Source organism: Bacillus sp. RC251, assembly GCF_044908765.1.
GTDB lineage: Bacteria > Bacillota > Bacilli > Bacillales > Bacillaceae_G > Bacillus_A > Bacillus_A wiedmannii.
On the sequence record NZ_JBIYDP010000002.1, the window covers coordinates 747,713 to 788,705 of the forward strand.

Sequence of the window (40,993 nt, forward strand, 5' to 3'; positions counted from 1 at the left end):
AATAAAACCAGATGTTGTTTTTTCGGCAGGAGGATTTGTGTCCGTTCCTGTAGTAATAGGAGCGTGGATGAATAAAGTACCTGTAATAATACGTGAACCAGATAGTACGTTAGGATTAGCAAATAAAATAGCATTACCTTTTACTACAAAACTATGCACAACATTTCCTCAGACAGGAGAAAATGTAAGTAATGAGAAGAAGGTTTATGTAGGACCAATTGTAAGGGAAGAAATTGAGAGGGGCAATGTATTGCGGGGAAGAAGCTATTGTAAATTTCAGCAAGATAAACCAGTATTGTTAATTATGGGTGGGAGTCAAGGTGCTCAATGGATAAATGATATGGTAAGGGGAAGTTTGGAAAAATTACTATTAAATTTTAATATTGTTCATATGTGCGGTAAAGGGAAGATAGATTTATCTATTGGCATGGAAGGTTATATGCAATTTGAGTATATAGGCGACGAGTTGCCGCATATACTAAATATGGCGAGTGTTGTAGTTTCTAGAGCAGGTTCTACTGCTATTTCTGAATTGCTATTTTTGAAGAAACCGATGTTGCTTATCCCGTTAACTAACAGTTCTAGTAGGGGAGATCAAGTTTTAAATGCTGAATATTTTTCTCGGCAAGGATATGCGGAAGTTATAATCCAGGACAGAATAAATACGAATGTATTCATACATGCAGTAAATAAGTTGTATACAAATAAGGAGAGATATATTCAAAACATGAATGGATATAAGAAAACAAATGATGAGGGGATTCATCAATTAATAGATATAATAAATGAAGTGGTGAAGGAATAGAAATTTAAATAAAAGAACAAAAGGAAAGAAGATATCTTCTTTCCTTTTTACTATAGTTGTTCAAATTCATTATTACTTATCCATATTAGCAATATACTATAGGTGAATACCGATTTCTAATAGCTCAGTAAATGCATGAGTGTGGATAGGTTTACTATAATAGTAACCTTGAATAAACTGACATTTATTTTTTTGAAGGAAATTCACATGTTCTTTCGTTTCTACACCTTCTGCAATGACAGACATTTCTAATGTATGTGCTAATGTGATAATCGTTTTAATAATTTCCATTCCATCTTCACACGTTTCAGACATTGTAATAAATTCTCTTGGGATTTTTAACGTATCTATTGGATATAAAGGTAAATACGCTAGTGAAGAATAACCTGTACCAAAGTCGTCGATTGAAATGTGAACTCCTAAACCCTTTAGTGTGCGGAGCTTTATCAATGTTTCTCGCTCATCCATCATTGCAATGCGCTCTGTTAATTCAAGGTCGAGAGAACTTGCCGGTAAGCCTGTAGTTGCTAATGTAGAAGAAATAGACTTTACAAAATCTTCTTGTTCAAATTCTTTAGCAGATAAGTTTACACCAATTTTTAAATGAGAATATCCGAGTGTGTGCCAACGTTTCATTTGCTCACAAGCCTGCTGCAATGTCCATTTTCCTATTGGAATAATTTGTAGTGTTTCTTCAGCAATCGGAATAAATTCATATGGAGAAATAACGCCTAATTCAGGATGATTCCACCTGATTAGAGCTTCTGCACCAATAATTTTATTAGATTCACTATCAACTTGAGGTTGATACAAAAGGAACAATTCTTCATTTTGTATTGCGTTTGTTAAATCTTTTTCTAATCGTAATCGTCTTTCAATTTTTTTAGCGATTACATCGTCATAAATAGAGACAGAGTTAAGCTCTTTTGCCTTTGCATCATACATTGCAACATTAGCGTTTTTCAAAAGTGTAGCGGTATCGATTCCGGAATGTGGATAAATAGCGATGCCGATACTAAGTGATAAAGTTAATGTATGCTCATGTATGACAAACGGTTTTTCCATGCATTCAAATAACTGGTTGCATAAATCGAATAAGGAATCTTCGTCAGTATAGTTTTCAATTAAGATTGTAAATTCATCGCCACCGATTCTTGACAGATGAGTATGTGATGGAAGACATGATTGGAATCGCTTCGTTACTTCTTCTAATATGTGATCTCCTGCCGAATGTCCAAGTGTATCGTTAATTGCTTTAAAGCGATCTAAATCTAAGTATAATAATGCGAACTCACTGTCTGTTGTTTTAGCATTTTTTATAACTCTTTTTAATTTCTTATGGAAAAAGGCACGGTTCCCAATTTTCGTTACCGTATCATGGAATGCTAAATACTTTATTTCTTCTTGTTGCTTTTTTAGTGCGGTAATATCTTTTACCATAATATAACTTCCTGAAATTTGTCCGTCTATTATAATAGGGACGATGGTAACGTATAAAAAATAAGTAAAACCATCTTTATATTTAGAACTTAGTTGTAAGTATGCCGATTCTTGTTGTTTCACCTTTTCTAATGCAGATGTTAGTTTATGTTTGTCTTCATCTAAAATAATCGAAAAACAAGTTTCACCGAGTAACTCATCTGTTGGTGCTCCAAGTAGTATACTTCCGGCTTGATTTACATTTAAGAATACGCCATGTAAATCAATTGTAAAAATAGGATCAGGGTGATATTCATATAACGATTTAAACTTTTGTTGTTTTTGAGATAGAGCCTCTGATTTATGAACTAAATCAGAAGTCCGTAAAGTCACCTTTTCTTCTAGTTGTGCATTGAATGCCTGTAAACGTTTTGTTAGGGAATTGTTTTGCATACGTACAATAGAATGACGAATGAGTACGAAAATAAAAGTAATACAATTTCCTGTAATGAGAGTTGAGGATGATGTTTGTTCTTTTAATGTAAACCCGATTAGTATTGCAACAGCAAGATAGGGAAATACAACTAAAGCCTTTTTTCCTATTATAGGGTTAACAATGAAATAATTTTTATGGCTATTACGATCTGCTGAAATAGATCCAGCTATTGCAATAAACAATATAGGTATTCTATATAAAAGACGTAATAATGTTATCGTTTCAGTTGCTAAATGGTTATTTAAGTAAAAATAAATATAGTTAAAAGTTGCAGAACTTATCAATACAAAAATAAAGATATAAATCTTCCGTTTAGAATTAAAAATTGTCGGACGGAAAAAGAGACTAAAGCCTAGTAGAAGAAACAATAAATCTGCAATTGGATATAGAAATGAAAGGAAAACATCGCCTAGTGAAAGAGAGAATATATTTAAATTTGGTTGATTAAATAAATACCACTCTAATGTGAATATGGAAGTAAGTACTATACATATATCACAAATAAAGAACGCTTTTTCCCATTTATCGCATTCTTTTAAAATTTTATAACTGAAAGCGATAAGACAAAAGAGTAGAAAAAACATGTAAAATACATCAGAAATAGTAAAACGATGTATTGGAATTTCGAAGAAGCTATCTTGATATGTATATACTATTTTACCTAATAAAAAACTCCCAATTGCTATCGTGATACATATCCAAAACGGATTTGAACTGACTTTTTTAGAATATATAGAATAAATTAGTGATACAAATGTAATGGCTTCAACGATAAGTGAAGCGAAGCGTACATCCGAATTTGAAAAATGAGTAGGGAACAGATAAAAAAATATAAAATAGATTGAATAGCATATTAATGTTCCGATTAATATACATAGTTGTAAATTTTTATTTAATTTCAATAAAATCACCTTCTTTAATTATGCACTATATTCGTAATATCTATACATAGTAATATTACTTAAAAATTGTATCAGATTTCCTTGTAAAAATCTTGTTTATAAGGAAAGTATTGAAGAGTTTAATACTTCTTAAAATTAAAAAAACGTTGCGTTTGATAGTATGTATTGCATCAAGATTTTAAATAGAAATTGTATATTTAGTCATCCTTTGAATTTTAAAGGTTTTTTAGTGATTTGCAAGCGGAGATGCAAAATTGCATATAAAATGATGAGAATCCTCTTTCTAGCTGATCTTTTGATTGTTATAGGCTATTTTAAGTAAGATTTTCATCTTTAATCTGAAAATTAACATTTGTAAAAATGTTACAAAAGGATATAAAATAAGAACGTGTATTCTTACAGAGTGGATTGTATTTTTACTAAATAGGGAGGACTTTTTATGTTATGGCGAATTAAAGATGCGGAAATATACTATGAAATTGTTGGAGAGGGGAAACCAGTCATTATTATACATGGCTGTGCGCCGGATCATAGGTTAATGATGAAATGTATGGAATCAGTATTTCAAAAATATGAAGGTTATCAACGAATATATATTGATTTACCTGGAATGGGAAAGTCGAACGCTCCAGATTGGATAAATAGTTCAGATCATATATTAGAAGTGTTAACTATATTTATTGAAGAAATCATTCCAAAGAAAGATGTTTTACTAGTAGGAGAGTCTTTCGGCGGATATTTAGCTAGAGGGATACTTTCAAAAATGGTTGAGAGAGTCAATGGATTATTATTAATATGTCCTGTGGTTGTTGCACTGCAAAAAGAAAGACGTTTACCGGATAAACAGATAATTGTACAAGATAAGGAGTTTTTAAATACGTTAACTTCTACCGAAAGAAAAGAATTTAGCGAGTTAGCAGTGGTAGCAAATGAATATACATATAAGCGATTTAAAGAAGAAATTAAGCCGGGGTTAGATGTTGCTAATTATGAATTTATTGAAAGATTGCAAAAAAATTATTCTCTTACTATGGAGTTTCACCGAAAAAAATATGAGAAACCCGTTCTTTTATTAGCAGGAAGACAAGATATATCGGTAGGTTATCGAGATATTATAGAAATTATTGAAGATTATCCAAGAGCAACATTAGCGGTGCTTGATATGGCGGGACATAATTTGCAAATTGAACAGCCTGAACTATTCGAGAGTTTAGTAGGAGAATGGATTACACGAACAAAACAACAAAATTTATAAAAAACGAATGAATATTTTCAAGGAGGAAGTATGAATACATATATTTATATGGTTAGGCACGGTGAATCATCAAAATTAGAAGGGAGTGAAAGAACACGTGGTTTAACTGAAAAGGGAAGTTTAGACGCTCACAGAGTAACAGACATATTAAAAACAGAGGGAATCGATACTTTCATTTCAAGTCCGTATAAGAGGGCTGTGTTAACGATAGAAAAATCAGCCGATTTCTATGAAAAAGAAGTAGTAGTATATGAGAATCTCAAAGAGTGTATGTTTTTAAGTGAGGATAAGATTATATCAGATAAAGAGGTGTATCCACTTGTAAAGAAGATGTTCTCTGATCCGGATTTTGCACTAACAGAAGGAGAGTCATATAAGGATTGTCAGGTAAGGGTAGTGAAAATGTTAAAGAAAATATTAATGAATTTTCAAGGACAAAAAATTGTAATTGGCACACATGGACTTGTAATGACATTAATGATGAATTACTTCAATAACCAATATGGGTTTGAATTTTTAATACATACATCAAAGCCTGACATATATAAGTTGGAATTTAAAGAGGAGCAATTCATGAATGTAGAAAGATTATGGATAGGAGAATGAAACTGCATATATGGAGTGTGTTTTAATTTGTACTTATAAAACACACTCTTTTTTATAGAATGCATTTTTATCAACTATTTTTAGAATGTTAAATTAATAAGTAATTATTCAATTTCTGAATAATATAAATGGAAGTTGGTTTAAGGAAACAATTTTAAATGTGACAAAACTCCAAACGCTGGATTTATATTCAATTGGAGAAAAAGATGTAGAATTTTGTCTTACGGTCTCCGTTTACTTTTCATTTCATTACATATAGGCTTTGTGGTGTAAGGGGGGGAATCACCTTTACACAAAATTTATAAGGAGGACATTGTAATGAAAAAGATTAAAAAGTTTGCGGGAGTAGCTTTAGCAGGTACGATTGGATTAAGTGGACTACTGTTTTTAGAACCAAGTGTAAGCGCTGCGGAAACAAAGCAGGTGAAAGAAGGGAATTTCAATGCAATTGATGTAACGATGAATCAAAGTGAATTTTATGTATTGAGTGGTAGAAGTATTGATATTCTTTCTGGAGATAAAGAAGCCATTCAGCTAAATAAATACACAATTCGTTTTAGTAAACCAGGGAAGTATGTAATTAAAGTAAATGGTTGTATTTATGATGATATATATACATTTATTGTGAATAAATAGTATGTATTCTTAAATTGTGAGATAAAAAAAGAAACACCCTATTTGCGGTGAGAATCGTAAATAGGGTGAATGATTTGTATTAATTTGTATTTTAAATATGTTCACTAACTTTCTCTTTGTTATGTAAAGTATGTAAGAGGGTTTGAAACATCTTAAATGATTGCTGAAAGATGGGACTTTGAATAAAGGTGTAAAGAAAAGTTACGATGAAAACAGGACCTCCTAGCATAAATCCAATAACTAGTACAACACATTCTACTATAATTCTAGCACGGCTAATAGATAGCCCTGTTTTGTCGGAAATAGTAAGCATGAATCCATCTCGAGGGCCAGCACCAATCCCAGCCGCAACATACATCCCTCCCCCAATACCTGTAATTGCAATACCAGCAAATAAAATGAGTAAGTTTATCCATAAATAATTACTAGCGTTTGGAAGGATATTTGATTGTAAGAAAAAGTCCATAATGGGACCGATAAGTAGTGCATTTAAAAATGTACCCACATTTATATATTTTCGATCTACTAGTAAAGAAATGAGAACGAGACATAATCCACATATGACACTCCACGTACCAATGGTCCACCCAAACCTTTGGTAGAGAGCCATGTTTAAAACTTCCCAAGGGTGTAAACCGAGAAATTTAACTTTGACTGCAAGGGCATTTCCAAGGCCGAAAAAAATTAATCCTAAGAAAAAAAGAAAATAGCGAAAGAGAGTTAGCCTCATCTTTAAAACCTCCTATATTGTATAATTATGTATATTACATGTAAGAGTTTTGATGTACAAATATTACGACTTTTTAGCTGCTATTTAAAATTGCTAAAATACAAATGAAATATATATTCGCAGTCAAAAAAGTTAAAATATTTCGTTTTAAGGATTATAATAGAACGAGAAACATAAAAGGGAGTGAATGAGTTTGAAACAAGAACTTATTGAAAGATTTACGAGATATGTAAAGATTGATACACAATCAAATGAAGAAAGTCATACAGTACCAACAACACCTGGACAAATTGAGTTTGGTAAGTTATTAGTGGAAGAGTTAAAAGAGATTGGCTTAACAGAAGTAACAATGGATGATAATGGGTATGTAATGGCAACACTTCCTGCTAATACGGATAAGGATGTGCCAGTAATCGGCTTTTTAGCACATTTAGATACGGCAACAGACTTTACAGGTAAAAACGTAAAACCACAAATTCATGAAAATTTTGATGGCAATGCGATTACGTTAAATGAAGAGCTAAATGTTGTGTTAACGCCAGAACAGTTTCCAGAATTACCATCATATAAAGGACATACGATTATTACAACGGATGGTACGACACTTCTAGGAGCAGATGATAAAGCTGGTCTGACTGAAATTATGGTTGCAATGAACTATTTAATACATAATCCGCAAATTAAACATGGGAAAATAAGAGTAGCATTTACGCCGGATGAAGAAATTGGTCGTGGGCCGGCACATTTTGATGTAGAAGCGTTTGGTGCATCATGTGCTTATACGATGGATGGAGGTCCATTAGGTGGTTTAGAGTATGAAAGCTTTAATGCTGCAGGTGCTAAGTTAACGTTTAACGGAACGAATACACATCCTGGAACAGCGAAAAATAAAATGCGTAACGCAATTAAACTTGCTATGGAGTTTAATGGGCACTTACCAGTAGAAGAGGCACCAGAAAATACAGAGGGTTATGAAGGATTCTATCATTTACTTTCTTTAAATGGTGATGTTGAGCAAAGTAAAGCGTATTATATTATTCGAGATTTTGATCGTGAAAATTTTGAGGCGCGTAAACATAACGTTGAAAATATTGTGAAGCAAATGCAAGAGAAGTATGGACAAAATGCAGTCGTTTTAGAAATGAATGATCAATACTATAACATGCTTGAAAAAATCGAACCAGTGAGAGAAATTGTTGATATTGCATATGAAGCGATGAAAAGTTTAAATATCGAACCAAACATTCATCCTATTCGTGGTGGAACAGATGGATCACAATTATCGTATATGGGATTACCGACGCCGAATATTTTCACTGGTGGTGAAAACTACCACGGTAAATTTGAGTATGTTTCGGTGGATACGATGGAAAAAGCTGTTCAAGTTATTGTGGAAATCGCAAGACGATTCGAAGAACAAGCTTAAAAAAGAACCAAGTAGTGCGGATGCGCTACTTGGTTTTTTAGTATAATACTCGCCACAAATAAAAAGTGGCGTAAGACTCCCAGTTGGTCCAATTTGCCGCAAAATCTTTTATTTCCTGTTTAGTCGGTTTACTTTCAGAGCCTGTTATATATTTAATTGCATTGTGCAAGCCAACATCGTCAATGGGAAAAGCGGAAGGAAATCGTAAGCAGCGCATTAAAACATAGTTGGCAGTCCACGGTCCTATACCATGTATAGCAGTTAATTGTTTTTCAGCTTGTTGCACATCTTGTATTTGCAGTAAAGATTCTTTTGATAATTTTCCTTCTGTAATAAGCTTTGCAATACCTATTACATATTCGCATTTTCTAGTCGTCATTTTTAAGTTTTTGAGATCCTCTACATGTAAATTGGCAATCGTTTCAGGAGAAGGGAATATCCAATGTTTTCTATCATTCCATTCTACATAATTTCCAAATTGCTCGACTAATCTTCTTTTTAGTGTATAAGCATATGTGAGATTAATTTGCTGACCGATAATTCCCCAGGAAAGTGCTTCAAATAAGTCTGGAATACCTAAAGTACGAAGCCCATAATATTGTTCAATTGGTCCTTGAAGGAGTACATCATGTTTAGCTAATGAATAAAAAGGAGCTAAATCAGTAGTTAAATCAAACCACTCTTTTACATAGTGAGCTACAGCTTCGCATATCGATTCTTCAGACGTATATGATTCTTCTAAAAAACGTATTTGAATATTATCATCCGAGTTCATACTAATTTCAACTAAAGGATGTACATCGTGAACAGGGATAACTTTATAAATTTTGTTATCTTCAATGTGGAACATACATTCATTGTTAGAACGTGATAGATAGCGTAAATTTTCTTGGAAACTAAATTCTGTTGGAACTGCTAAAGTTAATGTGCTAGTATATTCTGCTGTCATATGCATTCTACCTGAGACTTTTCTAATGTAAGCAACACTTTCTTCATTTCTAATCCACCTCTAAAACCGGTTAGTTTACCATTCTTTCCAATAACACGATGGCAAGGAATTGTAATGAGAAGAGGGTTGGCAGCAATAGCAGTAGCAACGGCACGCACAGCAGTAGGTTTTTGCATTCTTTCGGCAATTTCTGAATAAGAATATGTCTCCCCATAAGGAATTTCACGTACCGTATTCCAAACAGATAATTGAAAATCAGTTCCGTAAGCATCGATAGGGAATGTAAAAATTTCTCGTTTACTTTCTAAATACTCGATAACTTCTTTCGTATATGATTGCAGATAATCTGGATTACAGGTCAATATATGTTGTGGCAATTTTTTTCTAGCCCATATATTTAGTTCTTCAAAGTTTTCGTCTTGGGATCCAATGAAACATAATCCATTTTCAGTTGCAGCAATATGAAACTGCCAATTTTCATGTGTAAGTAGCGTCCAATATATAAATTTATTTTTGGAGGAATTCATTATTGTATCCTTCTTTCATTTCGTTCTTTTTTCGATATTCAGTAGGAGTAAATCCGGTATTCTTTTTAAATAAAGTTGCGAAATACTCTGGGTTTTCTATCCCGACAGCAGTACTAATTTCTTTAATGGATTGATTTGTGTGTAAAAGGTGTTCTGCCGCTTTAACAATCCTAAACTGCTGTATATATTCTATTGGACTTATTCCTGTTACTTTTTTGAAAGTACGTTGTAAATGAAATGGGCTACCATGACATATTTCAGCAAGTATGTTGAGAGTTAATAATTCGTCAAAGTGCTTTTTGATATAATCTTTAATTTGTTCTACCCACTCTTCATTAGGTAAAGTGAGCCCATTTGGTTTACAACGTTTGCAAGGGCGGAATTTTTCGCTTAATGCTTGCTCTGCATGATGAAAAATTCGTACATTGTTTCTATTCGGTATTCTTGATTTGCATGACGGTCGGCAAAAGATTCCGGTTGATTTCACAGCATAAAAGAATTTACTATCATAGGAAGAATCATTATGAATAATTGCTTGCCAATGCTCATTTGTTAACGTAATCCCTTCATTGTGCAAAGAACATCACCTCTGAAATTAGTATAACCTGAATAAAGTGCGTATGTATGTATTCACAAATGTAAGAGCAAGATTACAAAGGTGAAAATATGATTGTTTTTCTATTTTGTGATAGCATGAAATTTGAAAGTGAACATCAAGAGGAGGATTATAGGTGAAGTTAATTTCGTGGAATGTAAATGGTTTGCGAGCAGTTATCGCAAAAGGTGGATTTTTAGAATATCTTGAGGAATCAAATGCTGATATATTTTGTTTACAAGAGATTAAATTACAAGATGGGCAAATTGATTTGAATCCAGAGGGATATTATACATACTGGAATTATGCTGTGAAAAAAGGTTATTCAGGAACGGCTATTTTTTCGAAAAAAGAACCGCTATCTGTAACATACGGTTTAGGGATTGAAGAGCATGATCAAGAAGGACGAGTTATTACTTTAGAATTCGAAGATTTTTACATGATAACGTTATATACACCAAACTCAAAACGAGGATTAGAACGATTAGATTACAGAATGAAATGGGAAGATGATTTCAGGGCTTATATTAAGCAATTAGATGAAAAAAAGCCCGTTGTTTTTTGCGGTGATTTAAACGTTGCTCATAAAGAAATCGATTTAAAAAATCCAAAAAGTAATCGTAAAAACCCTGGATTCTCTGATGAGGAACGAGAGAAATTCACATGTATTTTAGAAGAAGGATTTATTGATACGTATCGTTATCTGTATCCTGATCAGGAAGGTGCATATTCGTGGTGGTCGTATCGTATGGGAGCGAGAGCAAAAAATATTGGATGGCGTTTAGATTATTTTGTTGTTTCGGAAAGAATGAAAGACAAAATAACAGAGGCGAAAATTAATAGTGAAGTGATGGGATCAGACCATTGCCCAGTGGAATTACATATAAATTTCTAAAAAAAGAAGTATCTTCCTAAGATTAGGCGGATACTTCTTTTCTATTCAGTTTGTTAAAATTTTTCAAATCTTTCTTGAAATAATTGCATATTAAATATATACTTAGTAACGATAATCATTATCAATGAAAAGTGTTATCAATAGATGAGGTGTAAAAGAATTATAGTTTAGGGGAAGTGAACGAGAATGAGTTCTGGATAGAATTATTAATCTAATGAAATATATATGTGAGACAAGTTTCATATAGTTAAATTTTATTGAGAATATAGTTTGAGAATTCGAGAGGAGTTATATAAAGATGAATAAGAAGTTATTTACATTAGGGATGGTTACAGTATTAAGTGTAGGACTAGCAGCATGCAATAGTACGGATAAAACTTCAGGAGAACAAAAGCAACAGACAAAAGCTACGGAAACGAAAAAAGACGAAAAAAGAAAAATTACATATTTAGGTAAAGAATATACAGTACCAGCAAAAGTAGATAAAATTGCGACAGCTAGTTTAGAGTCAATGGAAGATGCAGCGGTACTTGGTATTAAGCCGGTAGGTGCCATTACTGTTGGTGGTAAATTACCGAAGTATCTTGAAAAAGATTTAGAGGGTGCGAAATCTGTTGGCGAGAAAATGCAACCAAATTTTGAAACATTACTACAATTAAAGCCAGACGTTATTACATCAAGTACAAAATTCCCAGCAGAAACAGCTGAAAAGTTTACGAAAGTAGCTCCGACATTCCCAGTATCACATGTTTCAACAGATTGGGAAGATAACTTAAAGTTAATGGGAGAATTAACTGGTAAAAAAGATAAAGCAGAAAAAATTATTAAAGATTACAATGCAGATGCTGAAAAAGCAAAAGCAAAACTAGGAGATAAGTTAAAAGACAAAAAAGTACTTGTCATTAGACTAAGAGCAAACGAATTATTCCTATATCCAGAAGGAGTATACTTCAACCCTGTCATTTATAAAGATCTTGGGCTAACTGCTCCAGAACAACTTAAAGCTGTAAAAGCACAAGAGAAAATTTCATTTGAAAAACTTGCTGAACTTAACCCAGATTATATTTTCTTACAATATGAGGCAAGTGAAAATAAAAATCCGAAAGTGCTAGAAGAAATTGAAAGCAATCCAATTTGGCAAAGTATGAATGCTGCGAAGGAAAAGAAAGTATTTGTAAACGTTGTAGACCCAATGGCACAAGGTGGTACAGCTTGGAGTAAAACAGTATTCTTAAAAGAAGCAGTAAAAAATTTATCTAAATAATACAATAAGTAAGGTGCGTTGAATGATATGCAGAAAACAAATGCAGTACCAGTAACCATATTATGTATAGCACCCATACTGATCTTATTTACAGTTATACTTTCTATTTTGTATGGGGCGAAAAGTATTGATGCTGAAACAGTGTGGAACGCATTATTTCATTTTGATTCAAGCGATGTAAATCATAATATTATTATTACTTCACGTTTACCAAGGGTAGTTGCAGCTCTTTTAGTCGGAGCATTTCTAGCCATATCAGGAGCACTTATGCAGGGGATGACAAGAAACTATCTTGCATCCCCTTCTATTATGGGTGTGACGGATGGGGCAGCCTTTGTTATTACACTTTGCATGATTTTTCTTCCAGGAATGTCATCAATTGGTATGGTTTTATGTTCAATGATTGGTTCTGCACTAGGAGCCGGTATCGTGTTTGGTTTTGGTTCGCTCCTTCAAAATGGCTTATCACCAGTTAGGTTAGCGATTATCGGAACAGTTATTGGAACATTTTTAAGTAGTGTATCTGCTGCAATGGCTTCATATTTCCAAATTTCTCAAAATGTTAGTTTTTGGTTTAATGCAAAGTTAGACCAAGTGGACCCTAATATCATTAAAATCACGATACCGTTTGGGATAATTGGAATAGTTTTAGCGCTGTTAATATCAAAATCTATTACTATTCTTTCTTTAGGAGAAGAAGTTTCTATTAATCTAGGACAGCGTACAAAACTAGTTAAAGCAATGGCTATTTTATCGGTTATTTTCTTAACAGGAACGGCAGTTGCTTTAGTGGGGAAAGTTGGTTTTGTAGGTTTAATTATTCCTCACATTACTCGCTTTATAATTGGGGTAGATTATAAGTGGATTTTGCCATGTGCAGGCGTTATTGGTGGAGTTTTCTTAGCGTTATGTGATGTTTTAAGTAGATTTGTAAACTATCCATTTGAAACACCAATTGGAGTCGTTACCTCCTTAATTGGAATTCCTTTCTTCCTTTATTTAATCCGTACAAGAGGAGGAGAGAGACATGCTTAAAAGTTCGAGTCAGCGCTTTGGAATGACAATGGGGATTATTATATTTTTAATACTATGTGCAATTTATATTAGTTTAACGAATGGTACGTTTGATATTACGATTACGGATGTATTTAAAACACTTTTTAGAATTGATCCAGTACCAGAACATGATTTAGTTATTTTTGAGTTTCGTCTTCCTCGTATCGTAATTGCTGGGTTAGTAGGATTAGGCCTAGGCGTTGCAGGTGCTGTTATTCAAGGGATTACGAGGAATGGATTGGCAGACCCAGGTATTTTAGGAGTGAATGCTGGGGCCGGCACAGCCATCGTTATTTTTATGTTTTTCTTTCAAGGGCAATTAAAGAGCACAGACTGGATGTCTATTATGATGATGCCAATGTTTGGTTTAGTCGGCGGATTAGGTGCAGCTATCATCATTTATCTGTTTTCATGGAAAAACGGTAAGCTAGACTCACAACGTCTTTTATTAACAGGGATTGCAATTGGATCAGGATTTGGAGCATTTTCTATGTACTTATCACTCAAAATGAAGTCAACTGATTTCGAAATGGCTGCAGTTTGGGTGTCAGGAAGCATATATAGCGCAAACTGGAAGTATATTGTTGCTATGTTGCCGTGGCTTATCATATTAATTCCGCTTATACAAAAAAAAGCTTATTTATTAGATTTATTTCAATTGGAAGAAACGAGTATTACAAGTTTAGGTGTTTCGGTAGAAAGAGAGAAATCTATTTTACTACTAAGTAGTATCGGACTTGTCAGTGCATGTGTTGCAGTTTCAGGAAGTATTGGTTTCATTGGTTTAATGGCACCGCATATAGCGAAAAGACTTGTTGGTATTCAACATAAGCATATCATTCCTACGTGTGGAGTAATCGGAATGTTCCTTGTAATAGCTTCAGACTTTATTGCAAAAACAGTTTTCACCCCTGTAGAGTTACCTGTTGGGATCGTTATTTCTATTGTCGGTGTACCGTATTTCTTATATTTACTTTATAAGGCGAAAGCGTAAGAGGAGGAATAAAAGTGAGTATTTTAAGTGCAAAAAATTTAGAAACGAGTTATGAAAAGCTTACAGTGTTTCGCGATTTAAATGTGGAAATACAAGAAGGAAAAGTAACGACAATTATAGGGCCAAACGGGTGCGGTAAATCAACACTGTTAAAAACAATGGGAAGAATTTTAAAGCAAAAGAGCGGTAAAGTATATTTGCAAGGACAGGATTTAAATACGATTCCAACGAAAGAAATTGCGAAGCAGTTAGCTTTACTCCCGCAAACTCCAATTGCACCAGGAGAACTTAAAGTGGAAGAATTAATTTCTTATGGACGCTATCCACATCGAAATAATGTAAATAAGTTAACTTCAAAAGATAAAGAGATGATTGACTGGGCATTAGATATAACGAAAACTTCTGAATTTCGAACGAGACAAATTGCCAATTTATCAGGTGGTCAAAGGCAAAAGGTATGGCTAGCGATGGCTTTAGCACAAGAGACAGAAGTGTTACTACTAGATGAACCAACGACATATCTTGATATGTCTCATCAATTAGATGTATTACAAATTGTGGAGAAGTTAAATAAAGAACATAATTGTACAGTTGTAATGGTACTACATGATATTAACCATGCAGCAAGGTTTTCAGATGAAATTATTGCGATGAAGGAAGGGGAAATCGTTACAACTGGTATCCCAGAAGAAATCATTACAAATGAAGTGTTAAAAGAAGTATTTCATATTGATGCGCGTGTCATGATTGATCCGTATAATGGATCTCCTGTTTGCTTTGGATACGATAGTGTTGTCTCTCAAGAAGAGAAAGTAGAAATATATGTAACGAGTTAAGAGGGAGGGATATAAGATGAATACTACTATTGAAAAACAGCAGATTATAACAACTAATACAGAACAGTGGAAAATGTATTCGAAATTAGAAGGTAAGGAATATCAAATTCATATTTCAAAGCCGAGGCGACCAGCGCCAGAGTCAGGCTATCCTGTTATATACGTATTAGATGGCAATGCTTTTTTTCAAACATTCCATGAAGCGGTTAAAATACAATCAGTTAGAGCAGAAAAAACAGGTGTTTCACCAGCAATTATAGTAGGTATTGGTTATCCAATTGAAGGGGCATTTTCAGGTGAAGAAAGATGTTATGATTTTACACCTAGCGTAATTTCAAAAGATGCGCCTTTAAAACCAGATGGCAAACCGTGGCCAAAAACAGGAGGAGCACATAACTTCTTTACTTTTATAGAAGAAGAACTGAAGCCTCAAATCGAAAATGATTTTGAGATTGATAAAGGAAAGCAAACGTTATTTGGGCATTCGTTAGGTGGTTTATTTGCTTTACATATACTATTTACAAACGTAAATGCCTTTCAAAATTATTTTATTAGTAGTCCATCTATTTGGTGGAATAACCAGTCTGTACTTGAAAAAGAAGTGAATCTTATAAGTGAATTAAATAGTGCCAAGTTTGAAACGGGAGTGTTCCTTACAGTTGGGTCATTAGAGCGAGAGCATATGGTTGTAGATGCAAATGAATTATCAAAGCGCCTTCTCCAAGTAAAACATGATCAGTTTAGATTTACGTTTTATGAAGCTGAAGGGGAAAATCATGCGTCAGTTGTGCCGACTTCTTTAAGTAAAGGGTTAAGGTTTATTAGTCACCTATAGAAGAGGGAAAAGGTAAGCAATTGCTTACCTTTTTTCATTATTGTTTAAAGGCAACGTATCCATCAATTAAAAAGCTACTGAAAAAGCGAGTGATGTGAGTAAAGCCACATTCCTTCATGATAGTTAGTAGATTTGTTTCGGAAATAGGAAATATTTCTGTTTCAAAAGAATTTTCAAATCGATCCCAATCTTTTAATGGAATTTGATTTTGCATCATATGGTTGCGCCAAGCATTTAATTGTGCAGAAAACATACTTGTATGGGGTATACCATTTATTGAAGAGAGAAAGAGTGGAGCACCAGGCTTTAAGCGGCTACTAATTTCATTAAGTAACTCTTTTTTCTCCTTCATAGTTGGGATGAAGTGAAGAACAAGCATACAAGTAGCAGCGTCAAATAATGGATTGGTTATTCGTGCGAGCAGGCTAGAAGGTTACAGTAGTTGTCATACAGGATATAGGGTTTTGTTCGAAAGTGCACGGCCAGAAGAAGTTTTTCCTCTTCTTGCAGATTCTTATAGTTTGTCTCAAAGAGAGAAAGAAGTGGTAATAGGAATTGTTAGAGGGATGTCAACGAAAGAAGTGGCAAAAGAATTGTGTATTTCTACGTATACAGTTCAGGATCATTTTAAGTCAATTTTTGAAAAGGTCGGAGTATGCAGTAGAAACGAACTTATATGGGAGCTCTTTACAAAGTTTTGTTTTTCTCAGGAGGAATACTAAAAGAAAAACGATTTGATTTATCCGGTATTAGCAATCGGAAAGCTCATAAGATAGATAGCTGCAGGCTAATAATCAGTGGAATTTTTAATATAAACGAGAAACATTCAAATGAATATTTGAATGTTTCTCGTTTATAAGGTATACTACATACATAATCAAATATATATTTGAATAAGAGGTGTTACATATGAAGGAAGAACATTGTGAACTTTGTTATCATGATGAGCAAAAAGTAGAACATGCAAGTGACATGCTAGAGAAAGAAAATATAAGTAGTGTAGCGAAAATGTTTAAAGCACTTGCAGATGAAACACGTTTGAAAATTGCTTATGCGTTGTATACGGAAAAAGAGCTTTGTGTACGTGATGTCGCAAGTATTATTCATAGTAGTATTGCAACAGCTTCACATCACTTAAGACTATTACAAACGATAGGATTAGCGAAAAAGCGTAAAGAAGGGAAACTTGTTTTTTATTCATTAGATGATTCTCACGTAAATGGATTAATTGAATTAGCGTTTAGTCATAGTAGTGAAATGGAGAATAAAGAACTTGATATGTAATCGCGCATTTTCATAAAGATACTTCTTTATGAAAATGCAACTTTAAAATGAGAGGAGATAGCAAGTATGGTAAAGCTAGTTTTAATACGACACGGACAAAGTGAATGGAATGTTGAAAATAGGTTTACTGGTTGGACGGATGTTGATTTATCCAGTAAAGGTTTGGAAGAAGCAAGAGAAGCCGGAGTAATGCTAAAAGCGAATGGTTTCTCATTTGATATCGCATATACATCTGTTTTGAGAAGAGCGATGCGTACGTTATGGATTACTCTCGAAGAAATGGATTTGATGTGGATACCTGTTCATAAAACATGGAAATTAAATGAGCGACATTACGGTGCGCTTCAAGGATTAAATAAGGAAGAAACAGCGAGAAAATATGGCGATGAACAAGTAACTTTATGGAGACGTTCAACAAATGTACGCCCACCGGCACTTACAAAAGATGACGAAAGATATGAAGCATCACATCCGAAATATAGAGATGTAAAAGAGTATGAATTTCCTCTTACAGAAGATCTAGAAGATACAGAGAAACGAGTGGTTTCATATTGGAATGAAGAGATAGCTCCTAATGTAAAAGCTGGTAAACAAGTAATTATTGCAGCCCATGGAAATACAATACGTGCTTTAGTAAAACATTTAGATCAAATTTCAGATGAAGAGATTGAAAATGTAAACATTCCAACAGGAACACCATTGGTTTATGAATTGAATCACGATTTAAAACCGATATGCCATTATTATTTGAATAGGGGAATAGAAACTTTAGAAGAAAAACTGGTATAAAACAAACGATTAAATATACCCTACCTATGTATTGTATAGTGATGACGAAGGTGATTTATAGTGTTACATTATACGGTCGTAAATAAAAAGAATTGTGAGTCATGTGGATTATGTACTTCTATAGCACCTGATATATACCAATTAGATGGAAGAGGAAAATCATTTGGCCTATTAGATAATAATCAAGGAATAATGGGGATCCCAAAAACTTTCTTGCAAGCCATGTTGGCGGCTAGTGATGGCTGTCCAACAAGTTCAATTCAGGTAAGAAAAGAGCCATTTATAAAGAAAGTAAAAATTAAATAGAGGAATTATGAAAGACAAAACAAAATTAAAAGGAGGCATTTATATGGGACATCATCACGGTCACCAACATCATGGGCATGCTCACGGGCATTCCCATGGACATCATCATTTTGAGGAAAGTAGGAAAGGAAATAGAAAAGGATTAATTACAGCTTTAGTAATTACAGCAACTATTATGTTCCTTGAATTTTTCGGGGGACTAGTTACAAATAGTTTGGCCTTATTATCTGATTCAGGACATATGTTAAGTGATACAAGTTCATTATTATTAAGTTTAATTGCAATCGGACTTGCAGCTAGAACGGTTATTTCTACAAAAACATATGGATATTATCGTTTTGAAATTTTAGCAGCATTAATTAATGGAATTACATTATTTGTTGTAGCAGGGCTTATCGTATGGGAAGCAATTGGCCGTTTTTTTGAACCACCAACTGTTGCAAGTGGTCCAATGATGTTAATCGCATCAATTGGTTTACTAGCAAATTTAATTAGTGCATGGGCGCTCATGAGACAAGGTGACGTGAAAAATAATGTGAATTTATGTAGCGCGTATTTACATGTTCTTGGGGATGCTTTAGGATCAGTGGGAGCATTAGTAGCTGGTGCACTTATGTCATTATTTTCATGGTATATTGCAGATCCAATTATCTCAGTAGTTGTAGCTTTATTAATTTTAAAGAGCGCGTGGGGAGTAACAAAACACTCCGTTCATATACTTATGGAGGGTACACCGGTTGGAATTGAACTAGAGAAAGTGAAGCAAGCGATTAAAGGAGTAGAAGGTGTACGTGATTTACATGATCTTCATATTTGGACAATTACATCGGGATTAGATGCATTAAGTGTCCATGTAATGATTGATAAAAAACAGGATGATCAAGAAGTACTTCAAAATATTATTGATATGCTAAAAAAGGAGTTCCATATTGAACATGCTACAATTCAAATTGAAACACTTAACATTAAACATAATGAAATGATTGTCTAATAAAATGCAAACAAAAGGCTATGGAGAAATTCTCCATAGCCTTTCGTTTGTTCAAGTAGAATTGTCCTTTTTGAAAGTTTTGTTACAACTTTTCGTCTAAAGAGACAAAAAGTTGTCACAATTCGGTCACAATTAGCATAAACATAAAATAGACGAAATGAACTTATTTCCAAAAAGGCTTGATTCATTCCATTCATGATTAGTAGAGCTGAAAAAGCATGGATTAAAAGTTCACTATATTCTCAAGGAGGTAGATCGTATGAAAACTATTCTTGCTATCGCTGGGCTTATTTGGGTTTTATCACATGGCATTCCAATTTATGAAGGAGAACAAATTCGCAGTGCTCTGAATAAAAATTTTAATGAATATCACGTTATTGATCGGCAAGATAATGTTGTGACAGTTCGTGTAAATGACTGTTTTCATACGGTAACCGTTGAAGGAACTTCAGTAGTGAATGATACAAAAGTATGTGATCAGCAATAATTATATATAGGAAGAAAAAAGTCTCAATTTACACGTGTGAAAATTGAGACTTTTATATTTGTAGATGAATAATAAGCGGGGATGGATAATCCCTGCTTATTATTGTTTTTTGAAAAAAAGGAAAGGGTATCATAATAATTGAGTCTGAAAAGCTAATAAATTGTTAAGAATAAGCTTAGAGCGGAAATATACTCATATGGGGTATCATACATAGATAATTAATGCTATAATTGGTATACTCGTAAAAGCAATTGTTTTATTGGATGAAGAGAAACTTTAAGAAGGTGATAATATGGGTCATAAAGAGCATGAAGCGGTAACACATAGATCAGAAAAAGAAAAAGAACAAATTATAAATAGATTAAAGAGAATTGAAGGACAGGTCCGCGGTATTCAAAATATGATTGAAAATGATCGTTATTGTGTGGATATTTTAGTACAAATTTCAGCGATTAATGCAGCGATGAAAAAAGTAGGAATGGGTGTATTAAAAAACCATACAAGTCATTGTGTTTCAGGTGCTATTAAAGATGGAAATGGTGACGAAGCAATTGAAGAATTAATGACTGTATTTGAACGTTTTTCAAAAGCGTAAAAACAAGCTAGTATGTAACTGGCTTGTTTTTTGTTTACCTTCATATAAGATTTCGGGGTATTGATGTGAAAAAGTATGTAAAATAAACTTTTAGAAAATAATTGAAAAATCATGATACAAAACCATTGATTACCTTAGGGGGGTATGGTAAGATGTAATTGTGATTAACAAACAATGAAGAAACAAGAGGAGGGTTTTAAATGGAACAGTTAACATTAAAAGTTGAAGGTATGTCTTGTGGACATTGTGTAAATTCTATTGAAAGCAGTGTGAAAGAACTAAACGGTGTTGAACAAGTGAAGGTTCAATTAGCAGAAGGAACTGTTGAAGTTACTATCGACTCGTCTGCTGTAACACTAAAAGATATCGTTGCTGTAATTGAAGATCAAGGATACGATGTTCAATAATTATTTTTAGATATGGAAATAAATCGTACTTTATAGGAAGTACGATTTATTTTGTTAATAATTATACCTTATGAGGGTATATAGAGGTGAGAGACATGAATGAACAGAAAGAGGCTAATCTTCAAATATCAGGAATGACATGTGCGGCATGTGCGAATAGAATTGAAAAAGGTCTGAAAAAAGTAGAAGGTGTTCATGATGCAAATGTAAATTTTGCACTTGAAAAAACAAAAATAATGTATGATCCCCAAAAAACAAATCCGCAACAGTTTAAGGAAAAAGTTGAATCGTTAGGATATGGAATTGTAAGTGATAAAGCTGAGTTTACTGTTTCAGGGATGACATGCGCAGCATGTGCGAATAGAGTAGAAAAGCGTTTAAATAAGTTAGAAGGTGTGAACGGAGCGACAGTAAATTTCGCTTTGGAATCAGCTACAGTAGATTTTAACCCTGATGAAATTAATGTAAATGAAATGAAGAGTGCAATTACGAAATTAGGATATAAATTGGAAGTGAAATCAGATGAGCAAGATGGATCAACTGATCATCGCTTACAAGAAATTGAGCGACAAAAGAAGAAATTTATCATTTCATTTATTTTATCATTCCCGTTACTGTGGGCAATGGTAAGTCATTTCTCATTTACATCGTTTATTTATTTACCTGATATGCTTATGAACCCTTGGGTGCAGCTAGCTCTTGCAACTCCAGTTCAGTTTATCATTGGTGGGCAGTTTTATGTTGGAGCTTATAAAGCGTTACGTAATAAAAGCGCCAATATGGATGTTCTCGTGGCACTTGGAACGTCGGCAGCGTATTTTTACAGTGTGTATTTAAGTATTAGGTCGATTGGTTCTTCGGAACATATGACAGACTTGTATTTTGAAACGAGTGCAGTACTTATTACATTAATTATTTTAGGTAAATTATTTGAGGCGAAAGCAAAGGGACGCTCGTCAGAAGCAATTAAAAAATTAATGGGATTACAGGCGAAAACAGCTACTGTTCTACGAGACGGAACAGAAATGAAAATTTTAATCGAAGAAGTAGTAGCTGGTGATATCGTTTATGTAAAACCTGGTGAAAAAATCCCGGTAGATGGAGAAATCGTAGAAGGAAAGTCAGCAATAGATGAATCGATGTTAACAGGTGAGAGTATTCCAGTTGATAAAACAATTGGGGATGTAGTAATCGGTTCTACAATGAATAAAAATGGATTTTTAAAAGTGAAAGCAACTAAGGTAGGAAGAGATACTGCATTAGCTCAAATTATTAAAGTAGTAGAAGAGGCGCAAGGGTCAAAAGCTCCTATTCAAAGAGTAGCTGATCAAATTTCAGGTATTTTCGTACCCGTTGTAGTTGTGATTGCTATTATCACATTTGCAGTGTGGATGCTATTTGTTACACCTGGTGATTTTGGCGGAGCACTTGAGAAAATGATAGCCGTACTTGTTATCGCTTGTCCATGTGCATTAGGTCTTGCGACACCTACATCTATCATGGCTGGATCAGGAAGATCAGCTGAGTATGGTATTTTATTTAAAGGTGGAGAGCATTTAGAAGCAACGCACCGATTAGATACAGTTATTCTAGATAAAACAGGTACTGTAACAAACGGGAAGCCTGTTTTAACAGATGTAATTGTAGCAGATGGATTCCATGAAGAAGAAATACTACGTTTAGTCGGTGCGGCAGAAAAAAATTCTGAACATCCACTTGCAGAAGCGATTGTAGAAGGAATTAAAGAAAAGAAAATTGATATCCCAAGTTCAGAAACGTTTGAAGCGATTCCAGGATTCGGTATCGAATCAGTTGTAGAAGGGAAACAATTATTAATTGGTACACGTCGATTAATGAAGAAATTCGATATTGATATTGAAGAAGTTTCTAAATCGATGGAAGAGCTAGAACGAGAAGGAAAAACAGCAATGCTTATTGCGATCAATAAAGAATATGCTGGTATAGTGGCCGTTGCAGATACTGTAAAAGATACTTCAAAAGCAGCTATCGCAAGACTTAAGAAAATGGGTCTAGACGTTGTTATGATTACAGGAGATAACACACAAACTGCTCAGGCAATCGCTAAGCAAGTTGGTATTGATCACGTAATTGCAGAAGTATTACCAGAAGGAAAAGCAGAAGAAGTGAAAAAACTCCAAGCACAAGGTAAGAAAGTAGCAATGGTTGGAGATGGAATAAATGATGCTCCTGCTCTTGCTACGGCGGATATCGGTATGGCAATTGGAACAGGAACGGATGTAGCGATGGAAGCGGCAGATATTACGTTAATCCGTGGGGATTTAAATAGTATTGCTGATGCAATCTTTATGAGTAAGATGACGATAAGAAATATTAAGCAAAATTTATTCTGGGCACTAGCTTATAACGGATTAGGAATCCCGATTGCGGCGTTCGGTTTCTTAGCACCTTGGGTTGCAGGAGCGGCTATGGCATTTAGTTCTGTATCCGTTGTATTAAATGCATTACGATTACAAAGAGTGAAATTAAAAAAATAAAAATCTAGAGAGTAATTGCATATGCTTATAAACAAAAAACAATACTTTGAAATAAGTATTGTTTTTTGTTTATATAGAAAGAAAAAAGATATAATAAAGCAGAAATATTGAATACTAGATGGTAGACAAGTTAAATGATAGTGTAGTAAGGAGGTTCATATATGTTAAAAGATACGATCATTAGAATATTCCACAATAGGGATTTAGAACAAGTATTACAGTTGTTCTATGAAACAGTTCATACAATTAACGCAAAAGATTATAACGTGTTACAGCTACAGGTATGGGCACCAGATCAACTAGATAGGGAAAGTTGGTTACAGTCTTTAGAGAAGAATATTAGTTATGTAGCGGATCATAACGGTATGATAGTGGGATTTGGGGATTATAATGATGATCATTACGTAGATCGCTTATTTACGCATAAAGATTATCAAGGGAAAAGGATAGCCTCATACATACTAAAGAAGCTAGAAAAAGAAGCAGTGAACTTGGGGCATAGGGAGATTTATACAGAAGCAAGTATTACAGCAAAACCTTTCTTTGAAAGTAAAGGCTTTATTTGCATAAAGGAACAAAAGAAACAGCATAATGGTCAGATTTTTATTAATTATGTAATGAAAAAAATAGCCCTCTCGTAAACGAGAAGGCTATTTTTTCATTATTTTACAGCTTCTTTAAGTTCTTTACCAGCTTTGAAAGCAGGTACTTTAGAAGCTGCGATTTGCATTTCTTCACCAGTTTGTGGGTTACGGCCTGTACGAGCAGCTCTTTCGCGTACTTCGAATGTACCGAATCCGATAAGTTGTACTTTTTCACCAGCAGCTAAAGTGTTAGTGATTGATTCTACTACAGTTTGTACAACTACAGTAGCTTCTTTTTGAGAAATCTCAGCATTTTGTGCTACGTTTTTAATTAATTCTGTTTTGTTCATGTTTTTCACCTCATATGTAAATAATGCTATTTAAGTTGTTATTATAACGTATAAAACATTCGAGAACAAGTGTACGCACATATATTCGTAAAAAAAATGAAATTTGTAATATTTTTTAGAGCCACTGTATAGACTTTCAATTTAAGCGGATAAAGATTTTTTCTTTGATGCAGTTTGCTCTTTATTGGAAGGGAGTTTCTTATTATAGGATATGAAATAAGGTAATGCTACAAATAACATACCTCCTACTAAGTTTCCGAAGAAAACAAAAATGAAGTTTGGAAAATATTCAATCCAAGTTAAATGACCGGCAAAAATTGCAGCTGGGATGACAAACATATTGGCTACAACGTGTTGAAATCCAATCGCAACAAAAGTCATAACTGGGAACCAAATACCGATAATCTTCCCGATAAATTCTTTACTTCCCATACTGAGCCAAACAGCTAAACAAACGAGCCAATTACATCCGATTGCAGAAATGAAGGCTTGTAGTGGTGTATCTTGTAGTTTAGCTTGCGCAATAGAAACTGTTTTCGCTAAAAAAGCTCCCTCTGTTAATCCGACGATATGACCGAAAAAATAAGCAACGAATGCAGCACCTATGAAGTTGCTAAACGTAACAATAACTAAATTTCGAATGAAGTGAAATAATTCGATTTTTTTGTGAAGCCACGCCATCGAAACGGTCATCATATTGCCAGTTACTAACTCACCGCCTGCAAGAATAACGAGTATAAGACCGATAGGGAATACAGCGGCACCTAGAAAGCTAGTAAATGATCCCCAAGACTTTGGCATTGTTCCAATAACATGAATATCGAGTAAATACCCTAATGCTATGAAAGCACCACCAAAAAAACCGAGAATTAGCATAGGGAGTAATGATAAATGAGCTTTTTTTCTTCCGGAATTCGCAGCAAGTTCCGTAATTTCTTCTGGTGTAAATACAGACATGAATAATCTCTCCTTAATAAAATGATAGAATGAATAGAAGGAACATTTTTAAGAATCTATGTATTATAAAAATATGTTATGACTTCTGTATAAATTTGTCAAAGTGAATGAGGATAGAATTGGATATAGCTAACATTGTTCATGTTGTCACATTAATGTAACAATAAGGCTTTAAAGTACTTCTAGAGGTGAGAACATGAATACGAATCATGTAAAAAAAGAACCAAAAAAATCAATCGTCAAGATATGTATAATCAGTTTCATAAGTATAGTAATGATTTCAATAAGTTTGTATTTCTATGCGACAGAAATAGAACGAAAACTAGTAACAGTTACGTGGAATGAAATAGAAGCTTCTACAATTCCTAAAGAGTTTAATAACAAAAAGATATTACAATTCTCAGATGTGCATTTAGGGCCAGAATTTACATTGAAACAACTAGAAAATTTGGTAGAGAAGATGAATACGTTACATCCAGATATAGTAGTTTTTACAGGGGATTTAATAGATAAGTTTGGATCGTATAAGGCAGAAAGAGAAGAAGCGAAAAGTATTTTACAGAAAATACATGCGCCCTTAGGGAAATATGCAGTGTTTGGGAATCATGATAGGGGCGGGGGAGGTAGTTTATTTTATAAAAAGTATATGGAGGAAGCTGGTTTCTCTGTGTTAGTAAATGAAGTGCATAAAATTAATGCGGAAAATGGCAAATATATTACAATATCAGGTTTGGATGATTTTTTATTAGGGAAGCCGCAAATAGACGCGACTTTAAAACAAATAAGGCAACAAGATTTTAATATGCTCTTAGTACATGAGCCGGATGTTGTAGACAAAGTAGCTCGTTACCCAGTTGATTTTCAAATGTCAGGACATAGTCACGGAGGACAAGTTCAAATTCCTTTTATAGGTCCATTAATTACTACAAAATTAGCTGAGAGTCATGTTGAAGGTATGTATGAATTAGAAGGGAAGAATAAGCCGTTACATTTATACGTAAATCGTGGTATTGGGACAACCCGAATGCCTGTTAGATTTTGGAGTGTACCTGAACTTTCAGTATTTGTGCTAAAACAAAATAGCAACTAGACTATTTTGAGTAGTAACAGGACTTTCAGAGAAAGTTCTCTTTTTTTATTGGGTAAATACAGAATGTTATGTGATTTTTATTTAAAGTGTTAAAAAGGAAAGGGGAATTTCTATGGTAGAAACATGGCATAAAGAATTGGAAAGTTTATATAACGAAATGGTTTCGTGGCAAATTACTTTTAAGTATTGTAAATAGTTATGTAGAGATGGAAAAGAATCTTTTCATCATGTAGAAGTGAAAAAGTAATTTACATAAAAAAAACAACAATAGGCTATGTAACCTATTGTTGTTTTTTATTATTTTTGCAAGGGAATAGCATCAAAATATGTTCTATAGTTATTAGAAAATTCAAAGTTGTTTTTCGCATCCCAATTAATAGACCAAGACATTAGGCCGCGGAATGCAGGGTAGCCACTCTGATTTGAAAGTTTATACTTTCCTCCGAAAGGAATTCCTTTAATGATATAATCTAAAGCTTTTTTCATTTCAGTTGGAGAAATATATCCGCCACTTGGAGCGGCCGCTGGTGCTGCAGGAAGTCCAATCATGACTTGATCTGAACGAAGAGCTGGGAAAATGTTAGTTGCATTACCACCTACAGGAAAACCATGTAAGAGCATATCTGCCATAGCGACTTCGTAGTCTGCAGTGCCTTGATTGTAGTTATTACCGTCCATTCCAATCCCGCTACCAGCGTTGTAGTGTTGAACGTGAATGTATGTTAGTTTGTCTTTTACTCCGTAAATAATCGGTAAATAAGCACCCCAGATGCTTCCGTATGCGCTATAACCACCTTGAACATAAGCTGTTTCAGGAGCCATGCTTAATAGAAAATCTGGACCGTAATGATCTGAGAGTGTTCGAATAGCTGAGATAAGATTTACGATTTGAGGAGTAGTTGGGTTTTTAAAATTAGTGTCATTTCCGTTTAAGTAAATACCTGATTCAAGGTCAATATCTATTCCATCAAAACCGTATTTATCGATCAGAGATTGTAGGGAATTAATAAAACGTTGCTTAGCCGCATTGTCAGGAAGTAAAACGACCCCATTTTGTCCACCTATTGAAAGAACTATTTTCTTACCTTTACTTTTTAAATAAGAAATATCTGATTTAAACTCTGCATCTGTACCATACACAGGAGAAAATTCAACAGTGGAACGATCACCACCAGTTTCACCGAAAGATACATTGATTACATCCCATTTTGGTGAAACGTCCCTTAATTTAATAATGCCAGTACCGTTATCGAAGTTATGCCAGTATCCAACGAGTAATTTTGATCCTAAATTGTTTGCAGCTTGTGCTTGGAAGGGAGCTAGCGGTAGCAGTAAGAAAATTACTAAAGTACAACAAATAAATTTGAACTTGTTTAACATATCAACACTCCTATACAAAAAGTTGTCTAGATGTATAATCTTGTTTATTTCATGATATCTGAAAATTCTAACTTTTGTAAGGTGACTATAATTTTCTCAACAATTGTGTATGGGAAATTATTAAACCTAATGTAATAATTTTTGGAGGAGGTCGAATTACGATTGTTAAATTCAGAATATTTTGATATATTTTAAAGTATAGGACAAGTTTTTTCGCATAATACTCTTACATAAATTTCAAAATTAAGTTTGGAAGGGGATGTACAAGAGTTGGATAAAAATCTCAAGAAAGACCTCAAAATACGCCACATTACAATGATTTCCATTGGTGGCGTAATAGGAGCTGGTTTGTTTGTTGGAAGCGGTGCGGTTGTGCATTCAGCAGGGCCAGGTTCTATCGTTTCATATGCATTAGCAGGACTTCTAGTTATTTTCGTTATGAGAATGCTAGGGGAAATGGCAGCTATTAACCCGACAAGTGGTTCATTTGCAACATATGCAAGAGAAGCAATTGGTCCATGGGCGGGTTATACAATTGGGTGGCTATATTGGTTTTTCTGGGTAATAGTTATTGCGATAGAAGCTACAGCAGGTGCTGGTATTATTCAATATTGGATTCCAGAAATCCCGCTCTGGTTATTAAGCTTACTATTAACGATTTTATTAACATTGACGAATGTTTTTTCGGTGAAATCATTTGGAGAGTTTGAATATTGGTTTTCATTTATTAAAGTAATAAGTATTGTTTTGTTCCTTTGTCTTGGACTCGCTGTTATTTTAGGATTTGTACCAGGAACGGAAGCACCTGGCACTTCGAATTTAGTAGAGCAAGGAGGATTTATGCCAAATGGTATAAGTTCGGTGCTACTTGGAATTACCGTCGTTATATTTTCATTTATGGGATCAGAGATTGTCGCAGTAGCCGCTGGAGAGTCTGCCGAACCTGTAAAAGCAGTAAAAACAGCAACAAATAGTGTAATTTGGCGTATTCTCGTATTTTTCATTGGATCGATCGCTGTAGTTGTTACACTCCTTCCGTGGAATTCAGCGAACATACTAAAAAGCCCGTTTGTGGCGGTGCTGGAACATATAGGGATACCAGCGGCAGCACAAATTATGAACTTTATCGTTTTAACAGCTGTACTTTCTTGTTTAAATTCGGGTTTATATACGAACTCAAGAATGCTTTTTTCAATGGCAGAAAGAGGAGACGCGCCAAAGGCATTTTTGAAATTGAATAGTAGTGGTGTTCCAGTTCGGGCGGTTTTATTTGGAACTTTCTTTGCTTACATTGGAGTTGTTTTTAGTTACATATCTCCAGATAAAGTATTTTTATTTTTAGTGAATGCATCTGGCGGGATTGCGTTACTCGTTTATCTCGTTATAGCAGTTTCACATTTCAAGATACGTAAAAAAATGGGGAAAGCGGAACAACAAAATTTGAAAGTGAAAATGTGGCTTTTTCCATATGTAACATATGTTACAATTACTGCGATTATAGCAGTTTTAGTTGCCATGCTTGCAATTGAATCTTTACGTTCACAAGCGCTTTTAACAATGCTTGTTACTGTTCTTATAATAATTTCTTATTTTATTTTTAATAGAAATAAAAATAGTACATTGTTGAATCCTAAAAGCAAAAATGAGGAATCTGTTCGATTCTAATTTCTTGTTTTAGAAGAGAGTTACACCCAATCATTGCTATAAAAGAATCATATATAATCATAGAAACAAGTAATTACTATTGTCATAGTGGATATAAACTTTTTTCTTGACTTTTTATATGAAGGCGAGCAAAATGGTAAAAAAGGAAGGGGGGGATGACGATGGAAGAGTACGTACTTGAGCTGTATAACTTGTTATATACGACAGAATGGCAAGATATTGTTTCATTTCTAGGAATAATGTTTTGTATGAAAATTGTAATTGTATATATGGAAGAGCAAGGTATGTTCTATTCCTTCTCATCTCCGTTCGATGTGCAGCGCGAGCCGTTGCCAAACTATGCCAAGGTAAATTACGAACAGTTTCCTTTTGTGATTTTCTTTATGATTCGATTTATAACAGCAATTGTAAAGAAAAAGGAAAGTGACGATGAAGAGTGCCATTCAACTTGTAATATAGCGACTGCTTTTTAAGCTAAATACAAGGAGGAGATTTATATGTGGTTTCGATTTCTTATGATTGGTTTCTTTTCATTAACAGCAATTTCTTTAATGGGATATCAAGTGTCTGAAATTTATCAAGCATATAGCAATACGTTTTTTAACAAAAACTAATTACATTGCTATTTAAATAATAAAGCGATAAAATCCTTCTTAAGAAGTTTTATTAAGAAGGATTTTTTTCTTTGCGCTGTCTTACTGTGTCAAACTATTGTCACATTTACACTGTGAATAATATGTTAAAATAGTGAGGTTACGTATACATATTTGAAGGAAGAGGAGTGACCATTTTGGTGGATCAATCAACTAATCAGAAAAGCTATGCTCCTATTGTGATAACGCTTTCTGTAATTGTAAATGCGATTATTTTATTTTTGTTCTTTGGACCTGTTGGCTATGAAGGAGAAGTACATTTTGATGTAACAATTTTACCAATGTTAAATGCAATTTTTAATAGCTTTACGTTCGTATTCTTATTAGCAGCTTTATACTCTATTATTAAGAAGAATGTGAAAATGCACCGTGGTTTCATCCTAGCAGCATTTACAACGACGTTGCTATTTTGTGTTTCTTATTTATCGTATCATTACTTGGCGCCAGCAACACATTTTGGCGGAGAAGGATTCATTAAATATGTGTATTTCATCATTTTAATTACACATATTATCCTGGCAGCAATTATTGTACCACTTGCATTGTTTGCACTTGTATTTGGTTTTACAAATCAATTAACACGTCATCGTAAAATTGTACGTTGGACGATGCCAATTTGGTTATATGTAAGTTTATCTGGTGTTATTGTTTACTTAATGATCTCACCTTATTATCAATAAAAAATCTCAGCCTTTAGGCTGGGATTTTTTTTGTTAGGCAAATATTTTTGTGAAATGAAAAAAATATGGTATACAAAAGTATAGTTGCTTTTCATATAGAAGGGATGGTAAAGGGATATGCAAAATTTTGTATTTCGTAATCCAACGAAACTTATTTTCGGTAAAGGTCAATTAGAACAGTTAAAAACTGAAATTCCACAGTTCGGTAAAAAAGTTCTTCTCGTATACGGGGGAGGCAGCATTAAAAGAAACGGTATTTATGATAATGTAATTTCTATTTTAAAAGATATAAATGCGGAAATATTTGAATTGACAGGTGTTGAACCGAATCCTCGTGTATCAACTGTAAAGAAAGGGATTCAAATTTGTAAAGATAATGGTGTCGAATTCATATTAGCGGTTGGCGGAGGAAGTGTAATCGACTGTACGAAAGCAATTGCTGCTGGTAGCAAATATGATGGAGATGTATGGGATATTGTAACGAAAAAAGCATTTGCTAGTGAGGCGTTACCATTTGGTACGGTACTTACGCTTGCGGCAACAGGATCTGAAATGAATGCTGGTTCTGTAATTACAAACTGGGAAACGAATGAAAAATATGGCTGGGGTAGCCCAGTTACTTTCCCGCAGTTTTCGATTTTAGATCCTGTTCATACTGCGTCTGTGCCGAGGGATCAAACAATTTACGGTATGGTAGATATTATGTCACATGTATTAGAGCAATATTTCCATCATGGAACAAATACAGAATTACAAGATCGTTATTGTGAATCTGTTTTAAAAACAGTAATTGAAACTGCTCCTAAGCTTTTAAGTGATTTAGAAAATTATGAGCATAGAGAAACTATTTTATATTGCGGTACTATGGCGTTAAACGGTATTTTAGCGATGGGAGTAAAAGGAGATTGGGCGACTCATAATATTGAACATGCAGTTTCTGCGGTTCATGATATACCACACGGGGGTGGCCTTGCGATTTTATTCCCGAACTGGATGAAGCGTGTTGTAGATGAAAATGTAAGTCGCTTTAAACAGTTCGCTATTCGCGTATTCGATGTAGAAACAGATGAAAAGACTGATCGAGAAATTGCGTTAGAAGGAATTGAGGCGTTACGTCAATTTTGGACTTCAATTGAGGCACCAGTAACGTTAGCGGATTACGGTATTGGGGAAAATGAAATTGATTTAATGGCTGATAAAGCGATGGCTTATGGTGAATTTGGTAACTTTAAAAAATTAAATAAAGACGATGTTTTAAGTATATATAAAGCTTCTTTATAAGTGAATAGAGTAAAGAAACCCATCTGATATAACAATCAAATGGGTTTCTTTTTTGTTGTTTATAACTGTTTGTGACTGATGTTGGTTGTTTATGAATGTTTATGGTTGATTTTTGTGATCGTTTTCATTATACTGTAATCAAAGAAGAGGTGAATAAGATGTTAACTCCTGAACGTCATCAAATGATATTGCAACTTGTAAAAGAGCAGAAGGTTGTTAAATTACAGCAATTAGTGGAAAGAACAGAAAGCTCTGAATCAACAATTCGTCGTGATTTAGCGCAATTGGAAAAGCAAAGGTTATTAAAAAGAGTTCATGGTGGTGCTGCTGTTTTAACAGGAAAAGGACAAGAGCCAACGATGGTTGAAAAATCATCCAAAAACATTCAAATAAAACAACAAATTGCGAAGTATGCGGCTAGCATTGTTGAACAAGGTGATTGCATTTATTTAGATGCAGGAAGTACAACATTTGAAATGATTCCATTTTTAATAAATAAAGATGTTACTGTCGTTACGAATGGACTTATGCATATTGAAGCTTTAGTTGAAAATAATATTCGTGCGTATTTACTAGGCGGAATGATGAAAAGCAGGACGAAAGCTTTAATTGGTGCTATGGCACAGGAAAGCATGCAGAAGTACCGTTTTGATAAATGTTTCTTAGGAGCGAATGGTGTGCATGAACAGCTTGGTTTTACAACTCCAGATCCAGAAGAGGCACTTTTAAAACAAATGGCGTTAACATTAGCAAACGAAGGATATTTCTTAATTGATGAAAGTAAGTTTTCAGAAGTTGCGTTTGCGAAAATTGCCAATGTTGAAGAAGCAAATATTATTACAAACTATTTAGAAATTGATTTAGAAAAATATAAAAGACAAACCAATGTAATTGAGGCTGATAAACAATGATCTATACAGTTACTTTAAACCCATCTATTGATTATGTAGTACAAGTTAATTCCTTCGATTTAGGAGCAGTAAATCGAGCAGAGAAAGATATGAAATTTCCTGGAGGGAAAGGCATTAACGTTTCTCGTATTCTTCATCGTTTAGGTGTTGAAAATGTAGCGCTTGGATTTACTGGTGGATTTACCGGTCGATTTATTAAAGATGTATTACAGGCGGAAGGTGTAACAACAAACTTCGTCCAAGTAGACGGTGATTCCCGGATTAATGTGAAAATAAAAGGGCAAGAAGAGACAGAATTAAATGGGCAAGGTCCTAATGTGACAAATGAACAATTTGAACAATTAATGAAACAAATTGAAAGTATGAGGCAGGGAGATTGTGTTGTACTAGCTGGAAGTGTACCGACGTCTATCTCAACTACTTTTTATGAATCAATCGCAGCGCTCGGAGCTGAGAAAGGTATTCGCGTAGTAGTTGATGCAAGTGGAAGTGCGCTGCAGCATGTAATTAAAAATAAACCATTTTTACTAAAGCCTAATCATCATGAACTTGGTGAGTTATTCGGAGTAGAGATTTCAACAGTAGAAGATGTTTTACCGTTTGGAAGAAAATTAGTTGAACAAGGTGTAGAGTACGTTATCGTATCAATGGCTGGAGATGGGGCTTTATTATTTACGGCAGAAGGTATATATGAAGCAACTGTTCCAAAAGGTGTTGTAATTAATTCGGTTGGGGCCGGAGATTCTCTCGTTGCAGGATTTGTAGGTAAATATGAACAGACAAAAGATATTGAAAAGGCATTTCAATATGGCGTTGCAACAGGGAGTGCAACGGCATTTTCAGCTGATTTATGTGAAAAGGAAAAAGTAGAAGAATTATTGTCGCAAGTAATTGTAACTAAGCGATAGGGGGAAACAACATATGAAAATTACAGAACTATTAAAAAGGGATACAGTTATTATGAACTTGACAGCTTCAAATAAAGAAGCTGTCATAGATGAATTAGTTGAGAAATTAGACGGAGCAAATCGTTTAAATAGTAAAGCTGAATTTAAAGAAGCTATTTTAAAGCGGGAATCACAAAGTACGACAGGAATAGGAGAAGGGATTGCAATACCTCATGCGAAAACAAAAGCTGTTAAGCAACCAGCGATTTGTTTTGGTAGAAGTGTAAGCGGTATCAACTATGAATCGCTTGACGGACAGCCAGCGCATTTATTCTTTATGATTGCTGCGAGCGAAGGGGCGAATAATACTCATTTAGAAACGTTATCGCGCCTATCTACATTATTAATGGATGAAGGATTTCGTAAGCAATTGTTAGAAGCAAAGGATGAAGAGGAACTTCTTCGTTTATTTGATGAAAAAGAGAATGAAAAAGAAGAAGAAGACATTGAAGTTGCAAAACCAGAAGGAAATGAACCATACGTACTAGCAGTTACGGCTTGCCCAACTGGAATCGCTCACACCTATATGGCAGCGGATAGCTTGAAAGCAAAAGCAGCAGAGCTAGGAATAGCGATTAAAGTTGAAACGAACGGATCCACAGGTATAAAAAACGGTTTAACGAAAGAGGACATTGAACGCGCAACGGCTATAATTGTTGCGGCAGATAAACAAGTAGAAATGAACCGTTTTGCTGGGAAACATGTCATTCAAGTGCCAGTCGCTGATGGGATTAGAAAAACGGAAGCGCTTCTTAATCGAGCTGTAAAACAAGATACGCCAATCTTTAAAGGAATAAAGGAAGATGGGAAGACAGAAAGTACAGAGAAAGAAAAAGGATTAGGAATTTATAAGCACTTAATGAGTGGCGTAAGTAATATGCTTCCATTCGTTGTTGGTGGAGGAATTTTAATTGCACTAGCATTTTGGATTGGTGGCATAAAAGCAGAAGGACCATTGGCTGAATTGTTAATGTCTATTGGTGGAGGCAAAACAGGTGCGTTTTTATTCCTCGTACCAATTTTAGCTGGATTTATTGCGAGTTCTATTGCTGATCGTCCAGGATTTATGCCTGGTGTTGTCGGTGGATTTTTAGCAGCACATGCGAATGCTGGATTTTTAGGGGGATTAATTGCTGGTTTCTTAGCTGGGTATGTTGTTTTAGGATTGAAAAGATTATTTTCAGGATTACCAGCACAGTTAGAAGGAATTAAACCTGTATTGTTATATCCGGTCTTTGGATTGTTAATTACAGGAGTTGTTATGCAAAAAGTAGTAATTCCGCCTGTAGTGGCATTGAATGAAATGTTAACAGGATGGTTAAATGGTTTGAACGGTACAAATGCTATATTACTAGGTCTTATATTAGGTGGTATGATGGCAATTGATATGGGTGGTCCAATTAATAAAGCTGCATTTACATTTGGTATTGCTGCAATAGAAGCGCAGAACTTTGGCGTACACTCTGCTGTTATGGCCGGTGGTATGGTACCACCATTAGCGATTGCATTCGCAACTACTTTCTTTAAATCAAAATTTACTGAAGCAGAGCGTAAATCTGGTTTAACAAATTATATTATGGGAGCATCGTTTATTACAGAAGGTGCGATTCCATTTGCAGCTGCAGATCCAATTCGAGTAATAGTAAGTTGTGTTGTTGGTTCAAGTATTGCGGGTGCATTATCTATGTTATTCCAAATTACATTACCAGCACCGCATGGTGGATTGTTTGTTATTGCATTAGTAAATAAACCGGTGCTATATATTTTCTCGATATTCATAGGGACAGTTATTTCAGCTCTTATGATGGGGATTTGGAAAAAGAAAGTTAAATAACACATGAAAAAGGAGTAGCTTTTATTAGCTGCTCTTTTTTTATTAAAAAAAAGGAGATTAATAATTGGAGAATGATGAATTTTGGTAAAAGATGTAATGAAATATGGTTTTTTTGTAACAAAAAAGTAATACTGTAATTTTTTTTGGAAAAAAATTCTGGGCTAGTATGTGGAAAATATATGAAAACTACGGGGAATTCTATTAGAAATGGAATTCATTAATATGGAAATTTATGTTACAACTCATTAATCGTGTATTACGAATGGTTTGTAATTGTGTGATTTCTAAAAATCCTAAAAATCTGTTGCTATAATGAAAATACGAAAACAAAGCAAATGGAGGCTATTCATGAAAAAATTATTAGGTATAGCAACGGCGGCAGTTTTTGGTCTTGGGATTTTTGCAGGTTCTGCGAAAGCAGAAACGATTGTAACAACAGACGTATTAAATGTTAGAGAAAACCCAACTGTAGAGTCAAAGCTTGTAGGTAAAATGTTAAGTGGAAATAAATTAGATGTTATAAATACAGAAAACGGATGGGCAAAAATTAAATTAAATGGTAAAGAAGCGTTTGTAAGTGCTGAATTTACAAAAAGTACATATTATGTAACGCCGGGCGTGTTAAATGTTCGTGCTGGAGCGAATACTGATTCTGAAATTCTTGGTAAACTGAATAAAGATGATGTAATTGAAACGACAAATCAAGTTCAAAATGAATGGTTACAATTTGACTATAATGGAAAAACGGGATATGTTCACATGCCATTTTTAACAGGGACGGCACCTGTAATTGAAAAGAAAGAAGTTGTAACGCAAGAAGAGGCGCCAGTAAGAGTAAATACGCCAGTTAAAAATAATAAAGTAGTTAAGAGCAAAGAGTCTGTTAAAAATGTAGAATCAAGTAAACCTGTGGCAAAACAGCAGTCAACTACGAAACAAGTTACGAAATCTACTGAAACAAGTGCACCTGCTGGTGGACGTGAAATAACAGTAGAAGCGACAGCGTATACAGCGCATCCAAGTGAGAATGGTACGTATGGTGGTCGTGTATTAACTGCAATGGGGCATGATTTAACAGCAAATCCGAATATGAAAGTAATTGCTGTTGATCCTAAAGTAATTCCGCTTGGATCAAAAGTATGGGTAGAAGGATATGGAGAAGCGATTGCTGGAGATACTGGCGGTGCGATTAAAGGGAATCGTATTGATGTATTAGTCGGTTCAGATGGTAGTGCCGATAGCTGGGGGCGCAAATCTGTAAAAGTGAAAGTTATAGAGTAGTGTATATGTATTAATATAAAAGGCGGTTGCTTGAAAGTGTGTAGGCAACCGCTTTTTATGGATTATTGAAAAGGATAAATAGTTTTACCTGTAATAATTTTATATGCACTGCAAAATTGATTTTGCATATACTCTGTATTTTTATTTTCTGGATGTAATGTTGTTTCTTGGAGAGTAGAATGAAAAGAACGTAGCAAACAATTTAAGGCGAAATATAATTCTTCTTGTGAACAATTTTGTTCTTTTGTAGCAGTAGCTAAAATAAGGTCTTTTGTTAAAGATGAAAAATTGATGGTGGATTGTTTCATAGTCAACTCATCCTCTCGAAGGTACTTTTAATCATGTATATGCGGAATTGGACAAACTATGTTCTTTTTTATTTATAATTTCATGTACCGAAATGAAAGAACTTGCAATCATGCCGTTAAAATTGGTAAGATTGGATATAATCAATAGATGGAGTACATTACATAAAGAGAGTTGAATGATATGGGAGAAGTGCAACGTGAAAAAGTTGCTGTCATCATTGGACCAACTGCTGTTGGAAAGACGAAGTTAAGTATTGATCTTGCCAAAGCGTTGAATGGTGAAATTATAAGTGGAGATTCCATGCAGATTTATCGTACGATGGATATTGGAACTGCAAAGGTGACAAAAGAAGAGATGGATGGAATTCCGCATTATATGGTCGATATAAAAAATCCGGAAGACTCATTTTCTGTTGCCGAATTTCAAGAGCGTGTTCGTAAGCATATTCGAGAGATTACAGAGCGTGGTAAATTGCCAATTATCGTTGGTGGAACTGGTCTGTATATACAATCTGTTTTATTCGATTATCAGTTTACGGATGATGCTGGCGATACAATATACCGAGAACAAATGGAAAAGTTAGCATTAGAACGTGGTGTGGAATATGTACATAAGAAATTACAAGAAGTAGACCCAGAAAGTGCTGAGCGTATTCATGCAAATAATGTACGTCGTGTCATTAGAGCGTTAGAAATTTTCCACACGACGGGTGAAAAAATGAGTGATCAACTTGAAAAACAAGAAAACGAGTTATTATACGATGTTTCCTTGATTGGCTTGACAATGGATCGAGAAATGCTATACGATCGCATTAACTTACGAGTTGATATAATGATGGACCAAGGGTTATTAGAAGAAGTAGAAGGATTGTATAATAGAGGGATACGAGATTGTCAATCTATTCAAGCGATTGGATATAAAGAGATATATGATTATTTTGAGGATCGTGTCTCTTTAGAAGAAGCGGTATCACAATTAAAGACGAATTCACGTCGTTATGCAAAGCGTCAATTAACGTGGTTCCGTAATAAGATGGATGTCATGTGGTTTGATGTTACAGGCGGTGAAAAAACGTCAGAAATTTTACGATACATAGAAGGAAAGTTACAACTAAAGTCGAATAATAGTAAGTAGAGAAAAAGAGGAGGATTCGACATGAAGCAATCAATCAATATTCAAGATCAGTTTTTAAATCAACTCCGTAAAGAAAATACGTTTGTTACGCTGTACTTATTAAATGGTTTCCAGCTTCGTGGATTAATTAAAGGATTTGACAATTTTACAGTCCTACTGGAAACAGAAGGTAAGCAACAGCTTATTTATAAACATGCAATTTCTACATTTGTACCACAAAAAAATGTTTCAATTGAATTAGAGTAGTAATGAATTATTGTACATAACAAAAAAAGAGCGAATTTCTCGCTCTTTTTTTATTTGCCATAAACGATACATAGTGAAATTTAAGCGATTCTAAATACAGTAAGGCGAATGTTAGTGTTTCCTGTTTCAGGAATTGTAATTTCGCTAAGGGTAGATTTCACGGAAATGTTTGCGCCGGCAGCTAATGTTTCGATCGTAGTGAATGAAAGTGAGTCGCCTATTAAATTTGAAGAGAAGTTGTCAGTTGCGACTGCTCCATTTATTGAAATTCCTACTCCAAGTGGGGCGCATCCTGGTGCAGTTGTAGAGATGGATACGCTAATGACATAAATACCAGCGTTGATAACAGTAACTGTATCTGTGCCATTGAAGATAATGTTGTTTATGTTAATTGCAGTATTAAAAATGAAGTTGTTAAATTGGAGTACTGTTTGTTGAATGTTGTTTGTAACAACAATTGTTGCTACAGGGAAGCTAGGTCCAGTAGGCCCGGTTGGTCCAGTAGGTCCACCAGAAGGTCCAGTAGGTCCAGTAGCTCCTATACCAGTGGCGCCAGTAGCACCTGTTGGTCCTTGAACGCCTTGAGGTCCAGTGGCACCCGTGTTACCTTGAGCACCTTGAGGACCAGTAGCACCCGTGTTACCTTGGGCCCCTTGAGGACCAGTAGCACCCGTGTTACCTTGGGCCCCTTGAGGTCCAGTAGCACCCGTGTTACCTTGAGGTCCAGTGGCACCCGTGTTACCTTGGGCCCCTTGAGGTCCAGTGGCACCCGTGTTACCTTGAACGCCTTGAGGTCCAGTAGCACCTGTGTTACCTTGAACGCCTTGAGGTCCAGTGGCACCCGTGTTACCTTGAGCGCCTTGAGGTCCAGTGGCACCCGTGTTACCTTGAGCGCCTTGAGGTCCAGTGGCACCAGTAGCGCCCGTGTTACCTTGAACACCTTGAGGTCCGGTAGCACCCGTGTTACCTTGGGCCCCTTGAGGTCCAGTAGCACCCGTGTTACCTTGAGCGCCTTGAGGTCCGGTAGCACCCGTGTTACCTTGAGCGCCTTGAGGTCCAGTGGCACCAGTAGCGCCTGTGTTACCTTGAACACCTTGAGGTCCAGTGGCACCCGTGTTACCTTGAGCGCCTTGAGGTCCAGTAGCACCAGTAGCGCCTGTGTTACCTTGAACGCCTTGAGGACCAGTAGCACCCGTGTTACCCTGGGCCCCTTGAGGTCCAGTGGCACCAGTAGCGCCTGTGTTACCTTGAACGCCTTGAGGACCAGTAGCACCCGTGTTACCTTGAGCGCCTTGAGGTCCAGTGGCACCAGTAGCGCCTGTGTTACCTTGAACGCCTTGAGGTCCAGTAGCACCCGTGTTACCTTGAATACCCTGAGGACCAGTAGCACCAGTAGCGCCTGTGTTACCTTGAGCGCCTTGAGGACCAGTAGCACCCGTGTTACCTTGGGCGCCCTGAGGTCCAGTAGCACCCGTGTTACCTTGAATACCCTGAGGTCCAGTGGCACCAGTAGCGCCTGTGTTACCTTGAACGCCTTGAGGACCAGTAGCACCCGTGTTACCTTGGGCCCCTTGAGGTCCAGTAGCACCAGTCGCACCCGTGTTACCTTGAGCGCCTTGAGGTCCAGTGGCACCAGTAGCGCCCGTGTTACCTTGAACACCTTGAGGTCCAGTGGCACCGGTCGCACCCGTGTTACCTTGAACGCCTTGAGGTCCAGTGGCACCAGTAGCGCCTGTGTTACCTTGAATGCCTTGAGGTCCAGTAGCACCCGTGTTACCTTGAGCGCCTTGAGGTCCAGTGGCACCAGTCGCGCCTGTGTTACCTTGAACACCTTGAGGTCCAGTGGCACCAGTGTTACCTTGAACACCTTGAGGTCCAGTGGCACCAGTAGCACCCGTGTTACCTTGAACGCCCTGAGGTCCAGTGGCACCCGTGTTACCTTGAGCGCCTTGAGGTCCAGTGGCACCAGTAGCGCCTGTGTTACCTTGAACACCTTGAGGTCCAGTAGCACCCGTGTTACCTTGAATACCCTGAGGTCCAGTGGCACCAGTAGCGCCTGTGTTACCTTGAGCGCCTTGAGGTCCAGTAGC

At 35.2% G+C, this 40,993-nt stretch carries 41 protein-coding genes and 3 pseudogenes (1 of these 44 only partly in view); 33 read left to right on the plus strand and 11 right to left on the minus strand.

The window, feature by feature from the left end; all coding sequences use genetic code 11:
- On the plus strand, positions 1-805 hold the 3' portion of the coding sequence (locus ABH961_RS13795) for an undecaprenyldiphospho-muramoylpentapeptide beta-N-acetylglucosaminyltransferase (RefSeq protein ID WP_098079130.1). 263 nt of this gene lie to the left of the window's left edge; the window shows 805 of its 1,068 coding nt (coding positions 264-1,068); its start codon lies off the left edge, out of view; it ends in the stop codon at positions 803-805.
- 96 nt (positions 806-901) lie between these two features.
- On the opposite strand, the gene ABH961_RS13800 is transcribed toward ABH961_RS13795, so the two are convergent.
- On the minus strand, positions 902-3,622 hold the full coding sequence (locus ABH961_RS13800) for a sensor domain-containing phosphodiesterase (protein WP_141497614.1): 2,721 nt from the start codon (positions 3,620-3,622) through the stop codon (positions 902-904).
- Positions 3,623-4,061: 439 nt separating this feature from the next.
- On the opposite strand from ABH961_RS13800, the gene ABH961_RS13805 reads away from it, so the two are divergent.
- The 3 genes from ABH961_RS13805 to ABH961_RS13815 all read left to right on the plus strand — a co-directional run bounded on the left by ABH961_RS13805 (position 4,062) and on the right by ABH961_RS13815 (position 6,119).
- Positions 4,062-4,877 (plus strand): alpha/beta fold hydrolase, encoded by an 816-nt coding sequence (locus ABH961_RS13805; RefSeq protein ID WP_098079135.1) that lies wholly within the window; start codon positions 4,062-4,064, stop codon positions 4,875-4,877.
- A gap of 30 nt (positions 4,878-4,907) precedes the next feature.
- Positions 4,908-5,483, plus strand: a complete 576-nt coding sequence (locus tag ABH961_RS13810) for a histidine phosphatase family protein (RefSeq protein ID WP_064469414.1) — start codon at positions 4,908-4,910, stop codon at positions 5,481-5,483.
- Between the two features lie 318 nt (positions 5,484-5,801).
- On the plus strand, positions 5,802-6,119 hold the full coding sequence (locus ABH961_RS13815; protein ID WP_098079138.1) for a hypothetical protein: 318 nt from the start codon (positions 5,802-5,804) through the stop codon (positions 6,117-6,119).
- Positions 6,120-6,210: 91 nt separating this feature from the next.
- Here ABH961_RS13815 and ABH961_RS13820 read toward each other — a convergent pair whose 3' ends face one another.
- Positions 6,211-6,849 carry a YczE/YyaS/YitT family protein gene (locus ABH961_RS13820; protein WP_098079140.1) on the minus strand — a complete coding sequence of 213 codons (639 nt, stop codon included), beginning with the start codon at positions 6,847-6,849 and terminating at the stop codon, positions 6,211-6,213.
- Between the two features lie 193 nt (positions 6,850-7,042).
- On the opposite strand from ABH961_RS13820, the gene pepT reads away from it, so the two are divergent.
- Positions 7,043-8,275, plus strand: a complete 1,233-nt coding sequence (pepT, locus tag ABH961_RS13825) for a peptidase T (protein WP_098048817.1) — start codon at positions 7,043-7,045, stop codon at positions 8,273-8,275.
- A gap of 37 nt (positions 8,276-8,312) precedes the next feature.
- Here the strand turns inward: pepT and ABH961_RS13830 are convergent, their stop codons facing one another.
- Genes ABH961_RS13830 through ABH961_RS13840 form a run of 3 tightly spaced genes read right to left on the minus strand, consistent with a single transcriptional unit; the run spans position 8,313 to position 10,328 of the window.
- A complete protein-coding gene (locus tag ABH961_RS13830; RefSeq protein ID WP_098079143.1) occupies positions 8,313-9,224 on the minus strand; it encodes a DNA-3-methyladenine glycosylase family protein in 912 nt (303 codons plus the stop codon).
- Positions 9,221-9,751 carry a methylated-DNA--[protein]-cysteine S-methyltransferase gene (locus ABH961_RS13835; RefSeq protein ID WP_098079147.1) on the minus strand — a complete coding sequence of 177 codons (531 nt, stop codon included), beginning with the start codon at positions 9,749-9,751 and terminating at the stop codon, positions 9,221-9,223. The genes ABH961_RS13830 and ABH961_RS13835 overlap by 4 nt, the downstream gene beginning before the upstream one ends.
- Positions 9,732-10,328 (minus strand): bifunctional transcriptional activator/DNA repair enzyme AdaA, encoded by a 597-nt coding sequence (locus ABH961_RS13840; RefSeq protein ID WP_098079150.1) that lies wholly within the window; start codon positions 10,326-10,328, stop codon positions 9,732-9,734. The genes ABH961_RS13835 and ABH961_RS13840 overlap by 20 nt, the downstream gene beginning before the upstream one ends.
- Before the next feature lie 154 nt (positions 10,329-10,482).
- On the opposite strand from ABH961_RS13840, the gene ABH961_RS13845 reads away from it, so the two are divergent.
- From ABH961_RS13845 to ABH961_RS13870, 6 genes are all read left to right on the plus strand, one after another.
- Positions 10,483-11,241 carry an exodeoxyribonuclease III gene (locus ABH961_RS13845; protein ID WP_048545879.1) on the plus strand — a complete coding sequence of 253 codons (759 nt, stop codon included), beginning with the start codon at positions 10,483-10,485 and terminating at the stop codon, positions 11,239-11,241.
- Between the two features lie 298 nt (positions 11,242-11,539).
- Positions 11,540-12,505 carry an iron-hydroxamate ABC transporter substrate-binding protein gene (locus tag ABH961_RS13850; protein ID WP_048545878.1) on the plus strand — a complete coding sequence of 322 codons (966 nt, stop codon included), beginning with the start codon at positions 11,540-11,542 and terminating at the stop codon, positions 12,503-12,505.
- A 27-nt stretch (positions 12,506-12,532) separates the two neighbouring features.
- Positions 12,533-13,540: a FecCD family ABC transporter permease gene (locus ABH961_RS13855; protein ID WP_001173055.1), complete on the plus strand. Its 1,008-nt coding sequence runs from the start codon at positions 12,533-12,535 to the stop codon at positions 13,538-13,540.
- Positions 13,533-14,555, plus strand: a complete 1,023-nt coding sequence (locus ABH961_RS13860) for a FecCD family ABC transporter permease (protein ID WP_048545876.1) — start codon at positions 13,533-13,535, stop codon at positions 14,553-14,555. Before ABH961_RS13855 ends, ABH961_RS13860 begins: the two co-directional genes overlap by 8 nt.
- 14 nt (positions 14,556-14,569) lie before the next feature.
- On the plus strand, positions 14,570-15,391 hold the full coding sequence (locus ABH961_RS13865) for an ABC transporter ATP-binding protein (protein ID WP_048545874.1): 822 nt from the start codon (positions 14,570-14,572) through the stop codon (positions 15,389-15,391).
- A gap of 16 nt (positions 15,392-15,407) precedes the next feature.
- Positions 15,408-16,226, plus strand: coding sequence for an alpha/beta hydrolase (locus ABH961_RS13870; RefSeq protein WP_098079153.1), 819 nt, complete (start codon positions 15,408-15,410; stop codon positions 16,224-16,226).
- 37 nt (positions 16,227-16,263) lie between these two features.
- On the opposite strand, the pseudogene ABH961_RS13875 reads toward ABH961_RS13870, so the two are convergent.
- Positions 16,264-16,638 (minus strand): annotated as a pseudogene (locus ABH961_RS13875) (class I SAM-dependent methyltransferase); the annotation flags it as partial.
- On the opposite strand from ABH961_RS13875, the pseudogene ABH961_RS13880 reads away from it, so the two are divergent.
- The 10 genes and pseudogenes from ABH961_RS13880 to ABH961_RS13925 form a co-directional block, all read left to right on the plus strand.
- Positions 16,631-16,948 (plus strand): annotated as a pseudogene (locus ABH961_RS13880) (helix-turn-helix transcriptional regulator); the annotation flags it as partial. The pseudogenes ABH961_RS13875 and ABH961_RS13880 sit on opposite strands and share 8 nt — an antisense overlap.
- Positions 16,949-17,135: 187 nt before the next feature.
- The gene (locus ABH961_RS13885) at positions 17,136-17,510 is read left to right on the plus strand and encodes an ArsR/SmtB family transcription factor (protein WP_098630898.1); all 375 of its coding nucleotides are present in this window, start codon (positions 17,136-17,138) and stop codon (positions 17,508-17,510) included.
- Positions 17,511-17,576: 66 nt separating this feature from the next.
- A complete protein-coding gene (gene gpmA, locus ABH961_RS13890) occupies positions 17,577-18,299 on the plus strand; it encodes a 2,3-diphosphoglycerate-dependent phosphoglycerate mutase (RefSeq protein WP_098079161.1) in 723 nt (240 codons plus the stop codon).
- Positions 18,300-18,359: 60 nt separating this feature from the next.
- A complete protein-coding gene (locus ABH961_RS13895; RefSeq protein ID WP_098079164.1) occupies positions 18,360-18,605 on the plus strand; it encodes a ferredoxin in 246 nt (81 codons plus the stop codon).
- Positions 18,606-18,648: 43 nt separating this feature from the next.
- The gene (locus ABH961_RS13900) at positions 18,649-19,596 is read left to right on the plus strand and encodes a cation diffusion facilitator family transporter (RefSeq protein WP_404519521.1); all 948 of its coding nucleotides are present in this window, start codon (positions 18,649-18,651) and stop codon (positions 19,594-19,596) included.
- A 259-nt stretch (positions 19,597-19,855) separates the two neighbouring features.
- Entirely contained in the window at positions 19,856-20,083 is a 228-nt protein-coding gene (locus ABH961_RS13905) for a hypothetical protein (protein WP_000849106.1), read from the plus strand.
- Positions 20,084-20,375: 292 nt separating this feature from the next.
- Complete coding sequence (locus ABH961_RS13910; RefSeq protein ID WP_000509876.1) at positions 20,376-20,678, plus strand: metal-sensing transcriptional repressor; 303 nt, start codon at positions 20,376-20,378, stop codon at positions 20,676-20,678.
- Positions 20,679-20,878: 200 nt separating this feature from the next.
- Positions 20,879-21,085 carry a copper chaperone CopZ gene (gene copZ, locus ABH961_RS13915; RefSeq protein ID WP_002014669.1) on the plus strand — a complete coding sequence of 69 codons (207 nt, stop codon included), beginning with the start codon at positions 20,879-20,881 and terminating at the stop codon, positions 21,083-21,085.
- Between the two features lie 95 nt (positions 21,086-21,180).
- Positions 21,181-23,601, plus strand: coding sequence for a heavy metal translocating P-type ATPase (locus tag ABH961_RS13920; RefSeq protein WP_098079169.1), 2,421 nt, complete (start codon positions 21,181-21,183; stop codon positions 23,599-23,601).
- Positions 23,602-23,762: 161 nt separating this feature from the next.
- Entirely contained in the window at positions 23,763-24,242 is a 480-nt protein-coding gene (locus ABH961_RS13925) for a GNAT family N-acetyltransferase (RefSeq protein ID WP_404519523.1), read from the plus strand.
- 20 nt (positions 24,243-24,262) lie between these two features.
- Here ABH961_RS13925 and ABH961_RS13930 read toward each other — a convergent pair whose 3' ends face one another.
- Both ABH961_RS13930 and ABH961_RS13935 read right to left on the minus strand, forming a co-directional pair.
- Positions 24,263-24,535, minus strand: a complete 273-nt coding sequence (locus ABH961_RS13930; protein WP_001043904.1) for an HU family DNA-binding protein — start codon at positions 24,533-24,535, stop codon at positions 24,263-24,265.
- 141 nt (positions 24,536-24,676) lie between these two features.
- Positions 24,677-25,492 (minus strand): formate/nitrite transporter family protein, encoded by an 816-nt coding sequence (locus ABH961_RS13935; protein ID WP_098079175.1) that lies wholly within the window; start codon positions 25,490-25,492, stop codon positions 24,677-24,679.
- 196 nt (positions 25,493-25,688) lie between these two features.
- On the opposite strand from ABH961_RS13935, the gene ABH961_RS13940 reads away from it, so the two are divergent.
- Both ABH961_RS13940 and ABH961_RS13945 read left to right on the plus strand, forming a co-directional pair.
- Positions 25,689-26,582, plus strand: a complete 894-nt coding sequence (locus ABH961_RS13940; protein WP_098079178.1) for a metallophosphoesterase — start codon at positions 25,689-25,691, stop codon at positions 26,580-26,582.
- Between the two features lie 167 nt (positions 26,583-26,749).
- Positions 26,750-26,829: pseudogene (locus ABH961_RS13945) on the plus strand (N-acyl-L-amino acid amidohydrolase); the annotation flags it as partial.
- 50 nt (positions 26,830-26,879) lie between these two features.
- Here the strand turns inward: ABH961_RS13945 and ABH961_RS13950 are convergent.
- Positions 26,880-27,962 (minus strand): chitinase, encoded by a 1,083-nt coding sequence (locus tag ABH961_RS13950; protein ID WP_098079181.1) that lies wholly within the window; start codon positions 27,960-27,962, stop codon positions 26,880-26,882.
- Between the two features lie 270 nt (positions 27,963-28,232).
- Here ABH961_RS13950 and gabP point away from each other — a divergent pair, with 270 nt between their 5' ends.
- The 8 genes from gabP (at position 28,233) to entD (ending at position 37,214) form a co-directional block, all read left to right on the plus strand.
- Positions 28,233-29,627, plus strand: coding sequence for a GABA permease (gabP, locus tag ABH961_RS13955; protein ID WP_098079184.1), 1,395 nt, complete (start codon positions 28,233-28,235; stop codon positions 29,625-29,627).
- Between the two features lie 161 nt (positions 29,628-29,788).
- A complete protein-coding gene (locus ABH961_RS13960) occupies positions 29,789-30,100 on the plus strand; it encodes a hypothetical protein (RefSeq protein ID WP_000393474.1) in 312 nt (103 codons plus the stop codon).
- 317 nt (positions 30,101-30,417) lie between these two features.
- On the plus strand, positions 30,418-30,960 hold the full coding sequence (locus ABH961_RS13965; protein ID WP_000228316.1) for a DUF420 domain-containing protein: 543 nt from the start codon (positions 30,418-30,420) through the stop codon (positions 30,958-30,960).
- A gap of 117 nt (positions 30,961-31,077) precedes the next feature.
- The gene (locus tag ABH961_RS13970; protein WP_046956536.1) at positions 31,078-32,241 is read left to right on the plus strand and encodes an iron-containing alcohol dehydrogenase; all 1,164 of its coding nucleotides are present in this window, start codon (positions 31,078-31,080) and stop codon (positions 32,239-32,241) included.
- Between the two features lie 158 nt (positions 32,242-32,399).
- Positions 32,400-33,152 carry a DeoR/GlpR family DNA-binding transcription regulator gene (locus ABH961_RS13975; RefSeq protein WP_000957278.1) on the plus strand — a complete coding sequence of 251 codons (753 nt, stop codon included), beginning with the start codon at positions 32,400-32,402 and terminating at the stop codon, positions 33,150-33,152.
- Positions 33,149-34,060, plus strand: coding sequence for a 1-phosphofructokinase (pfkB, locus tag ABH961_RS13980; RefSeq protein ID WP_404519525.1), 912 nt, complete (start codon positions 33,149-33,151; stop codon positions 34,058-34,060). Before ABH961_RS13975 ends, pfkB begins: the two co-directional genes overlap by 4 nt.
- A gap of 13 nt (positions 34,061-34,073) precedes the next feature.
- Complete coding sequence (locus tag ABH961_RS13985) at positions 34,074-35,933, plus strand: PTS fructose transporter subunit IIABC (RefSeq protein WP_098048808.1); 1,860 nt, start codon at positions 34,074-34,076, stop codon at positions 35,931-35,933.
- Positions 35,934-36,281: 348 nt separating this feature from the next.
- Positions 36,282-37,214, plus strand: a complete 933-nt coding sequence (gene entD, locus ABH961_RS13990) for a cell wall-binding protein EntD (protein ID WP_088064240.1) — start codon at positions 36,282-36,284, stop codon at positions 37,212-37,214.
- Between the two features lie 62 nt (positions 37,215-37,276).
- Here the strand turns inward: entD and ABH961_RS13995 are convergent, their stop codons facing one another.
- Positions 37,277-37,522 carry a hypothetical protein gene (locus ABH961_RS13995; RefSeq protein ID WP_098079194.1) on the minus strand — a complete coding sequence of 82 codons (246 nt, stop codon included), beginning with the start codon at positions 37,520-37,522 and terminating at the stop codon, positions 37,277-37,279.
- 181 nt (positions 37,523-37,703) lie between these two features.
- Here ABH961_RS13995 and miaA point away from each other — a divergent pair, with 181 nt between their 5' ends.
- Entirely contained in the window at positions 37,704-38,657 is a 954-nt protein-coding gene (gene miaA, locus ABH961_RS14000; protein WP_098079197.1) for a tRNA (adenosine(37)-N6)-dimethylallyltransferase MiaA, read from the plus strand.
- A gap of 21 nt (positions 38,658-38,678) precedes the next feature.
- On the plus strand, positions 38,679-38,903 hold the full coding sequence (gene hfq / locus ABH961_RS14005; RefSeq protein WP_000813896.1) for an RNA chaperone Hfq: 225 nt from the start codon (positions 38,679-38,681) through the stop codon (positions 38,901-38,903).
- 80 nt (positions 38,904-38,983) lie between these two features.
- Here hfq and ABH961_RS14010 read toward each other — a convergent pair.
- Positions 38,984-40,993 (minus strand): Gly-Xaa-Xaa repeat protein (locus ABH961_RS14010; RefSeq protein ID WP_404519528.1); only part of this gene is annotated, 2,010 nt, incomplete at its 5' end.

Coding starts and splice junctions, on each gene's coding strand:
- ABH961_RS13985 (WP_098048808.1), top strand. CDS start 34,074: ATGAAAATTACAGAACTATTAAAAAGGGATACAGTTATTATGAACTTG.
- ABH961_RS13900 (WP_404519521.1), top strand. CDS start 18,649: ATGGGACATCATCACGGTCACCAACATCATGGGCATGCTCACGGGCAT.
- ABH961_RS13970 (WP_046956536.1), top strand. CDS start 31,078: ATGCAAAATTTTGTATTTCGTAATCCAACGAAACTTATTTTCGGTAAA.
- hfq (WP_000813896.1), top strand. CDS start 38,679: ATGAAGCAATCAATCAATATTCAAGATCAGTTTTTAAATCAACTCCGT.
- ABH961_RS13910 (WP_000509876.1), top strand. CDS start 20,376: ATGGGTCATAAAGAGCATGAAGCGGTAACACATAGATCAGAAAAAGAA.
- pfkB (WP_404519525.1), top strand. CDS start 33,149: ATGATCTATACAGTTACTTTAAACCCATCTATTGATTATGTAGTACAA.
- ABH961_RS13995 (WP_098079194.1), bottom strand. CDS start 37,522: ATGAAACAATCCACCATCAATTTTTCATCTTTAACAAAAGACCTTATT.
- ABH961_RS13975 (WP_000957278.1), top strand. CDS start 32,400: ATGTTAACTCCTGAACGTCATCAAATGATATTGCAACTTGTAAAAGAG.
- ABH961_RS13870 (WP_098079153.1), top strand. CDS start 15,408: ATGAATACTACTATTGAAAAACAGCAGATTATAACAACTAATACAGAA.
- ABH961_RS13860 (WP_048545876.1), top strand. CDS start 13,533: ATGCTTAAAAGTTCGAGTCAGCGCTTTGGAATGACAATGGGGATTATT.
- ABH961_RS13830 (WP_098079143.1), bottom strand. CDS start 9,224: ATGACAGCAGAATATACTAGCACATTAACTTTAGCAGTTCCAACAGAA.
- ABH961_RS13940 (WP_098079178.1), top strand. CDS start 25,689: ATGAATACGAATCATGTAAAAAAAGAACCAAAAAAATCAATCGTCAAG.
- ABH961_RS13960 (WP_000393474.1), top strand. CDS start 29,789: ATGGAAGAGTACGTACTTGAGCTGTATAACTTGTTATATACGACAGAA.
- ABH961_RS13850 (WP_048545878.1), top strand. CDS start 11,540: ATGAATAAGAAGTTATTTACATTAGGGATGGTTACAGTATTAAGTGTA.
- ABH961_RS13810 (WP_064469414.1), top strand. CDS start 4,908: ATGAATACATATATTTATATGGTTAGGCACGGTGAATCATCAAAATTA.
- copZ (WP_002014669.1), top strand. CDS start 20,879: ATGGAACAGTTAACATTAAAAGTTGAAGGTATGTCTTGTGGACATTGT.
- ABH961_RS13920 (WP_098079169.1), top strand. CDS start 21,181: ATGAATGAACAGAAAGAGGCTAATCTTCAAATATCAGGAATGACATGT.
- ABH961_RS13815 (WP_098079138.1), top strand. CDS start 5,802: ATGAAAAAGATTAAAAAGTTTGCGGGAGTAGCTTTAGCAGGTACGATT.
- ABH961_RS13885 (WP_098630898.1), top strand. CDS start 17,136: ATGAAGGAAGAACATTGTGAACTTTGTTATCATGATGAGCAAAAAGTA.
- ABH961_RS13935 (WP_098079175.1), bottom strand. CDS start 25,492: ATGTCTGTATTTACACCAGAAGAAATTACGGAACTTGCTGCGAATTCC.
- ABH961_RS13925 (WP_404519523.1), top strand. CDS start 23,763: ATGTTAAAAGATACGATCATTAGAATATTCCACAATAGGGATTTAGAA.
- ABH961_RS13835 (WP_098079147.1), bottom strand. CDS start 9,751: ATGAATTCCTCCAAAAATAAATTTATATATTGGACGCTACTTACACAT.
- ABH961_RS13930 (WP_001043904.1), bottom strand. CDS start 24,535: ATGAACAAAACAGAATTAATTAAAAACGTAGCACAAAATGCTGAGATT.
- ABH961_RS13950 (WP_098079181.1), bottom strand. CDS start 27,962: ATGTTAAACAAGTTCAAATTTATTTGTTGTACTTTAGTAATTTTCTTA.
- miaA (WP_098079197.1), top strand. CDS start 37,704: ATGGGAGAAGTGCAACGTGAAAAAGTTGCTGTCATCATTGGACCAACT.
- ABH961_RS13805 (WP_098079135.1), top strand. CDS start 4,062: ATGTTATGGCGAATTAAAGATGCGGAAATATACTATGAAATTGTTGGA.
- gpmA (WP_098079161.1), top strand. CDS start 17,577: ATGGTAAAGCTAGTTTTAATACGACACGGACAAAGTGAATGGAATGTT.
- entD (WP_088064240.1), top strand. CDS start 36,282: ATGAAAAAATTATTAGGTATAGCAACGGCGGCAGTTTTTGGTCTTGGG.
- ABH961_RS13855 (WP_001173055.1), top strand. CDS start 12,533: ATGCAGAAAACAAATGCAGTACCAGTAACCATATTATGTATAGCACCC.
- ABH961_RS13820 (WP_098079140.1), bottom strand. CDS start 6,849: ATGAGGCTAACTCTCTTTCGCTATTTTCTTTTTTTCTTAGGATTAATT.
- ABH961_RS13905 (WP_000849106.1), top strand. CDS start 19,856: ATGAAAACTATTCTTGCTATCGCTGGGCTTATTTGGGTTTTATCACAT.